Consider the following 57,671-nt stretch of genomic DNA (forward strand, 5'->3'; position numbering starts at 1 on the left):
GGTGTGTATAAATATTTAGTGAAAAAGAAAAGGGTTTCAAAGAAAAAATTCTCTGTTTAAAGAGAATTTTTTTCTTTTCATAGAGATAATATATTTTTTGATTTTGTTCTGTTCTATTCTTGTCCAATTCCACATATTTTGTACTAGTAGTTATAGGGGGGACCGGGATGAAGAGAACATTAATTGGACTGATAGCATTTCTAATTATAATGTTTCCAGTACGTATATATGCTGAAGAGTGGAGTGAACTAACTGGATTGCTAGATGACTCTTTGCAGTTAGTGAAGAAAAAAGAAGATGATAAGGCAATACAAGTACTGCACCATTTCTCAGAGCAGTTTCTATCAAAGGAAAATGAAAATAATTCAAAAGTAACTCCGGGACAAATTAGAGTCGTTTCTTTAGCATACGATAAGGCGAAACAATCTCTCGCGGAAGATTTAGATAGGCAAGTTAAAGTTGATAATATGTTAGCGTTACAACTTGCTGTTGATGCACAAGTATCTAAATATCAGCCACTTTGGATGGAAAGAGAAAGAAAGATAATGAATGCTTTTTCTCAAGTAGAAAAAGCGATGGAAAAAGACGATGATGGACAGTTCCAACAGACGCTAAATACACTTTTAAATGAATTTAATATTATTTATCCTAGTTTAATGATTGCCCTACCAGAAAACGAAGCACAGCGTGTAAATGCACATTTATCTTATTTGGATGAATTTCGTAACGTTATGTTAAAAACGAAAGGTGGACAAATGCAACTAGGGATTATTAAAGGTGATTTGCAAAAAATATTTCATACAGTAAAAAAAGATGAGATTGCTCCCTCTCTCATTTGGTTTATGACAATTACTGGAGGACTTATTTTGTTCACTTTAACGTATGTTGGATGGAGAAAGTATAAAGGGGAGAGAGAGAAGCGGAGAAGTAACTTGCATTCTAAAGATAGATAATGCGTATAAATAAAGATACGGATTGTAAGGTTTATTTATTGACAACGGTGGAAGAAAAAAATAGAATGAGAAGTACTATAATTAAAACTTCAATGGAGGTTTATGATGTTTTATTTAATTTACTTCGCGATCATTTTGATCATACCGTTGTATGCACAGTCCAAAGTACGTAGTGCCTATAGCAAGTATTCACAAGTTTATTCAACATCAGGTATGACAGGAGCGGAAGTGGCTCGGAAAATTTTAGATGAAAATGGATTGTACAATGTAGCTGTAGAAGAAACGCCAGGTCATTTGTCAGATCATTATGACCCGCGTGTAAAGACGGTTAGATTATCGACAGATAACTACTATGGTCATTCAGTTGCTGGTACAGCTGTAGCAGCACATGAAGTAGGACACGCAATTCAAGATGCGAAAGATTATAACTTCATGCGTGTACGCCATTCGTTAGTGCCAGTTGCTAATTTTGGTTCAAACATGTCATGGGTTTTTGTCCTAATTGGTGTATTTGCACAAATGTCTGGTTTGTTGTTACTAGGAATTATTTTAATGGCAGCAGGTGTTATTTTCCAACTTGTTACATTACCAGTTGAGTTTGATGCATCAAAACGTGCAATGCAACAAATTGAAGCACTTGGTATCGTATCGACAGATGAGTACGGTCAAGCTCGTAAAGTATTAAATGCGGCAGCATTAACATATGTAGCAGCAGCTGCTGTAGCAGTATTTGAATTATTACGTCTCGTATTAATTTATACTGGTATGCAGCGTAGCGACGATTAAAGACTATCAATTATGATAGTCTTTTTTTGTTTTGTGGATTGAATCTTATAATATGTTACAAATGGAAATAATAGAGAGAATATGGGGTATAGAACTAATTAAAATAAAGATAAGTATGGAATGATGAAAGAAGGTGACAGACATAGAATATCCAGATCATTTAGTTAAACAAGTGAGGGAGCGAAGTGCTACATACCAATTAGAAGGTTTTTTAAGTGGACAGGGCCCTAGAAATCCGAAATTAATGCTTGTTGGAGAAGCACCTGGTGAAACAGAAATTCATAATGGGATTCCGTTTAGCGGGAGAGCAGGAAAGCATTTAATGGAGTTTTTAGAACGTATTCACGTTACAAGGGAAGAAGTATATATTACGAGTGCGGTGCGGAGTAGACCTTATAAATGGAGAGAGAAAAGGGAACGAAATGGCGAAATAATACAGAAAAGGTATAATAGAACGCCAAATCAAGGAGAAATACTTGCCCATGCACCTTTGTTAGATTATGAGTTGGAACTTATACAGCCGCCTGTTATTGTTACACTTGGTAATATTGCATTACAGCGTTTAGTTGGTAAAAATAATAAAATTACGGATGTTCATGGCGAATTGTTAAAGCAACCTGTGCAACAATTGAAAGATAGTAGCGGTACAGAATTTATATGGACTGAAAAAGAATATAATATATTTCCTACTTTTCATCCAGCTTCAATTTTTTATAATCGTAGTTTATTGGAGCTCATTTATGAGGATTTGGAGAAACTGAAAAGATATGTAATAAAAAACTAGAAAAGCTAAAGAGCTTTTCTAGTTGAATTTAATTATGTAACGGATTTTTATTTTCATCTAATGTAAATCCTTCGCCAACAACATCGTGTACATCACTTACAGCGACAAAGGCGTGAGGGTCTACAGAAGTAATGATATTTTTTAATTTCACGATTTCGTTTTTTGCAACAACACAATATAGTACATTTCGTTCAACTTTTGTATAGGATCCAACTGCTTTTAAAAAGGTTGCTCCGCGCTCCATTTCTGATAAAATTTTTGAAGCAATTTCATCATTTTTATCAGAAATAATAGTTGCTCCTTTTGCTGAATAAGCTCCTTCTTGCATAAAATCAATAACCTTAGCCCCGATAAATACAGCAACTAACGTATACATGCCTTCACGATATGATAAATATGTAAGAATAGAGACAATGATAACGATGGCATCAAACATAAACATCGTTTTTCCCATACTCCAGCCAACATATTTGTGAGCTAGTCTTGCGATAATATCAACACCGCCAGTAGTCCCGCCGTATTTAAATATAATTCCAAGTCCTATACCGATAAATGCCCCAGCGAATAAAGCAGCCAGTGTCATATCATTTTGCAAGTTTAAATGTAAGTTGAGTACTTCGTAGCGTTGGAAAATCCATAGGAATAAAGAGACGCTAAATGTACCGATTAATGTATATAAAAATGTTGTTCGGCCGAGTAACTTCCAGCCAATAAAAAATATAGGGATATTTAAAATTAAGTTTGTATAGGAAGGGTCAAGCGAAAATAGAAAATATAATAATAGTGTAATACCGGTAAACCCACCCTCTGCAAGATGGTTTTCAATATTGATATTTACAATGCCGAAAGAAAAAATAGCGGAACCGATTAAAATGAAAATGATATTTCGAATCTTCAAGTTTGCTTTCATATAGAAATCCCCCTAGTTATGTAATGATTGGAATTGCTCCGCTTAAACGGTAAGACATAATAATAAGTTATTTCTAGTTGCTAGTAAAAATAGAGAATAGTATAAGGGCCTAATTAGTTCAGGCTGACCTTTTGCAAAAATCACGCAAAAGAAGTTTCACTTTACCCCGCTCAAACGGCTGGTAGGAGATAAAGCAGAGAAGACAGAGCAAACTAGCCGTAAGAGCCCGATTGGTTCAGGCTAATCTTTTGCAGAAAAACATTGCAAAAGAAGTTTCACTTTACCCCGTCCCAACGGCTGGTAGAGGGAAAAGCAAAGAAGAAAAGGGCGAACCAGCCGTAGGGACCCGATTGGTTCAACTAATCTTTTGCAGAAAAACATTGCAAAAGAAAGTTTCACTTTATTATAGTCTATCCAAAAAAGAGTCGTAAATAGGGATATGAGAGAATAATATTTGTCAAATCGCGATGAATTGGCTAACATGAAAGAGGAAGGAATAGAGGTGACTAGTATGGAAGCAAAAACGATGAAAGATATGCAGAAGGAAGTAGATGCATATATCGGTCAATTTAAAGAAGGTTATTTTAGTCCACTTGCAATGATGGCCCGTTTAACTGAAGAAATGGGAGAGCTTGCAAGAGAGGTTAACCATTACTATGGTGAGAAGCCGAAGAAAACGACTGAGATAGAACGAAGTATTGAGGAAGAGCTTGGAGATGTGTTATTTGTTATGATTTGTATGGCAAATAGTTTAAATATTGATTTAGAAACAGCGCATAACATTGTAATGAATAAATTTAATACACGTGATAAAGATCGCTGGACACGTATTGATGAGGGAGAGAAAGAAGCATGAAAGAAATTAAAGTAATCATCGCTGGACCAAGAGGACGTATGGGACAGGAAGCAGTCCTTTTAATGGAAAGAACAGAACATTTCAATTTAGTAGCAGCAATTGATTATAAGCATGGCGGAGAGAAAATCGCTGATTTACCTGGAATGCCAGCGCTAGATGCACCTATTTATGCGGATTTACATACTTGTTTAGATGAAGTAGAAGCAGATGTATTGTTAGATTTAACAACACCAGAAGTTGGAAAGAAACATGTGACACTTGCAGTTGAACGTGGACTTCGATCTGTTATTGGTACAACTGGATTTACTGAAGAAGAACTAAAGCAATTAACAGAAAATGCAAAAGAAAAAGAAGTAGGAACAATTATCGCTCCAAACTTTGCAATTGGTGCAGTTCTTATGATGAAATTTTCACAAATGGCAGCAAAGTACTTCCAAGATGTTGAAGTAATTGAATTACACCATGATCAAAAATTAGACGCACCATCTGGTACAGCTGTAAAAACAGTAGAATTAATCCGTCAAAATCGTGTACCAAAAGAGCAAGGACACCCTAATGAAACGGAACAATTAGAAGGAGCACGTGGTGCAAATGTGGATGGTATTCACATTCATAGCGTACGTCTACCAGGGCTTATTGCACACCAAGAAGTAATGTTCGGCGGAGATGGACAAATGTTAACAGTTCGTCATGATTCATTCAACCGTGCATCATTTATGTCAGGTGTAAAACTATCAATTGAAACAGTAATGAACCTTGATCATCTTGTGTATGGTTTAGAAAACATTATCGACTAAAGGGGAGACAACGGATGAAAATTGCCTTAATCGCACATGACAAAAAGAAAGATGATATGGTTTCGTTCGCGTACGCATATAAACCAATCTTTGAAAAACATGAACTTTTTGCAACAGGAACGACAGGACTTCGTATTATGGAGGCAACTGGTTTAGTTGTAACAAGATATCAATCTGGTCCTCTTGGTGGCGATCAAGAAATTGGTGCAATGATTGCAAAAAATGAGATGGATATGGTGATTTTTTTCCGGGACCCACTAACAGCGCAGCCGCATGAACCTGATGTCAATGCGTTACTTCGTTTATGTGATGTATACGCCATCCCACTAGCAACGAATATGGCAAGTGCTGAAATGCTAATGCATGCATTAGAGCGGGGAGATTTAGATTACCGAAAGTTAAGAAAATGAGGGGAACAATTATGAGTGGATTACATATATTAGCGTTTGGTGCTCATGCCGATGATGTGGAAATTGGCATGGCAGGTACCATTGCAAAGTATACGAAGCAAGGCTATGAAATAGGCATTTGCGATTTAACAGAAGCTGATCTTTCTTCAAATGGAACGGTAGAACTGAGAAAAGAAGAAGCAAAGGCTGCAGCTCGTATTATGGGAGTAAAAACGAGAATTAATTTAGCGATGCCAGACCGTGGTTTGTATATGAAAGAAGAGTATATACGTGAAATTGTAAAGATTATTCGTACATATAAACCAACACTAATTTTCGCACCATATTACGAAGATCGTCATCCAGACCATGCTAATTGCGCGAAACTTGTGGAAGAAGCTATCTTTTCAGCGGGAATTCGTAAATATATGCCTGAACTTCCGCCGCACCGTGTAGAGTCTTTTTATAATTATATAATTAATGGTTTTCATAAACCGAATTTTTGTATAGATATTAGTGAATACCTTTCTAAAAAGGTGGAAGCGTTAGAAGCGTATGAAAGTCAGTTTTCAACAGGGAGTGATGGTGTTAAGACGCCATTAACCGAAGGATACGTTGAAACTGTAATCGCTCGGGAGAAGATGTTTGGGAAAGAAGTTGGAGTGCTGTATGCCGAAGGATTTATGAGTAAGAAGCCGGTTTTATTACATGCTGATTTAATAGGGGGATGTAAATGAAATTGAAAATAGGTATTACATGTTATCCTTCTGTAGGTGGTTCTGGGGTTGTTGGGACAGAGTTAGGAAAGCAATTGGCGGAACGCGGACATGAAATTCATTTTATTACATCGGGTGTACCATTTCGGTTGAATAAAGTGTACCCGAACATTTATTTTCACGAAGTAACAGTAAATCAATATTCTGTTTTTCAATATCCACCTTACGATTTAGCATTAGCGAGTAAAATGGCAGAGGTTGCTCAAAGAGAAAACCTTGATATTTTACATGTGCATTATGCAATCCCTCATGCTATTTGTGCATATTTAGCAAAACAAATGATTGGGGAGCGTATTAAAATTGTTACAACCTTACATGGAACTGATATTACTGTGTTAGGTTCCGACCCTTCGTTAAATAATTTAATTCGCTTTGGTATTGAACAATCTGATGTTGTTACAGCTGTGTCACATTCGTTAATTGAAGAAACGAATGAACTTGTAAAACCAGATAAAGAAATTGAGACGGTATACAATTTTGTAGACGAACGTGTTTATTTCAAGCGTGATATGTCTCAATTAAAAAAAGAATATGGTATACGAGAAAATGAAAAAGTGTTGATCCATATTTCAAATTTCCGAAAGGTTAAGCGTGTACAAGATGTTGTGCAGTCATTTGCCAAAATTGTAAAGGAAGTAGATGCGAAATTGCTTCTTGTTGGTGATGGACCAGAGTTCTGTACTATTTTACAATTGGTGAAAAGTTTACATATTGAGGAACGTGTCTTATTCCTAGGAAAGCAAGATAATGTTGCAGAGCTTCTTGCGATGAGTGATTTAATGCTACTTTTATCAGAAAAGGAAAGTTTTGGTCTCGTTATATTAGAAGCGATGGCGTGTGGTGTGCCTAGTATCGGAACGAGGGTTGGGGGCATTCCAGAGGTCATTCAACATGGTGAGACAGGATATATATGTGAAGTTGGAGATACAGATGGAATAGCTAAGCAAGCAATTCAACTACTAGAAAATGAAGAACTTCACCGTAATATGGGAGAGCGAGCGATGAAATCTGTATATGAGCAGTTTCGTTCGGAAAAAATCGTTTCACAGTATGAGGCGATTTATTATGACATACTAAGGGATGACAAGAATGGAAAGATTTAAAAAAGCTAGTTCAATTATTGAGATATTAAAACAGCACGGACATGAGGCTTACTTCGTTGGTGGAAGTGTACGCGATCTTATTATCGATAGACCGATTGGAGATATCGATATCGCAACATCTGCTTTACCAGAAGAAGTAATGGCTATTTTCCCAAGACATGTTCCGGTTGGTCTTGAGCATGGAACTGTAATTGTTGTAGAAAATGGTGAACCGTATGAGGTAACTACTTTTCGAACAGAAAGCGAATATGAAGATTTTCGGAGACCTAGTAGTGTTCAATTTGTCCGTTCATTAGAAGAGGATTTAAAACGACGTGATTTCACGATGAATGCAATTGCAATGACAGAGGAAGGCGAAATGGTTGATTTATTTGCTGGGAAAGAAGCGATTCGTCTGAAGGAAATTACAACGGTTGGAGATGCTGCAGACCGTTTTCAAGAAGATGCACTGCGAATGATGCGTGGTATTCGGTTCGTAAGTACGTTAGGTTTCTCTTTGGAAATAAAGACGAAACAAGCAATTGAAACGTATGGGCATTTGCTCGAACATATAGCGATTGAAAGAATTACAGTTGAATTTGAAAAATTGTTGACCGGTACATATTGTGTGAATGGTCTTCAAGAGTTAGTAGAAACGAAGCTATTTTCTCATCTGCCATATTTGCAAATGTCAGAAGAAAGACTCTTGAAAGCTACGCAGTATAAATGGGATTCTTTCGAAACAGACGTTGAGGCGTGGGCATTTTTCTTATATTGTATCGGAGAAGAGCATCCATCTGTCTTTTTACGTCAATGGAAGTTCTCGAATAAAAAGATTAAAGATATCGTAGCGGTTTTATTAGCAATTCGTTCTAGAAAGGAGAAGGAGTGGGATACAATCCTTCTTTATAAAACTGGAATTCGCATCGCTGAGATGGCGGAAAGAGTATATGAAGCGATAATAGAAAGTTATAATAGTGCGTCTGTTAAGCAAGTACAATCATTATTTCATGCATTGCCGATAAAAAATCGTCAAGAAATGAATGTGACTGGTAATGATTTATTAAGCTGGGCAGATAAAAAGCCAGGTCCGTGGGTTGCCGAAATGCTTCAAAATATTGAAGAAGCAATCGTACAAGGAGATTTAGTTAATAAGAAAGAGAATATAAGGGAGTGGCTACAAAGATGCAATCTACTATAAGAAAGCAGTTATTACAAGTTTTTTCTGAAGCAGATGGTGCATTTGTATCTGGTCAAACACTTAGTGACAAACTTGGCTGTTCGAGAACCGCTGTATGGAAGCATATGGAGGACCTTCGTAATGAAGGGTATGAACTAGAAGCTGTACGCCGCTTAGGGTATCGAATTGCTAGTAAACCAGATAAAGTAACTGCTAATGAGATTCAATTAGGATTACAAACAGAGCGTATCGGTAGAACGGTTTATTTTGAAGAATCGGTTGAATCTACTCAGCATATTGCAGCGAGACTTGCTTATGAAGGCGCAGAAGAGGGAACAATTGTCGTTGCTGAAGAACAAACAGCAGGTAGAGGACGTTTAAGTAGAAAATGGTATTCTCCAAAAGGAACAGGAATTTGGATGAGTATTATTTTGCGTCCATCTATTCCAGTTCATCATGCACCACAGCTTACTTTATTAGCAGCTGTTAGCGTAGCGCAAGCAATTGAAAAATGTACCGGTGTAAACGTAGGGATTAAATGGCCAAATGATATTTTAATTCAAGGTAAAAAAGCTGTCGGTATATTAACAGAGATGCAAGCTGATCCAGATAAAATTAATGCTGTTATTATGGGGATTGGCATTAATGCAAATCAGAAACAAGAACATTTTGATGAGGAAATTCAGCAAATTGCAACTTCATTAGCAATTGAATCGGATAAGCCGATTGTTCGTGCGGAACTTATGCAACAAATTTTCTTGCAACTAGAGAAATTGTATGAAGAGTATTTAAAAAATGGCTTCTCTGTTATTAAAATTCTTTGGGAAAGTTACGCAGTAAGTATCGGAAAAGAAATTACAGCTCGAACGATGAAGGAAACTATTAATGGGCTAGCAAAAGGGATTACGGAGGATGGTGTATTGTTACTTGAGGATCATCAAGGACAAGTGCACCACATTCATTCTGCTGATATAGAAATTAAGTAAAAGAAGTTCCTATTTTGGAGCTTCTTTTTGTTATTTAGATACTAATAAATTTCACATACCGTAATAGGGATAGAAAATTATTTTTTCGAAAAAATGTAGCAATTCCTTTTCAGATTTTGCTATAATTAGTTCGAATATGGGCAGTATCAAAGCGAACTGCACCATTATTTCACGCAGTATGAAAAAATAATAATTTGGATTCTGCCTTGATCCAATAACGGACTGGGACAGAGGGATGAATAATGCCGACTAACACACAACCCTTCTGCCCTTTTATGGCCAGAGGGGTTTTTTATATGATTTCGGCCATCTCCTCTCTCCTGCATAAAGGAGGAGTAGTTTTTGAAAACAAAAACAGATTTTTTGAAAATGAAAGAGCAAGGTGAGCCGATTACAATGCTAACGGCGTATGATTATCCATCTGCTAAATTAGCAGAAGAAGCTAAAGTCGATATGATTTTAGTGGGTGATTCTCTAGGAATGGTTGTACTTGGGTATGATTCAACAGTTCCAGTAACTGTAGAGGATATGATTCATCATACGAAAGCTGTACGCCGCGGAGCGAAAGAGACGTTTATTGTAACTGATATGCCATTTATGTCTTATCATGTCTCATTGCAAGATACGATGGTTAATGCACGTCGCATTGTTCAAGAGAGCGGGGCACATGCATTAAAGGTAGAAGGTGCTGGAGAAGTTATATCAACTATTCACTACTTAACGAATGCGGGAATTCCCGTTGTGGCGCATTTAGGTTTAACTCCTCAATCTGTAGGAGTGTTAGGTGGGTATAAAGTACAAGGGAAAGATGCTGAAAGTGCAAAAAAATTAATAGAAGATGCAAAGAAATGTGAGGAAGCTGGTGCGATAGCACTTGTGTTAGAGTGTGTGCCAATGCAATTAGCAGAACTTATTTCAGAGCAGTTAACAATTCCTACAATCGGAATTGGAGCAGGACAAAAAGTAGATGGGCAAGTTCTTGTATATCATGATCTTATCTCGTACGGCGTAAATCGTGTTCCGAAATTTGTGAAGCAATATACGTCTGTTCAAGAGGAGATTGTGCGAGGGATTTCGCAATACGTTACTGAAGTAAAGACAGGGCAATTTCCTGAAGAAAAACATTCATTCACAATGAAAGAGGAAGAATGCTTAGCGTTATACGGAGGAAAACAATAATGAAAATCATAACTACAGTGCAAGAGATGCAGCAAATTACAAACGAACTTCGTACAAGTGGAAAAAGTATCGGTTTTGTTCCAACGATGGGGTATTTACACGAAGGGCATGCTACGTTACTACGTAAGGCAAGGGAAAAAAATGAAATTGTAGTGTTAAGTGTATTTGTAAATCCACTACAATTTGGACCAAATGAAGATTTAGATCGATACCCACGTGATATTGATAGAGATGAAAATGTAGCAAAAGAAAATGGTGTTGATTATTTATTTTATCCGAGTGTAGAAGAGATGTATCCAGCAGAACAAACGACAACAGTAGAAGTTGTGAAGCGTACCGACGTACTATGTGGTAAACAAAGACCTGGTCATTTCGCTGGTGTTGGGACTGTATTAATGAAACTATTTAATATTACATTGCCAACGCGTGCTTATTTCGGTATGAAAGATGCACAGCAAGTAGCTGTAATTGAAGGATTCGTAACTGATTTTAATATTCCCGTTACGATCGTACCAGTTGATATTGTAAGGGAAGAAGATGGATTAGCGAAAAGTTCTCGTAATGTGTATTTATCACTAGAAGAACGCGAAGAGGCTCCTCATTTATACCGCAGTCTATGTATAGCGAAAGAACGAATTGAGGCAGGCGAACGTAATCCAGAAATCATTATGAATCTTGTGAAAGAGCATATTGAGAAGTATACGAAAGGCACTGTAGATTATGCTGATTTATATGCATATCCTTCATTAAAAGCAATAGATAAAATTGAAGGAAGAATCATTTTAGCGATTGCAGTTAAGTTTGAACATGTACGATTAATTGACAATATAACATTAATGGGGAAATAAGGGGGAGCATCTATGTTTCGCACAATGATGAGAGCGAAGTTACATCGCGCAACTGTAACAGAAGCAAATTTAAATTATGTAGGTAGTATTACAATTGATGAAGATTTAATGGATGCGGTAAATATTGTAGAAAATGAAAAAGTACAAATTGTAAATAACAACAATGGAGCTCGCTTAGAGACATATGTTATTAAAGGAGAGCGCGGTAGCGGTGTTGTGTGTTTAAATGGTGCAGCTGCAAGACTTGTACAACCGGGTGATAAAATTATTATTATTTGCTATGGTTTAGTGGCAGAAGAAAATATTCATAAACAAGAGCCGAAAATTGCAGTATTAGACGATGATAATCAAATTATTGAAATGTTAGGTGCTGAAAAAGCTGGCACGATATTATAAGTAGGAAGGCTATCTCTAATTAAGGAGATAGCTTTTTTGTGCATCTTTTCATTAAGATGAGGTAAAACGTGGTATAGTAACATTATATAATTTTTGTGTTTGATAGGTAAGAAATTGAGGTGTTACATATATGAGTAAGCGTTATGTCGTTGTTGATTTAGAGACGACAGGGAACTCCTGGAAGGATGGGAAGGATAAAATCACCCAAATTGCAGCTGTTGTAGTGGAAGATGGAGAGATATTAGAGATTTTTTCATCTTTTATTAATCCGAAGAGAGAGATTCCCCTATTTATTACAGAATTAACTGGGATTGATGAAGATCTTGTAAAACAAGCCCCGTTATTTCGAGATGTAGCCCCGATGATTGTTGAGCTATTACAAGGTGCGGCGTTTGTTGCACATAACGTTCACTTTGATTGGAATTTTTTAAATGAAGAATTAAGGCAGGCTGGATATACAGAAGTACATTGTCCTAAAATTGATACAGTTGAATTGGCGCAAATTCTTTTGCCGACAGCTGATAGTTATAAATTACGTGATTTAGCTAAGCAGCATGAACTAGAGCACGATCAACCACATCGTGCGGATAGTGATGCTCTTGCAACAGCGGAGTTGTTTTTACAATTTTTAAGTGAAATTGAAAAGTTACCACTTGTCACATTACAATCGCTTTATGAATTAAGTGATGTTTTCCAAAGTGATATAGCTGATGTACTTTCTGAAAATATTTTAAAGAAAATGATGCATGGTAAAGAAAGGGCAGAGGAGTATGAAGTGTATCGAAATATTGCGATTCGAAAGCGGAATTATTCTTTAGGCCTCAGTGAAACATGCGCATCTAAATTTGATGCTTTCTTACATAAGGCAATGGATAAACTTGAATTGAATATGCCAAGGTTTGAAAAAAGAGAAAGCCAACAAATTATGATGAAGGAAATATATACAGCGCTAAGAGATTCTAGGTTTTCACTGATCGAAGCAGGAACAGGTACGGGGAAGACGCTTGCGTATTTACTTCCAAGTATTTATTTCGCAAAGAAAAAAGAAGAACCTGTCATTATAAGTACACAAACTGTACAATTGCAACAACAAATACTAGAAAAAGAAATTCCATTATTACAGAAAATAATGCCATTTTCATTTGAAGTGGCTCTTCTGAAAGGAAGAAAGCATTATCTTTGTCTACATAAATTTGAATATGCTTTGCAAGAAGAAGAGAAAAATTATGATATGGCGCTCACAAAGGCAAAAATTTTAGTATGGTTATTGCAAACGGAAACCGGCGATCGTGATGAATTAAATATTCCTGAGGGCGGAAAGTTACTTTGGAACCGTATTTGTAGTGATGCATATAGTCCAGGCGGGATGCAAAGTAACTGGTTTAGTCGTTGTTTTTATCAGCGAGCGAAGAATAAAGCATTGTTTGCAGATATTGTTATTACAAATCATGCGTTATTATTTCAAGATTTTTCAAGTGAAGAACCACTGTTTGCTTCATGTGAACATATTATTTTTGATGAAGCTCATCATATCGAGGAAGCGGCGAGTAGAACATTCGGTGAACAGTTCTCATGTATGTATTTTCAATTAGCTTTATCTCGTCTTGGTACGCTAGAAACAGATGATGTGCTTTCCAAAGTATATAAAATGATGAAAAAATCAGAGCAAGCTTCTCGTTCGACTTTCCGTATGGTGAGTCATAGTTTGAAGGAACTTAAATTTGATGCAGATGAACTATTCCAAATGTTACGTGCTTTCATATTTAAACAAACAAAGCAGGAACAAGGGATGAGCAATATGCCGCTCATTTATCGATATAACACGGAAGTAGAGACAGGTAAGTTATGGGATAGCATTACCGAGTTAACAAATCGTTTTGTATATGATGTAAGAAAATTAGTGACTACACTTGAGAAGCAAGTTGATATATTGCAAAGTAAATTAGAATGGGAGATGCATGTTGTTACAGGTGAATTTATGCACTTAATTGAGTTGTTGAGAAAGATGGTACAATCTTTACAATTACTCATTTTAGAAAAAAATTCATACGTGACATGGATGGAGACTGAAACGAAGGGAACGATTCATTCAACAGTTTTATATGCGCAGCCTGTTCATATTAGTGAAAGATTTGCTGATGAATTTTTAACAGAAAAAAAGAGTGTTATTTTCACATCAGCAACGTTAACAGTTAGTGATTCATTCGACTATATAAAAGAGGAGCTAGGTTTGCATGATTTTGCGCCCAATACATTAAAGGTTCCATCACCATTTCGTTTTGAAGAACAAATGAAATTAATGGTTTCAACTGATGTGCCTTTTATCAAGCAAGCAAGTAATGAGGAATATATTGAATCTGTATCGGCACATATTGCGAAAATAGCGAAAGCTACAAAAGGTAGAATGCTTGTTTTATTTACTTCGTATGAAATGTTGAAAGAAGCGTATACGAATTTGAAAAGTGATGATTCATTAGAAGGATATTTATTATTAACACAAAGTGTGAATAATAAGAGCCGAAGTCGCCTCATTCGTAAATTTCAAGAGTTCGACAAATCGATTTTGTTAGGAACAAGTAGTTTTTGGGAAGGGATAGATATACCTGGAGATGCTCTGAGTTGCCTTGTCATTGTCCGTCTGCCCTTTACGCCTCCTAATCAGCCGATGATGGAAGCAAAAGGAGAGTGGCTAAAAAATCAAGGAGAAGACGTATTCGCTAAGTTAGCGCTCCCGCAAGCGATATTACGTTTCAAACAAGGATTTGGTCGTCTTATTAGAACAAATACAGATACGGGAACGGTATTTGTACTAGATCGCCGTTTGACAAGTTCTTCCTATGGAAAACGTTTTTTACAATCAATCCCAACCGTCCCGCTCTATGAAGGACCTTTAGAAGAATTGTTAGAGCAATTAAAGGAACGACCAAATAAATAAAATTGGAAGAAAAATACGCCTGAAGTACACTTAAACTTCAGGCGTAAAAAATGTGGGTAGGAGGAATTTTATTTTTCTTACTTCTTGTATACAAAATATATTGCTTTTCGATTTGAAACCTTTTTTTGCTGTACATGTCCTGCTATAATAGATGGGTGATGAAGCAGGGGTTGTAAAGAATGTACTCTTATTGTAACCGCATTGCGTTCTTCTATAATTAGAAATTTTTGTGTAACGGAGGAGTTTTTTCATGGATAAGAAAATCGAAGTCCTATCAACGACGCGTATTAAATATTCGTCTGACTTGTATAAAATTGTTGATAGCTTGAATCGTACGTTAAAAGAGCAGGACCTCATGTTCGGATTAGCATTAGACGAAAAAGATAAAGAAATAGCTGTATTTACGATTTACAGAACGTAGTGATACAATGAAAAAGTGGATCTTTGCAATCATTATCGTTATCGTTGCTAGCGGAATATATGGGGCGTATGTTTATAATAAAGCGATGGAAAAGAAAATTCCAAAAGAGTCAAAGTCTGTAGAAATTGCGAAAGAAAAGGCAAAGCTTACAAAGGTAAATGCTGTTGATTATTATAACGGAAAATCTTCATATACAGTCGTGCAAGGTGCAGATGAAAAAGGAGAACAAATTATTGTTTGGGTGCCTGATAAAAAAGGAAATGTCCTTGTGAAGAAAAAGAGTGAAGGTATTTCTGAAAAAGAAGCTTTGCAAAAATTGGCTGAACAGGCGACTGGAGAAGGTGCTGAACCTAAGCCGAAGCCAAAACAAATTGTAAAAGTAAAATTAGGTGCTGAAAACGATATTCCGTTGTGGGAAATTACATATATTGATCAGGAAGATCGTTATACGTATTATTATCTAGAAGTTCAAAATGGTGCATATGCTGGACACTACAGCATTGAAAAATAGATGTAGGGGGAACTACAAATGAAATTAGCAAAGCGAGTAGCTGCTTTAACACCGTCTTCAACTTTAGAAATTACAGCAAAGGCACAAGCATTAAAAGCAGAAGGTCATGATGTAATCGCGTTAGGGGCAGGGGAACCTGACTTTAATACACCAGAACATATTATGGATGCCGCGCATAAAGCGATGTTAGAAGGACATACGAAGTATACACCAACAGGTGGATTACAAGCGTTAAAACAAGAAATTGTGAAGAAATTTACTCGCGATCAAGGAATTGCGTATGATCCATCTGAAATTATTGTATGTAATGGTGCCAAGCATGCATTATATACATTATTCCAAGTGTTACTTGATGAAGGAGATGAAGTTATCATCCCAACTCCTTACTGGGTAAGTTATCCTGAACAAGTAAAACTCGCTGGTGGTAACCCAGTTTATGTAGAAGGTCTAGAAGGTAATGAGTACAAAATTACAGCAAAGCAGCTGCGTGGGGCAATTACAGAGAAAACGAAAGCAGTTATTATTAATTCACCGAGCAATCCAACAGGAATGATTTACAGCAAAGAAGAATTACAACAGCTTGGAGAAGTGTGTTTAGAACATAATATCTTAATCGTTTCAGATGAAATTTATGAAAAATTAATTTATAGTGCTGCAGAATATACTTCAATTGCCCAGCTTTCTAATGCATTAAAAGAACAAACACTTATTATTAATGGTGTATCTAAATCACATTCTATGACAGGATGGCGCATTGGATATGCAGCAGGAAATAAGCAGCTTATTAAAGCGATGACGAACTTAGCGAGTCATAGTACGTCAAACCCTACTTCAATTGCTCAATACGGTGCAATTGCTGCGTATGCAGGCTCACAAGAACCTGTAGAAACAATGCGTCAAGCGTTTGAAGAAAGATTGAACATTATTTATGATAAATTAATTCAAATCCCTGGTTTCACTTGTATCAAACCACAAGGTGCTTTTTACTTATTCCCAAATGTAAAAGAAGCCGTAGCGTTAGCTGGGTATGATACAGTTGATGAGTGGGCAAAAGCATTATTAGAAGAGGAAAAAGTAGCTCTTGTTCCTGGTACAGGATTTGGTGCACCAAATAACGTTCGATTATCGTATGCGACATCTCTTGAACAAGTAGAGAAAGCATTAGAACGAATTCATACGTTCATGAAAAGCAAAGTACAGGCGTAATCTTCTGTCTTTTGTAGTAAATGGCAAGTAACCTCCCTATATATAGGGAGGTTTTTTTGACGAATTGTGGCAAAAAGAAATGGCTGAAGGTGTGTTATACTAGAGAACGAGGTGTTTGGTGATGAAAAAGAAAATGATGTTACAATGGTTTGAACAGGGAAGCATAGCAATTCCTAAATTGCTTATGATGCATTATAAAAAGCTAGGCTTAAATGAAACGGAATTTATGGTGGTACTTCATGTACACACATTTTTAGAATCAGGTAATTCGTTCCCGACTCCTTCAGAGATTTCAGAGCGGATGACGATAACAGAAATGAAATGTATGGAAGTGATTCAGACATTAATCCAAAAAGGTTTTTTAGCGCTAGAAGGTGGACAAAGATCTGAAGCGATGATGTGTGAAAGTTATTCTTTACAACCACTGTGGGAAAAAATATTGCACTTTTTAATGAATGAATCTATAGAGGAAGAGCAAAAAGAACAAAAACAAATTCAAGTAAATTTATATACAGTATTTGAAAAAGAATTCGGAAGACCACTTTCGCCATTTGAATGTGAAACATTAGGGATGTGGGAAGATCAAGATCAACACCATCCGAATTTAATTCAAGCGGCTCTTCGTGAAGCTGTTATGAGTGGTAAACTTAATTTCCGGTATATTGATCGTATTTTGTTTGAGTGGAAAAAGAACGGAATTAAAACGGTAGATCAAGCGCAAAATCAAGGCCAGAAATTTAGAGCGAATCAACAACGCACACAACAAACGACAAAACAAGAGACGAAATTTACTGGGAAAGTGCCTTTTTATAATTGGTTGGAGCAGTAGTGTAGGAGGAAAGATATGTTGAACAAAACGCAAATTCGTTATTGTCTAGATACAATGGCGGATATGTATCCAGAAGCGCATTGTGAATTAATTCATGATAATCCATTTGAACTGGTAATCGCAGTGGCATTATCTGCACAATGCACAGATGTGCTTGTGAATAAAGTGACGAAAAACTTATTTCAAAAATATAAAACACCAGAAGATTATTTAAGTGTGTCTTTAGAAGAATTACAACAAGATATACGTTCCATTGGATTGTTTAGAAATAAGGCGAAAAATATTCAAAAATTGTGCCAGATGTTGCTAGATGATTACAACGGGAAAGTTCCAGAAGACCGTGACGAGTTAACGAAATTACCAGGAGTAGGGAGAAAGACAGCGAATGTAGTTGTTTCGGTAGCATTTGGAATTCCAGCGATTGCTGTTGATACGCATGTAGAGAGAGTAAGTAAACGCTTAGCAATTTGTAGATGGAAAGATTCTGTGTTAGAAGTGGAAAAGACATTGATGAAGAAAATTCCAATGGATGAGTGGGGAGTTACACACCACCGTATGATTTTCTTTGGACGTTATTACTGTAAGGCGCAGCGACCACAATGTGAAGAGTGCCGATTACTAGAAATATGTCGCGAAGGAAAGAAACGAATGAAGGGGAAATAAAGGGTGGAGCGAGTTATAGAAATACCGAAAGAGTTTCGGTGCGTACCATTTTTTAAAGAGAGTGCAAATTCGATTACGTATCGCACAGACCAATCTTTTGAAGAAATAATACAAAATACTTACTTTATATTTGATATTGAAAGACAATATGAGCCATGGAATGAAATTGAAACAAGTATTCCAGCGGTGTTAAATATATGGAAAAGCAAGCATGAAGAGATTGCTACACTATTTCGGAACAGAAAAAAACAAGAAGCTGAGGGTCCGATGATTCTTTTTGCAGCTCACGTTCTATCGGTTATATATTGGTTAAATGAGCAGCCTGTTTATAGTTTGAATGAGATGCAAGTAAATACAAATAAATTGGAAGTACAACCTGTTAATTTTATGGAGCGATATTCATTTATTATAAAGAAACCGAGTAATTACCATTCATATATTCAATTAGCGCAGTTGTATATCGAAATAGAAAAGCTATATGCGAAGAAAATCATAACAAAAAAGAAGTCCATTTCTCATTAGGAGAAATGGACTTCTTTTTATTATGATTCTGTTGTAACAACATTTCCATCTGCGTGCGGAGTAGTATCTCCGCCGTGATTCTGTTGTTCTTGTTGGTGATTCTGTTGTTCCTGTTGTTTACGCTCTTCTTCAGCTTTCTTTTTAGCTTCGTCTTCAGCTTTCTTTTTAGCTTCGTCTTCAGCTTTTTTTCTAGCCTCTTCTTCAGTTTTTTTCTGAGCCTCTTCTTGCTGCTTACGCTGTTCTTCTGCAGCTTTCTTTTGAGCTTCGTCTTGTTTTAATTTATCTTCTGCAGCCTTTTTCTGAGCTTCGTCTTGTTTTAATTTATCTTCTGCAGCTTTTTTCTGAGCTTCGTCTTGTTTTAATTTATCTTCTGCAGCCTTTTTCTGAGCTTCGTCTTCAGCTTTCTTCTTAGCCTCTTCCTCAGCTTTTTTCGCGTCTGGAGTTCCTCCAGGAGCGGTAAAGGATGCACCGACTGCTGGACTTGTTCCAGTACCTTTTTTCGCTACTACAGAGAAGCTGTAAGTAACACCTGGTTTAATACCACCAAGAGTAGCTGTCGTACCGCTTACTGATAAGCTACCACTACTACCGTCAGTAGCTTTATAGCTTGCAGCATACGCATCAACCTCTGATGGTCCAGACCAATTTAGTGTAACTGTGCTAGCGCCATCGAAAGCGACATTAAGGCCGCTTGGCGAATCTACTTTAATTTCTTTAACTGCATCTTTTTTCGCGCCTTTAATGTACAGTTCTCCATTTAATTCTTGTACAGAAGAAGGGCGCTCGAAACGAGATTTATCCGTAGCAAATTTGCTCATCATTGTTTGGAACATTTGCTGAGCAATTCTAGTAGAACGATCTCCAATGTAATTTTCTGGGCTATCTTTTTCATAACCGGTCCATACAGCCATTGTATATTGTGGTGTATATCCTGCGAACCAACTATCTCTGTTGGCATCTGCTGGAATACCGTATTTTTTAATAACAGACTCATCAAAGTTTTGTGTTCCTGTTTTACCTGCTACGTCTACTCCTGGAACATACGCTGTCGGACCTGTACCGCCAGAGCCAGGTTTTACTACGTCGCGAAGAACATCAGTAATCATGTAGGCCGTATGGTCATGCATCGCACGTTGTTCTTTCGGCTTAAAGTTTTTCTTTTTCCCATCCGGGAAGATAACTTCTTTTACGAAGTGAGGTTTATTATAAACACCGTCATTTCCGAATGCTGCATATGCACCAGCTACTTCTAATGGAGAGCTGTCATTACTACCAATTGCAGTAGATTCATATACCTTGCCCTCTTTAAATGTCATTCCTAAGCCTTGAGCAAATTCTTGTGACTTATTGAGGCCAACTGCTTGAGCTGTCTTTAAAGCAGGAATATTTAATGATTTTTTCAATGCTTCACGAAGTGAAACGTCACCTTTATAACTATTTGTTGCATTTCGTATTTTTTTACCGTTGGAATACGTATACTCTGAGTCGTTTAATTGATGATACGTAGACCATTGTAGGTTTTCTATTGCTGGACCATAGTCGAAAATTGGCTTCATTGTTGAACCTACTTGGCGTTTTAAATCGATTGCCATATTATGACCTTTGAAAGTAGATTTACTTTCTTTACGACCAGCGCCGATTGCTCGAACTTCTCCAGACTGAGTATCCATAAATACGAATGATCCTTGGAATTGATCGTTTGGATACTTGATGAGATTCCCATCCATTATTTTATCAGCATAGTCTTGAGCATCAAGATCAAGAGTCGTTTGGATCGTTAAACCGTCCGAACCGATATTTATATCAGGAATTTCTTTTTCAACTTCTTTTACAACTGCATCTAAAAATGCTTGGTATTTCATTTCAGTTACTTCTGAAGATGGAAGAAGTCCTTGTGTTACAGGGATTTGCATTGCATCATTCATTTCTTGTTTCGTTATATACCCGTGTCGGTTCATTAATGTTAATACGATATTACGACGTTTCGTTGCTCTATCAACGTTATCTGGTTTTGTTGGATCATAAATATTAGGACCTTGGGGTAAACCAGCGAGCATTGCAGCTTCGTGTAGTTGTATGTCTTTTAAATCTTTGCCGTAATATTTTTTGGCAGCTGTTGAAATACCATAAGAGCGATTACCTAAGTTAATCTTATTTAAGTACATTTCTAAAATTTCATGTTTTGAGTACTGTTGCTCTAACTTATAAGATAAGTACCATTCCTGCACTTTTCTCTTTGCAGTTTTGTCCATCGTTAGAAAATAGTTTTTAACTACTTGCTGTGTAATCGTACTACCACCTTGTGAGCCAAAGCCACCAGTGACATTTTCCATAATTGCCATTCCAGTACGTCTAAAATCAATTCCATCATGCTCATAGAAGCGAGCATCCTCAGTCGCAAGGAATGCACTTTCAATTACTTTGGGAATTTGATCGTAAGTAACGTGGGTTCGTTTTTCAGCACCGTATTCATAGAAGAAATTCCCGTTTTTATCAAGGAATTTTGTTGATAAAGGATTGACAAGTTTTGATTTGTCTAATTTCGGAGCGTCCTTTACCATAACAAAGAAAGCCGAAACGCCAGCTACGAGGCCGACGATACCAAGAAGTAGACAACCTATAAGGAATTTCTTGAAAAAGGAACCTTTTTTCTTTGGCTTTTCTTCTTTATGAGTTTCTTTCGTTTGATTTTTTACATGATTTCGTTCTGTACGAGAACGATAATTATCTGACATTATACTTTCTCCTACCTTTCATTCTCTCCCCCAAAAGTCGAAAAAAGAGCCTTAGTGATGACTCTATCACGAAAAATAAACCGTGTCTAGTACGCGGATATAATCAATTCGAGGGTGATAACCGCATGATAATAAAGACCCATGCTCTTCTATTTCTTGTTTTGTAATCGATTTACGTCCACCAGTATTTTGACGATCCCAAAATGCAATAATATGTTTTGCATCTAATAAATAAAATTCATCAAAAAGTGTAAATTTAATAATAACAAATGCAATTCCATTATGAGCGACTACTTGCTTCATATGTTCAATTTGATGAAGGTGGAAGTTTTGAAGTGGAAAACTGGTTTTATTTTTAGTTTCTTTCGCTTCAAAATCGATATATTTCCCTTTGTATACACCGTTGTAATCTGTTGTAGAAGGTTGTTTGAAATACGCTTCTTTTACCACTGCAGCACTTCGAGCGGGGTAATCTACTTTTACAATTTGAAGAGGTGTAGGTTTTTTATGTACGCATGCAATATTATGGGTTAAGTAATATTGATTGGTTTCATTCAATTCCTCTTCAAGGGACATACCTCTATTACTGTAAGTATGTTTTTTTATTGGTGTTTTATGAGGTTGTGAAGCTTGATCGTACCTTTTTCCATTTGGGTAACGAATGGTCATATTTTGTCCACTCCCAACTTGATAAGATTTACTTACAAAGGTGATTATATCAAAAAATGAAAAAAGATGTGACCTTTTTCAAGAAAGGTATGGTGACTTACTCATGTTTCGATGGAATGATTACGAAAAAATTAAACAGAGCCGTAATGATATTTTTTGTACAGAAGAGGAAAAAGCTATAGTTCTTAATATTAAGGAGAGAACGGATGTAGCTAACGTAGATAATATTTCACGTACACAATCTTACCAAGAATATTATTTGAGAAATAGAGAAATTAGATGGTCTTTTTTAGCAAGCATGGTTTCAAGGAATGGGGGATGGAACATGACAGACTTAGAAGGAGAATATTATTCTAATCTTTTATCTCAAACAGTTAAGAGACGATTATTTCATTTGTATGAGAAAGCCAATTGGCTCATTTTCTTGGATGCATTTCCTCAACTATTACTGTATGAGGAAAGTAAAAAGAGATGTGCGCCGCTCTTTCATTTGTTACAATTTTTCAACATATCAATTTTTATGGAAAAAGAATGGATCGCGTTTTGGGGGAAAAAAGATATAAATAGGCTTATGACGGCACTTATTATTAATGAACAAAATAAAATTCAAAAACCAGTAATTGAGAATGCATATTTTCAAAAACATGTATTTGATACTGCACTATTCAAATTTCAAGAAATATTTCACGTTAGTGCAGTTATTTTTCCAATGGTGGAAGGGGGAATGTATGGATTTTCAGTTTATCAATTTGAAACGTTGCAAAAACGTATAGAACTGGGGAAGCAATTAGCTTGGTTATTATTTCATTCAAAGTATAAGGCTTCTTTTTATAAATTTGCAGTGCAAACTAGGCATACAGGATCAAGGATGGATTATGAATGTAATATAAAGGGGATTAGAAAATCAGGTACGCCCGCTCTTAGGGATGTGTATTCTATTGTCATTCATGAAAAATTAATAGAAAAAGATTGGTTTAGTGAAGGATTGGAAATAGATTCTTTATTTTTACTTGAAAAACCTAAGGGGGAAATTAATATAACAGAATGGTATAGAAAGAAGAGGGAGCAAATACATACTCTTTCTATATTAAGTAGTTTTGTTAAAAGAATAGATGAGTTCATGATATAATAAAGAAGTCCCGCCTTCCTAAATGAAGGCGGGGCTTCTTTATTAAAAGTAATATGCTCTACAACAAATTACTTTCTAATCCGCTATTTGCTTGCAGTACGACTTTAGCTTCAACACTTATCGAAAGCGAAGAGGTAAAGTTAGACTAGAAAATAGCGGGCAGTAAAACTCCCACCTCAAANNNNTTAGGTGGGAGTCGGGCTGATTAAAGTTTCACTTTATGTAGCGGGGAAATTTGGACCATCAAGCTTTGGATTACCAGTCTCAGGTTTGTTTTGTTGTTTGTTTTGCTTTTTCTTTTTTTCGTTTTTATTTTTTGCCATCGTAATACACCTCCTTTTTGTATTGTTACCATTTCTAAAAATGGCATACTAAATGATTTCTTTGACGAATATCAACTAGTTTTGTCATGTGAGAAGGAGTAATCAATCAATCGGCGAAATTACATGACAAAGGAAAGGCAAAGAAGGGGGCGTTTTAAATATGGCGATGGTTCAGAAGGAAGATGTTATGAAAAAAATGGATCAAATGTTAAGTTCTCTCGATTTGCTGGAAATGAATATTGGGATTAGAATGAATCATGCATTAAAGGGTAAAGGTGAAAAAATATGCAATAAGATAGAAATAACAGAAATGCATATAGAACATATGGAAAATAAATTAGTGCATCACGAAGAAAAAGGGAGCTGGGTAAAGACATTTCAAAACGTCGTAGTGAGTGCATAATAAGGTGGGAATAAAATGGGATATGAAGCATTAATCCAGTCCTCGGAGAAGTTAATGCAGTATAATGATGAAGCGAATGTGAAAAAAAGAGAAATGGCTGAATATGATTTTTATAAGGATATGAAGCCATTTGTTGATATTGTAGATGCGGAGTTAGAGATGTGGAAAGAATTAGCTTATAGGTGGATAAAGGAAGAACGACCTAAGTATATACATGTACAACAAATTGATCAAGTGTATGATAATTTACAAACTAATGTGCTACAATGTTTTGTTAATAAGGGAAAAGGTAAACGTTTCTTTGAAACTCATCAAGCTATTTCGTATACTTTGCAAAATATCGTAGATCAATGTAAGTAACAAGAGGGAAAACCCTCTTGTTTTTTTATGCCTCTGTCACTGTTGTAGGTTTTGTTGCACCGTTTATTTCTAATTCTCGTATTAATGTTCGGTAATCTGATATGCATACTTTTCCTTCAAGATAACAATGTCTCGCAAAGTCTAACAGTTCATTCGAATTTTCTGTGTAATACCCCTTTTTTTGAGAAAACGCTTGTTTTAAATCCCCTAATACCATGTTGATTCCTCCCCAATGAGAATCTTCTTCCTTATTATCATAGCATGGAAGGGTTTACTTTCTAATTTTTTTAAAAATTTAAACTTCCGACAAAAACAGACAGATACTCCGTCACACATTTTATTTTATAGGTACATATTCTATATGTAGAAACTTATGCGAAGGAGGAGAGAATGCATGTTTCAACAACCTAATGTATATCAGCAAACAAATCCATATGCACAGCAAAATATGTACCAATATAATGAGGATACATATTTACGATATAATATGTATCCTTTCGAGCCTCATTATGGAAACCAAAATTATTATCAACCATTTGAAGTGTCGTTTGGGAATCAGCAGCAAGCGCATATGAATCAACCACAGCAAGCGCATATGAATCAATCGCAGCAAGCATATATGAATCAACCACAACAAGCGCATATGAGTCAGCCACAGCAAATGTATACGAATCAACCACAGGAAGCGTATATGAATTCACAAAACTACATGTCACCAGCTCAATATGTAAATCAACAAGCTATGTTTTATCCACCAAAACAACCATATCCAACGATGAATAAACAAAAGCAACAGCAACAGCAACCAAGTCAGTTTTCTAGTTTTGTTTCACAATTTAAATCATCAGATGGTAACTACGATGTAAATAAAATGATGAACACAGCTGGACAAATGATGAACGCGATGAATCAAGTAACAGGGATTGTTAAGCAAGTCGGGGGCTTTTTTGGTAAATAATAGTAGGGGGTTGTCTATAATAGGTATTACGTATGAAATTGGATACTAGACAAATTTCCATGAAATAAATGGGTATATATAACAAGCGGCTTTACCCCCTCGCTCATATTGTAAAGTGTAGTCAGATTTTTTTAATGAGAGAGGAGAGAAAAAACTATGCATCATTGTCATCCTTGCTTTGGAGGGCATAAGCCTGTAGGACCTATTTGTACAACTGCTCCTGTCATTCATCCGGCAAAACAGTGCGTAACACATTCTTTTTCAACAACGGTGGTGCCACACATTTTCCCAACGCATACAACACACGTACATCATCAACAAATTAAAAATCAAAACTTCTTCCCACAAACAAACTCGAACGTAAACGTTGTAGATCCTGGTGATCCAGGATTTGTTGGTGGATTTGGCGGCGGATCTGTTGGTGGATTTGGCGGTGGATGTGGACCATGTGGTCATGGTCATCACCACGGTCATCACCACGGTCATCAAATATCACCATTTGGTCCAGGACCGAACGTATCACCATTTGGACCAGGACCGAATGTATCACCATTTGGACCAAATATCGGACCAAACGTTGGTGGAATGTTTAAAAAGTAAATGATATGTTAGAACTAGCGAAATGCTAGTTCTTTTTTTGTAATTGGAGTGTTTATATGAAAGTCGTTGCTGTAACAGGATATAAGCCGTTTGAGCTTGGAATATTTAAAAATGATCATCCAGGAGTAGAATGTATAAAAAAGGCGCTGCGTCGTAAATTAACTGCTTTTGTAGAAGATGGTTTGGAATGGGTTATTATAAGCGGTCAGTTAGGAGTAGAGCTATGGGCCGCTGAAGTTGTTTTTGAAATTCAAGTAGAATATCCAGATTTAAAATTAGCGGTATTTACTCCTTTTTTAGAACAAGAAGAAAATTGGAAGGAAGATAACCGTGAATATTACGAATTTATTCTTTCGCAAGCAGATCACATTGATAGTATTACGAAACGGAAGTACGAAAGCCCAGAGCAATTTAAATTAAAGAATCAATTTTTTATTGAAAAAAGCGATGCACTTTTAGCTGTATATGATGAAGAAAAGTCTGGGAGCCCTAAATATATTGTAGAAGCAGCTAAGAAAAAAGGAGAAATAGAAAATTATCACAGTTATTTCATTCTTTTTTCTGATTTACAAGATATAATGGAAGAGGAACAGTGGAATAATGCAGAGTAATATGTAATATAGTACTCGTATATTTGATTGACAAAAGGCATTGTTTCTGAAAAAATTTAGTTAATGAAAGCTTTGGCAAAAATTTGAGGTGAAGAAAATGATTTCGGATAAAATTAAATTAACAGCGAAAGATATTTTAGAAAAAGAGTTTAAAACAGGTATGAGAGGTTATCAACAAGAAGAAGTAGACAAGTTTCTTGATACGATTATTAAAGATTATGAAGCGTTTCATAAGGAATTTGATCAATTAAAACAACAAAATGCTCGTTTGAAACGTGAATTAGAAGAGCAGAAAGTAGCGGCAACACAAGTTCCGCAACAACCGTTACAAACACCAGTTGCACAACCAGTATATAACAATACGAATACGGATATTTTAAAACGTCTATCTAATTTAGAAAAAGCTGTATTTGGAAGTAAGTTATACGAATAAATTAAGGTAACAAAAAGGTTAAAGTATTGTACATAGAAAAAAACATTGCAAAATCTTTTTGTTTCCACTATACTAATGTTTGTCATAACGTTTGGGTAATCGCTGCAACGCCAACGTTGTAGAGGAAAGTCCATGCTCGCACAGCCTGAGATGGTTGTAGTGTTCGTGCCTAGCCAAGTCATAAGCTAGGGTATTCTGGCTGTGAGGCTGGTTTAACGGCAGGGAAAAAACCTAAGTCCTTTCGGATATGGTTTGACTACCTTTAAAGTGCCACAGTGACGAAGTCCTTGAAGAAATGATAGGAGTGGAACGAGGTAAACCCCACGAGCGAGAAACCCAAATAATGGTAGGGGAATCTTTTCCAAGGAAATGAACGACGGAAAAGGACAGGTTTTCGTAACCTGTAGATAGATGATTACCACCGGAGTACGAGGCGTGGGCCGTTTGCAGTACAAAGGAACAGAACATGGCTTACAGAACGTTATGAACCAACTATGAAATAACTCAGCTCTCCTTTGTTAGAGGAGGGCTTTTTATTTGTATGAAGTTATAAGTTGTGAGTTAAAATGGTAAGTGAGAATATTCTTCGTAATATGTGATAATTAATAGGACAACATGTTATTAATTATTGTTTGATTATACATAAGAGGTGAATGAAAATGGGAAAAGTTACTTTAATTGCAACAGCGGCAATGGGTATTGAAGCGTTAGTTGCCCGAGAAGTTCGCGATCTTGGTTATGAATGTGAAGTGGAAAACGGAAAGGTAACGTTTGAAGCGGATGAAAAAGCGATTTGTCGTACGAATTTATGGTTACGTACTGCAGACCGTGTGAAAATTAAAGTCGGCGAATTTAAAGCAACAACATTCGATGAGTTATTTGAAAAAACAAAAGCGTTAAACTGGGGAGATTATATTCCAGAGAACGGTGAATTCCCTGTTATTGGGAAATCTTTGAAATCAACATTATTTAGCGTTTCAGACTGCCAACGTATTGTTAAAAAGGCTGTTGTTGAGAAATTAAAAACAACGTACAGACGCACAACTTGGTTTGAAGAAGATGGTCCGTTATTCCGTATTGAAATTGCAATGTTGAAAGATATTGCAACGTTAACAATCGATGCGAGTGGTGTAGGTCTTCATAAACGTGGATACCGTCTTGAGCAAGGTGAAGCGCCTTTAAAAGAAACATTAGCTGCGTCTTTAATTAAGTTAACAAACTGGAAGCCGGATCGTCCTTTCGTTGATCCTTTCTGTGGATCTGGTACAATTCCAATTGAAGCTGCATTAATTGGACAAAATATCGCACCAGGATTTAACCGAGGCTTTGCATCGGATGAATGGGGCTGGGTTGGTAAACAAAATTGGCGTGAAGCTCGTCAAGAAGCTGAAGATTTAGCAAATTATAATCAACCATTGCAAATCATTGGATCAGATATCGATCACCGTATGATAAGAGTTGCCCAAGATAACGCAGATGAAGTTGGATTAGGGGATCTTATATCATTTAAACAAATGCAAGTAAAAGATTTCACGACAAAAGAGGAATATGGCTATGTTGTAACGAATCCTCCATACGGAGAACGTTTAAGTGAAAGAGCGCTTGTTGAAAAATTATATAAAGAAACGGGAGAGGTATTCCGCCCATTAGATACGTGGTCAATGTATTTATTAACAAGTTATGAAGCATTTGAGAAGTGTTACGGAAAAGATGCATCGAAAAAGCGTAAACTGTTTAACGGATTTATCCGTACAGATTACTATCAATACTTCGGAAAACGTCCACCGCGTAATTCATAGTATAAAACTCCTCCAGCGCGCATATACTGGCTATTATGTAATGCGTAAAGGAGGAAGTGATATGGATAGTTTCCAATTATCAATGATTCAAAAAGCTATTCACCGTACGTATGATGAGCTCGGAAAAGAAGTGGATAGTCAAGGTGCGATTGTAGATGAAATACAAAAAGCGCAGGAAGAATATTTGTCAGCTCTTTCACATGAAACAGCGATTGATAAACGGTATTTAAAGTCATTAATATAGAAAAAAATTTTCCTTTTTCGAAAGGGAAATTTTTTTTCGTGTATTTCTATGTATTGCAACAGGGGAAAGTGGCTGCACACATGTGAGTAGCAGTTGCTATATCTTTTTATAGAAAAACTGTTTGGTTGGAGGCTAAGGATGTTTACTGAGAATAGGTTACCATTTGAAGTAGGAAAACAAGATAATTTTTATGATAAGTTGAATGAGTGGATTGGAGATGTGTTTTACGACATTCTTCCGGAAAAAGGCTTTGAAGAGCGTGATGAACAGATTTTTATGGCGTTTCAGTTAGAGCGCGCTTTCCAAGAGAAGAAAGTTATGTTTGCAGAAGCAGGTGTAGGAACAGGGAAAACAATTGTATATCTTCTATATGCAATTTGTTATGCACGTTATACAGGGAAGCCAGCTATTATCGCTTGTGCAGATGAAACGTTAATTGAGCAGCTTGTGAAAGAAGAAGGAGACATTGCTAAGTTATCTGAAGCATTAGGGCTATCTGTTGATGTTAGACTTGCGAAATCAATGGATAATTATTTATGTTTGCGTAAACTTGAAGATGTTATGAGTGGACGAGCTCCAGAAGTAATTGAAGATGTATATTACGAATTACCTCAGTTCGTATTCGATCATGGTACGATGCAGAACTTTACTCACTATGGTGATCGAAAAGAATTTCCACTGTTAAATGACGAGGAATGGTCAAAGGTAAACTGGGATTACTTCCAAGATTGCTTCACTTGTGATTCTCGTCATCGTTGTGGTCAAACACTTTCTCGTGAACATTATCGTAAAGCTGCAGATTTAATTATTTGTTCTCAAGACTTCTATATGGATCATATTTGGACATATGATGCACGTAAACGTGAAGGGCAAATTCCGTTATTACCAGAAAGTAGCTGCGTTGTATTCGATGAAGGACATCTTGTAGAGTATGCAGCTCAAAAAGCTTTAACGTACCGTTTAAAACAAACGATGATGGAGCAACTTTTAACGAGATTATTACAAAACGATATTCGTGAAGAGTTCGCACATTTAGTAGAAGAAACAATTTGGCAAACTGAACAATTCTTTGGGGTACTACAAGAGAATAAAAAGGAAATTGAAGGTTCTGATCGTTTAGAAATTACTGTGACAGAAAAGGTAACTGCAGAAGCGAAAAGACTTTACGCAAAAATCGGTGAAGTTGGTGACGCATTAGTATTTGAAAGTGAAATGCATACAGTAAACACATACGATTTAAATATTGTTGATGAGCATTTAGATGTGTTAGAGCATTCACTTCGTCTTTTCATGCACGAGAAAAATGTAATTACGTGGGGTGAAGAAAGTGATGGTGCTTTCACGTTAGTTATTATGCCACGTGCAGTTGAAGAAGTGTTACAAGAAAAAGTATTCTCGAAGAAAATTCCGTACATTTTCTCATCTGCAACATTATCGGATAACGATTCGTTCGCATTTACAGCAAATAGTCTAGGGGTAAAAGATTATTTATCATTCTCAGTTGCCTCACCGTTTGATTATGAAGAGCAAATGGCAGTAAACTTACTATCGCATACGAAAGAAAATGAATGGGAAAGAAAGTGTCAATATACACTTGAAAATATCCAGAAAACAAATGGACGTACGCTTGTATTATTCCGTACAATGCAAGAACTTGCAGCGTTCAAAGAGTATGTAAGTAAAGAGCAAATGTCGGTTCCGTTCTTATATGAAGGGGATCAGGAAATTAGTCAGCTCGTTTCTCGTTTCCAAAATGAAGAAGAGACTGTACTTTGTGCTGTGCATTTATGGGAAGGTTTAGACATTCCAGGTTCATCATTATCACACGTTATTATTTGGTCATTACCATTCCCTCCAAACGATCCTGTGTTTGAAGCGAAACGTAAACATGTAAATGATCCGTTCTGGGATGTAGATGTGCCTTATATGATTTTACGTCTTCGTCAAGGAATTGGACGTTTAATTCGTACAAGTGAAGATAAAGGTGCTATATCATTATTTTTATCAGATAATGAAGATGAAAAAGTGATAGAAGCAGTGAAGAAAGTGCTTCCGGTAGAAGGAAAAGTACTTTAAGCGAAAAAATGTTGTAGGGAAAAGTTTGGCACTTGCCAAGCTTTTTTTCTATTAGAAAAGGAATTTATGTTTTAATGTCGAAATAAGGTTGAGGTAGAAAAAGGAGGTTTTTTATACTATGACAGTTGCTACATATGAAGTAGAAAAACAATTTTTAACATATGTGAAGAAGATAGAGAATTACGGAGAAGCATTAAGCTTAATGTTTTGGGATTTAAGAACAGGTGCACCAAAGCAAGGAGTAGACCAGCGTTCAGAAGTAATTGGAATGCTTTCATCCGAAGTGTTTGCGATGTCGACTTCAGATGAGATGGGGAACTATTTAACTGAACTAGAATCTTTAATTGTTGAAAATAAACTTTCTGAAACGACAAAGAAAATGGTTGAAGAGTGTCGGAAAGAATATGATAGAAATAAGAAAATTCCACAAGCGGAATATGAAGCGTATGTGAAATTAGAAGCGAAAGCGGAAAGTGTATGGGAAGAAGCTCGCGAAAAATCTGACTTCGAAATGTTCCGTCCGTATTTAGAAAAAATTGTTGAATTCAAAAAGAAGTTTATTACATATTGGGGTTACGAAACGTACAAATATAACACGCTATTAGACATGTATGAGCCGGGAATCACAGTAGAAGTGTTAGATCATGTATTTGGTCAACTGCGTGAACGTATCGTTCCGCTTGTGAAAGAAATTTCTGAGTCTAAAAAAGAATTAAAAACAAATGCTTTAGCTGAACATTTTTCAAAAGAAAAACAAAAGAATTTTACTTTAGAGTTATTAAAACAATTGAACTATAACTTTGAAGCGGGTCGTCTTGATGAAACGGTACATCCTTTTGAAATTACATTAAATAGAGGGGATGTTCGTATTACGACTCGTTACGATGAGAAAGACTTCCGTATGGCTGTTTTCGGCACGATTCATGAATGTGGTCATGCTGTATATGAGCAAAATGTTGCAGAGGAACTAGAAGGAACACCGCTTTGCAGTGGAACATCAATGGGAATTCACGAGTCACAATCGTTATTCTTTGAAAACTTCATTGGCCGTAATAAGTCGTTCTGGAAGAAAAACTATGATTTGTTAAAGCGATATAGTGACGGTCAATTTGACGGCGTATCAGTAGACGAGTTTTATGATGCGATTAATGAGTCAAAACCATCCTTTATCCGTATAGAAGCAGATGAACTTACATATCCGCTTCATGTTATGGTTCGCTATGAGCTGGAGAAAGAATTATTTGATGGCACACTGCAAGTAAAAGACTTGCCAGCGGCATGGAATGATAAGATGGAAACTTATTTAGGTATTCGTCCAGAGAATGACGCACAAGGTGTATTACAAGACGTTCACTGGGCTGGCGGTTCGTTTGGATATTTCCCATCTTATGCGCTTGGTTATATGTATGCAGCGCAATTTAAACAAAGGATGCTAAAGGATATTCCAAACTTTGATGCATTATTAGAAGAAGGAAACGTGACGCCAATTCGTGAATGGTTAACAGAGAATATTCACCAATACGGCAAAACGAAAAAACCACTTGAAATTTTAAAAGATGTGACAGGTGAAGGTTTAAATGCAAACTACTTAGCTGATTATTTAGAAGCTAAATATAAAGAGATTTATGAGTTATAAAACAGGAGCTGCTTAATTGCAGCTCTTTTTTATGAGGGAGTGAGAGAAATGGGCTATATGTTTACAGTAATGTCGCAAACGGAAGCGGAAGAAATTGCATATAACTGGCATTATGAAGGGGAGTATTCTTTTTATGATATAGAGGCAGATCAAGAAGATTTAGTGGAGTTTTTAAATGCTCATATGAGAGGAAATACTACATTTGTCGTGAAAGAAAACGATAGTATAATTGGCTTCTTTAGTTTTGGTAAAATAAATAATCAAACGATTGATATAGGACTTGGAATGAGACCTGATATAACAGGAAATGGATTAGGTTTACAGTTCGTAAAAGCTGGATTAGATTTTAGTAAAGAAAAATATAAATGTGACTATATAACATTATCAGTAGCGGCATTTAATGAAAGGGCAATCAAAGTATATAAAAAAGCAGGGTTCGAAGCAGTTGGGACGTTTATTCAAAAAACGAATGGCAGTTGTTTTGAGTTTTTGAAAATGAACTATATATGTAAAAATGATTAAGAAACAGAAGGGGGCTTCTGTTTTTTTATTTTGATGCAGAAATAAATGATGTTTGTTTTTGTACTTGTTGTAATTAGAAGTTTTGAAATTTTGGAAGAGGATGTGTATGATTGAAGTTTAGTAGCAAATAGCAAGTTTAGTAAGGAGAGGTAGAGGTAGTATGATTACAATTAAAACAAAAAATGAAATAGATTTGATGCATGAATCGGGGAAGTTACTAGCTTCTTGTCATAGAGAAATTGCAAAAATGATGAAACCAGGTATCACTACACAAGAAATTGATACGTTTGTTGAAGCATATTTAGAAGAGCATGGTGCCAGGTCCGAACAGAAAGGGTATAACGATTATCCATACGCAATATGTGCATCTGTGAATAATGAAATGTGTCATGGGTTTCCAACAGATGTTCCTTTAAGTGAAGGAGATATTGTGACAATTGACATGGTAGTAAACTTAAATGGTGCGCTCTCGGATTCTGCATGGACGTATATAGTTGGAGATATTTCTGATGAAGCAAAAAGGTTATTGTTAGTAGCAGAGAGTGCTTTATATAAAGGGATTGAGCAAGCGATAAGTGGTAACCATGTTGGAGATATTGGATACGCAATTGAAAGTTATGTAGCTTCTGAAGGGTTTTCTGTTGCAAGAGATTTTACGGGACACGGAATTGGCAAAGAAATTCATGAGGAACCAGCAATTTTTCATTTTGGTAAGTCAGGACAAGGACCAGAATTACAAGAAGGAATGGTAATTACAATTGAACCTATTGTAAATGCCGGTATGCGATATTCTAAAGTAGATTTAAACGGATGGACTGCACGGACGATGGATGGGAAATTATCTGCACAATATGAGCATACAATTGCGATTACGAAGGATGGTCCTATCATATTAACAACGTTGTAATATGAAATGTAAGAGTTTGAAAAACTCGAACGAAAATAGTGTTTTTCATAAAATTTGTACGTGTTTTTGCGATAAATGCTTTTCAAAGTGAAAAAAGTGCGTTATAATCCTTCTATAAATAAATAAGTTAGCTACACTCATATAATCGCGGGGATATGGCCTGCAAGTTTCTACCGAAGTACCGTAAATACTTTGACTATGAGTGAGGACGAATATATTTGCTTGTTTAGCATTCTTTTTTGCGAAACTCCAAAAGCACGTCTCTCACTTGTAACGAGTGGTGGCGGCTTTTGGAGTTTTTTATTTGCATAAGAGGAGGAACTAACATGAAAGTATTACACGAAAAGATTTTGAACGAAGGAAAGGTTTTATCTGGTGATGTATTAAAGGTAGATGCATTTTTAAATCATCAAATTGATCCAGTACTTATGCAAGAAATCGGAAAAGAATTTGCTAAGCGTTTTAAAGAAGAGAACATTACAAAAATCGTGACGATTGAATCTTCAGGCATTGCACCAGCGGTTATGGCTGCTTTAGAGCTTGGTGTAAAAGTAGTTTTTGCAAGAAAGCGTAAATCGTTAACGTTACAAGATAATATGTATGTTGCGGAAGTATACTCATTTACAAAACAAGAAACGAACGAGATTTCATTATCTCGAAATCATATTGATGAAAATGATCATGTACTAATTATTGATGACTTCTTAGCAAATGGTCAGGCTGCTTTAGGTTTAATGAATTTAGTAGAGCAAGCCGGGGCAAGTATTGCGGGAATTGGCATTGTTATTGAAAAAGCATTTCAAGATGGAGGAAAGAAGCTGCGTGAACAGGGTGTTCGTGTTGAATCACTAGCAGAAATTGCATCACTTGATAACGGCACAGTTACATTTGTACAGCAAGAAACTGCGGAGGTGAACTAACGATGAAGCAGCACCCATTTAAAATTGCATCGCTTGGCATTCAGCACATGCTTGCCATGTACGCTGGCGCAATTATTGTTCCGCTTATTGTTGGCGGGGGACTTGGTTTAAATCAACAAGAATTAACGTATTTAGTATCGATCGACTTATTGATGTGCGGCGTAGCAACGATTTTACAAGCATTATCAAATCGCTTTTTCGGTATTGGGCTTCCGGTTGTACTTGGTTGTACATTCACAGCGGTTGGACCGATGATTGCAATTGGTAAACAATACGGCGTGTCCTCTATATATGGAGCAATTATTGCTGCGGGATTATTTGTTGTTATTTTCGCGAAATTATTTGGAAAACTTGTAAAACTGTTTCCTCCTGTTGTAACAGGATCTGTCGTTACAGTCATTGGGGTTACACTTGTTCCAGCAGCTATTAATGATATGGCTGGAGGAGTTGGAAGCAAAGATTTCGGAAGTCTAGAAAATTTAGCTTTAGCATTTGGTGTTCTATTATTTATCATTATTATGTATCGTTTTTTTGACGGATTTATCCGTTCAATCTCTATATTACTTGGTCTTTTGTTCGGTACAATCGTTGCAGCATTTATGGGGAAAGTAAGCTTGCAAGCGGTTGGAGAGGCAGATTGGTTCCACGGTATTCAGCCGTTTTACTTCGGTACACCAACATTTGAATTAACGCCAATTATTACGATGATTCTCGTTGCTTGCGTAGGGATTGTGGAAGCAACAGGTGTATATTTTGCATTATCTGATATTTGTAATAAAAAGATTGGTGAAAAAGAATTAACAAAAGGTTATCGCGCAGAAGGATTAGCAATGGTTCTAGGTGGTATTTTTAACGCATTTCCATACACAACATATTCTCAAAACGTAGGCCTTGTTCAATTAACTGGAGTAAGAAATCGCGTTATTATCTATACTTGTGGTGGCATGTTAATTGCTCTTGGGTTTATTCCTAAAATCGCAGCCATTACAACAATTATTCCGAAATCAGTACTTGGCGGTGCGATGTTAGCAATGTTCGGCATGGTAATGGCGTATGGTATTAAAATGTTAAGCAGTGTTGATTTTGGAAAACAAGAGAATTTATTAATCGTTGCATGTTCTGTCGGAATCGGACTTGGTGTTACAGTCGTTCCAACGTTATTCTCACAGCTTCCAGAAAATATTCGTATTTTAACTGATAACGGAATTGTACTTGGAAGTGCATCAGCAGTACTTTTAAATATTGTATTTAATATGGTGCCGCAGCGTAAAGTGAAAGTAAAAGAAGAGCCAGTTTCGATGCAAAGTGCAGTAAGAGAAGCATAGAAAAGCAAGGTCTCATTAGGAGACCTTGCTTTTCTTTTTAAGTGGCATCATCTTACCGTACGTACCAAGGCGCCATATATATTCAAGTGGTCCGTATTGATAACGAGAAAGCCACCAGCGGCTAATGAAAATTTGTAACGTGTAGAAACCGATGCAAAATAGTGGTCCGACCCATAATGGAGCGGGATAATAATTTTTGAAAAATAGACCGAATACAAGTAACGTAACAATTGTATGCGTGATGTAATTTGTTAACGCCATTCGTCCGACATATTGGAATGGTCGTAATAATTTTTGCCATCTTTCTTTTTGTAATAAGCGCATGAGTGTAAAAATGTAGAAGATGAATAATGTTTTTCCGCTTATCATCGTAATGCCCATAAGGGTAAATGGTGTATAAGGTTGGTTGTTAATAAAGAAGTGAATCATAATAAACCACATCGGCAATGTTAAAATGAACATAATAATTTGCCATTTTTTTAGTTTTGGATCTAATTCTTTTGCACGACGGAAAATATCTTTTTTACCGGCGTATAATCCGAGTAAAAACAACCCTAGTGTTTCAGGAAGCATAATGAAACTGTTTCCTATTGCTTCCGAATAGAATGAATGGAATCTGCCTTCGATTTGTAAGCCCCAGTTTTTTAACGGTATAATTGCTGAGGAAAGGTCTAATTCATTTAACGGCACTAGTGCCATTAGAAGAGAACCTAATAATGTGAACAATTGCATGAAACTTAATAGTACAATTGACCATATTAAAATAGTACGGGGCTCTCTCTTGTAAAATAGAAATAAGAAAAACCCAGTGATTGCATAAGTATGTAAGATGTCTCCATCCCATAAAAGAACGTAATGCAAGAAACCAAACAATAATAAAATGAGAAGACGGCGAACAAACAAAGTTTTTGGACGATCTGTTTTCGCCTCAGCACGATTCATAAAGATATAAAAACCTAATCCGAATAAAAACGAAAAAATAGTATAAAATTTCGTTTGAATAAACATATCGTAAAATAGGCGGATGTAGCTGTCTACTCCTTCGTAAATTCCTGAAATTTCACTTGAGTCAACTCCGGCAATAACTGGCCAGTTAACAAGAAAAATACCGAGTACAGCTATTCCTCTAATAATATCAATTGAGTGTATCCTCTCGCCTTGGGAAAGATTTTGTGTCATTATTTTCCTCCTTGATAAGTAATTCCCTTTTATTATACAAAATGTAAGAGGAAGGTGATAGGGGAGATTTCCAATTTTTAAAACTGTTAAGATGTGCATTATGAGATATAATAAGAGTGCACAGCAAGTTTTAAACTTCTTTAAAACAGGCAGTAAAGCTCCTTTTCCCGAAGGAGCTTTCTTTTTTTAGAAAATTATTGATAATGATTCTCTTTAATGATAAAATGTATTCAAAAGTGATAATCATTATCAAAAAAGGTTGGTGTGTTAATATGGTGTATGCACTTGTTGCAGGAACGATTGCTATATATGTTGGTGTTACAAAGTATGTATTAAATGGAGTAGGAACAACAAAATGAATAATATTACATAAAATCCCTTTCATTTGTAAAAAGAATGAAAGGGATTTTTTATTTTTGATGTGAATATGCTGAAAATTTAGTATGATAATAAAGTGAAACTTTAATCAGCGGGGAGGTCTATCCCTTACTGATTATTATCCCGCACGAAACGGGCTTTTACTGCCCACAAATAGCGGGATAAAGTATATACATCTTGGATAAAGGGGAACAAGGGGATGACAAACATAGTACAGACAAACGGTATGAAAAAACTTGTTTGTTTTTATGAAGAGTGGCAAAAAAACGGTGATGCAGAGAATAGTTTGAAGTTGTTTGAAGTGATTCAAAAATATAAACAAGAGCAGCTTATGCTAGCTTTTTGTGGTCATTTTTCTGCGGGGAAATCGACAATGATGAATCACCTATATAAAGCACAATTATTACCGACAAGTCCGATTCCAACGAGTGCTAACGTTGTTAAAATTGAAAGAGGATCTAATCGCGTTGTTGTAACGATTAAGTCTGGAGAACAGTATGAATATGACGGCGCATATTCAGCAGAAGAGTTAAAACAAATATGTAAAGACGGTGATGAAGTAATTGGTGTTCATATTTATCGAAATGATGCGCCAATTCCTGAAGGGGTTATGTTAGTTGATACGCCCGGAATTGATTCTACGGATGATGCCCACCAATTAGCGACAGAATCAACGCTGCATCTAGCAGATGTTATTTTCTATATGATGGATTATAACCATGTTCAATCAGAGGTTAACTTACAATTTGTTAAAGAATTGAAACAACGTAATAAAACGATTTATCTCGTTGTAAACCAAATAGATAAACATAAAGCAAATGAGTTATCGTTTGAAGAGTATAGAGATAGTGTAAAACAGTCTTTTTCTAACTGGGATATTGAAGTAGATGGTATTTTTTATACATCATTGCGAATGATGAATCATCCATACAATGAAATTCAAAGTTTAGAAGCATTAATTTTTTCTATCATGAAAGAAAAAGAGCAGTATGTAAGAAAGGGAATGGAGCGAGAAACAGAATATTTACTGCAAGAACATTGTTCGTTTATTCTTTCTGAAAATGAAAAACATCTCATGAAATATGAAGAAGAATTAGCATCACCACTGTCACTTTCAGAGATAGTTGAAAAAAAGGAAGAGTTAACTGAAAATAAAAATCGCGCGGCTAGTAAAGAATCTGATGTGAGAAATGAATTTATAAAAGGTTTACAAGCCATATTAGATAACGCGTATTTAATGCCATTTGAAATGAGAGAATTGGCAAATGAATATTTAGAAACGAAATTAACGAAGTTTAAAGTTGGTTTGTTATTTGCGAAAGGAAAGACGGAGCAAGAAAAACAGAGACGTGTAGATGCTTTTTATTCTGCTCTTCAAAAGACTGTTGAAACGCAACTTGATTTTCATGTGAAAGAATTTATTGTAGCCTTCTTAAAAGAAGAAGGGTTATTTACAGAAGAAATAGGGAAAGACATATATGCGTTAGAGATTGCTTTCGGACCGGAAGTGTTGGCTGAAACAATTAAACAAGGGGCTGGATTTACCGGTGATTACTTACTTCTTTATACTGCTGACGTTGCAAATGAGTTAAAGAAAAGATACTTTATGAAATCTCAGCAAATTTTCGGGAAAAGTACGGGTATATTGCAGAAGAAAGTGAAGATAGAGATTGCTCGTATTGAAGAAGAAATTGAAAAACACACGATGTTACAAACAGCAAAAGAAACGAAATTACAATACATTAAGAAGTATGAGGAATATGAGATCTATTTAGGAGATATTTGGAATGAACATGTTTCTATACCAGATGGATTGCAAATAGACGAAATATTACAAAGTAAAAAACAAGTTGTTAGTGAGAAGTTTACACTACAAGAGCAAGACATTGTAAATGACAACGTAGCGGCTAGTGAAGAAGAGATTAAAGGAACGAAAGCTTTAAATATTCAGCGTATATTAGAAAAAGTGAAGAAAGCTGAAACGATATTAGATCCATTGCCTACACTGAAACATTTACAGCAAGAAGTAGTTGGAAAAAGACAGCGTGTAGAAACGAAGCAATTTACAGTAGCATTATTTGGAGCTTTTAGTGCTGGGAAATCATCATTTGCTAACGCATTGCTCGGTGAAAAGGTACTTCCTGTATCGCCAAACCCAACGACAGCAACAATAAATCAAATTTTGCCAGTTACAGAAGAGAAACCACATGGAACGGTAATTGTTCAGTTTAAGTCAGAGCAAGCGCTGTTAGAAGATATGAAAGCTGTTTATAAAATGTTTCACTATGAAATTGCTACATTGGAAGAAGCGTTAATGCAAATTGATAAAATTATGAAATATCCTTCACCGAGCGGGAAGCAAAAAACAACATTTAGCTTTTTACGAGCAGTACAAAAAGGATATGAGGCAGTTGCTAATCACTTTGGGGAACAAGTACAAGTTACGTTAGAGGAGTTCTCTGATTATGTAGCTAATGAAGAAAAATCATGCTTTGTTGAGCATATGGAGCTTTATTATGATTGTGCTTTAACAAGGCAAGGAGTAGCTCTTGTAGATACACCAGGGGCGGATTCTATTAACGCTCGCCATACGGATGTTGCATTCCAGTATATTAAAAACGCAGATGCTATTTTATTCGTAACATACTATAATCATGTTTTCTCTCGCGCAGATCGTGAGTTTTTAATTCAGCTCGGTCGTGTAAAGGATACATTTGCACTTGATAAAATGTTCTTCTTAATAAATGCTGCCGATTTAGCACAATCCGAAGAAGAACTTGAAATGGTAAAAGGTTATATTGCGGATCAGCTCTTACAATACGGTATTAGAAATCCACGTTTATTTGCAATTTCAAGTTTATGTGCACTTGAAGAAAAGCAAGGGAAAAGTATTGATAAAGAAAAGTATGGTATTTTACAAAACTCTGGGATTGCTAAGTTTGAAGAATCATTTACGTCCTTTATGATGAGGGATTTAATGCTTGTATCTGTGCACGCTTTATATAGTGCATTGCAAGGAGCGAATCAGCTTCTTGTAAATATGATAAATGGCGCGAAGCAGGGAAATGATGAGAAAGAGAAGCAAACAAAAAAATATGAAGCAGAGCGTGATCAGCTACTTCATATTATTTCATCATATAGTGTACTTGCTGAAGAGCAAGCAATGCAAAATGAAGTGAAAGAATTGCTTTATTATGTACACCAACGTCTATTTTTACGCTATAACGATGTGTTTACTGAATTTATTAATCCGGCGTCGTTACGAACAGACGGGAATGTGAAAATGCAGTTGCAACAATGTGTAATGGAATTAGTTTCATTTATTCAACATGATTTATTACAAGAAATGCGTGCGACATCATTACGTCTTGAAAAATGGATAGATGAAGCGATGAAGCGTGCAAAGGATGAAATTGTTGTGAATTGCAAAGTGGAAAATGAATCGATTTCTATGGGTGGAACAGTGGATTATGAATATAAAGTTATTACACATAAAGAGCCGTTTCCTTCAATAGAAATAAAAGATTTTAAAAAGGCACTGGCACATTTTAAAAATGAGAAAAGCTTTTTTGAAAAAAATGATAAAGCTTTTATGCAAGAAGACGCTAAAGGAGTGTTAGAACCTTTCGTATCAAACTATGTAGCTGATGAAGAAGATTTATTCGTTCATCATTATAAGCAAGAGTGGGATGCAAAATGGAACCTATTCCAAAAAGTGATGCAGCAAGATGTTGAGAATTATTATGAAAGTATATTATTCGCTTTAGCTGAAACAATTGATGTATCACTATATGAACAAAGTAAAGAAGAGCTACAAAAGCAGTTAGTAGAAATTGAAAAAGAAATTTATATTAAATAGCCGTTATGAAAAAAAGATTCGTTCAATTTTCTTTTGCAGTACAGTATCTAAAGATTTTACAAACCCTGCAAACTCATCAGTAGAAATCATATGGGTAAGAACTAAGCGTCTGCCGTCTGGTGTTTCACCGCATAAGACGAATGAAGAAAACTCATACGTTTTGTTTTCTACTACTAATTTTGGATAGGAATATGTGTCGCTCTTCTTTTTCTTTCCATCAATAGAGATGACGTTGCATTTTTTCTCATTGTTGTCCATGGTGAATCCCTCCTTTCTATTATCTATGGTAGACAAGGGGGGTTTAGAACAATAGGGAAGGGGGAATTTTTATGTCTGTTGTAATAGAGCGTATTTCGAAAGAAGCTATACCGAAATCTTTATTGCTCCTTGCTGATCCAAGTGAACGCCAAATTGATGCATATGTACAGAGAGGGTTTACGTATATAGCTAAACAAGAAGAAAGCATTATCGGTGTATATGTGCTTTTGGAAACAAGACCAAAGACAATGGAAATTATGAATATTGCGGTTGTAGAACATATGCAAGGAAAAGGTATTGGTAAGGGGTTATTGTTGCATGCAATAGAAAAAGCTAAAGAATATAATATGTACAAACTTGAAGTTGGTACAGGTAATTCTAGCATTTCACAACTTGCGTTATATCAAAAATGTGGATTTCGTATTTTTTCTATTGATTTTGATTACTTTTCAAAGCATTATGAAGAAGAGATTATTGAAAATGGAATTGTATGTCGTGATATGATTCGGCTTGCAATGAAATTAAACAAATAAGTATAAATTATTAGGGGGAAGAGAAGATGGAAGTACATAAAGCAATTACAGCACATTCTCGTAAACAAAATGAGATTGTAAAAATATTTTTACAATTAGATGCGCAACGCGAAGCAGCGATTGAGGCTGCGATCGCACTTGCATCAAATGGAAAACATTTCTCAGTTGATGCAATTAATATGGTAACAAAGCAAATTAATGACCTTGCAAAACGCGGCGTTGCGCCGCAGCGTAAACTTGTTACAACAGATATGGTTATGGAGTATGTAGGTCGCGTGAACGAGAAAGAAGGGTGTTAAGGATGATTGTTACAGTCGAGTGGTTGCGTGAGCATTTAGAAGATGAACATGTCCGTATAGTCGATTGTCGTTTTGATTTAGCGAATCCAAATTGGGGTAAAGAGAAGTATGAGGAAGAACATATTCCCCATGCGTTATATTTTGATTTAAATTTAGATTTATCAAGTTCTGTAATAGAGCATGGTGGTCGCCATCCATTACCAAATATAGAGCAGTTTGCAGACAAGCTTTCACAGGCTGGGATTGATGAACATACGACAGTAATTGCGTATGATAGTCAAGCTGGTGCAATGGCTTCTCGTTTATGGTGGTTATTAAACTATGTAGGACATGAGAAAGTGTATATATTAGACGGTGGATTTCCAGCTTGGAAAGAGAATGGATTACACACAACGCCGAATATCCCAGTTATTGCACGAAAACCTTTTATACCGGAAATACAAGAAAATATGCTTGTAACGATGGAGACGGTCAGAGAGAATATTCATGCAGGTATAGATATTACGTTAATTGATTCTAGAGAGCCGAAACGTTATGCAGGTGCGGAAGAGCTCGTTGATCCGAAGGCAGGGCATATTCCGACGGCAGTAAACTATTTTTGGAAAGATGGAATTTTAGAATCGGGACACTTTAAAAACGAAGAGGAACAGCAAGGGCGTTTCCAAAATCTTGATAAAGAGAAGGAAACAATCGTATATTGTGGTTCTGGTGTTACAGCGTGTCCGAACATAGTTGCATTAAAGTTAGCTGGTTTTCAAAATGTTAAATTGTATACAGGTAGCTGGAGTGATTGGATTTCTTATCCAGAAAATCAAATTGCAAAAGAAGAAGATTAATCACTTGCATGCAAAAATAATTTGTATTAAAATAAGGTCACAAGCAAGAGATTGCTTCAAAAATATTATATTTTACACATTGGAAACAATGTGATAATATAACGACAAGTAAATAATACATCCTGCGGTGTGCGTAACTTATTTATGTCTAAAACCGATGTTAGTTTTACGGAAGCTCAATATTTAGTGACCATCATCAAGCCTTCCTTGTGGAGGAAGATGTACGGTAACTGTGAGGGCATCCACCTGCGAGTAGCGGGTTTTTGGACATTTACGAGGAACGGCACTTGCGGGGGTCTTATTTCAACTAACATTATATAAAATTCCTACGGTGTACGTAGCTTGTGTATGTCTTAAACCAATAAGTATAATATGGAAGTTCAATATTTAAATGTAGATAGCAGGCCATCTTTTTAAGAAGGAAGTTACAAACATTTGTGAGAACATCCACCTGTGAGAGCAGGTTTATGGACATCTATAGATAACGGCATATGTGGGACTATATAAAAAACCTTACGTTTTATACGTAAGGTTTTTTTGTTGAATAAATATGCTCATGTTATCTCGATTTACCTGTAAAGTTTCCATAATAAATATAGCACTTGCGGTCTTCATCAATTTCTCTTGAATCTAGGGTGAATTCCAAATGTATTCCATCCCGTTGAATATATATAATATCTGAATGGAGAGAGGGTAAGATATCCTCGTAATTCCACACATCTTTACTTTCTATCATAATTGAGCTTGCTTCCTTTAGTTCTCGAATTTCAAAACCTATGTGCGAGTATGTAGGATCTGAAGGGTCGTTGAAAAAAACTTCTTTTTGTATATATAACACTGCTGTCCCGTCTGGATCTACTGAAGTTGCAGTAACGACATATGTATTTCCATCTTTTATAAAATATTCACAAGTCATGCGCGCGACAATTTCAGAATTAGAAATATTTGCGTAGTTCCATAAAGCCGGATACCCGTTAGTTTCATCATTGAGCCGATATTCCAATCGCATTTTATCCCTCTTCTTCCTTTTTCTTCTACTTTATCATGACATCTTATATAATAGAAATATAATTTAAAAAGGGGAGTGCAAAGGTGACAAAAACGAAATGGCTAGTAGGTGGTGTTCTGACATCTTTAATGACGGGCACTTTATTTGGCTGTGCGCAAGATATTCCCCCCGAACCGAATGATAATAGTTGTTCTGATTGGGATTGGGATGATGAGCTTGGTGTTTGGCAGTGTGATGATAGTAGTTCAGGTTATCGTGGACATTACTTTTATGGTGGTAAATACTATCAAAATAAATCCACTTTCAAAAATTCATCAGCGTTTAAAACTTATCAATCTTCGGCCGAATTTAAAGGTGGAATTGGAAGCGGTTCAAAAGGTGGATTTGGAGGTTAAAATATGTCGCAATACATAAAGAAACGAAAAGGATTTTATTCGAATTATCCGCATTTCTGGTCGGATTTATATGAATGTGAGTATAGTTTGTTTCATGTTTTTCCAATAACAGAGCAAACGATGAAACAATTACAATTAGCAACTGAACGAATGGGGAAAATATTTTTTAAGACTGCTAGACTTCTTCGGGATTTATCTAATGAACAGCTTCTTGAACTTGGTTTTCCAGATGCAAGCTTGCCTTTTATTAGACTGAAAGGAATGTATCCTGAATCTGTTATTTCACGATTTGATTTTGCTTTAACAGATGATAATCGTATTAAAATGCTTGAGTTTAATAGTGACACTCCAACTTTTATTGTGGAATGCTTTCAAATGAATGGAAAAGTTTGTGAAAAATTAGGCTATGATGATCCAAATGCAAATCAAGAGCGCTTACTTTCTTCGGGTATTACAAAAGCCGTAATGGAGTTTACAAAAGGAATGGAAGATCCAAATGTTGTTTTCACAGCTCATCATGAACATATAGAAGATTGGAATACGACTATGTATTTGAGTGGGCTATGTCATGTTGAAAATAAAGTGATGCCAATGACAGAACTTAGAATTACAGATGATGCTTTAGTAGATAGAGATGGTGTACCAATTGATGTTTTGTATCGCCAAACATATCCAATTGAAGACTTAATTGAAGATCAAGATCCCGAAACGGGGGATTTGGTGGGAGTAGAACTTTTGCAACTTGTAAAAGAAGGAAAGCTTTTTATTATAAATCCTTTGTCGGCCTTTTTAATTCAGCCGAAATCAATTCAATGTCTTATTTGGGGATTAGCAGAAGAAGGTGCTTTTTACACAAGTGAGGAACAAAGGTGGATTAAAGAATATATGATTCCTACATATTTTGAGCCAGATTTATTTTTGGGGAAAAGTCCTTTCGTTCAAAAACCTTCGTTCGGTAGGGAAGGTGACACGATTACGATTCGTGATAAGGATACAAATATTATGATTCGAAATGCACATGAAACGTATAAATCGTCACTTCCTATATTTCAGAAATATACAGAGCTTCCAGTTGTATTTTTGGAAACTGAAAAAGGAATTGAGAAGCTGTCGTACGTGTTTGGGGCTTTTTTAATTGCTGGAAAAGCGAGCAGCATCGGTATACGTGCCGGAGAAAAAATTACGGGAAATGAATCGTATTATTTACCGGTAGGTATTAAGAAGGAGGAAAATAAATGATTAATTTTTTACTATATTTAGCGGTATCACTTGCACTTTTATGTATCGGTCTTTTTCTTATGGAAGTGACAACGAAAGTTAAGGAATTTAAGTTAATGGCTCAAGGGAATAAAGCGGTAAGCTATGTACTTGGAGGAAGATTACTTGGTCTTGCTATCGTTTTATATTCAACGGCTGCTAATTCTATTTCAATTCTTGATATGGTTTCATGGGGAGCTGTTGGGATATTAGCTCAAATTATTGTCTTTTATTTAGCAGAATGGCTTACACCACGTTTTAATATTAATAAAAGCCTTGAAGAAGATAATCAAGCAGTTGGTCTTTTCCTTATGTTTTTATCACTTTCCATCGGAATTGTAATTGCTGGTTGTGTAACATATTAAAACCCTTACATTTTAACGTAAGGGTTTTATTTTTCATGTGCTAATTTTTTGCAATATGTGCTTAATTAATTTATCTCGCTATTTGAGGGCAGTAAAACTTCCACCTCAAAATTCAGCTGGAGCAAAGAAGTTAGTTGGGAGATTAACTGCCCGTAAAAGCCCGATTGGTGAAGGCTAATAATCAGTGGGGGATGAACAAAACCCCCACTGATTAAAGTTTCACTTTATGTAGCCGAACGCTGAGAAGGATGCGTATTAGTGTACTGAACTCGAGATAGTTGTTGTAATAAGGAAAAGTTTCCATACAAAGTGTTGACATCTATTTTAAATAGGAGTAACATTTTCTATGTAATTAAAATAAGTCTCTGTTAGGTGAGGCTCCTGTATAGAGAAATGCTACTGCCCAAAAATGTCGAGAGACGCCAATGGGTCAACAGGAATGATCGAATTAAGGTTTTTCTTAACGTAGCTGGTAATGAACCTATGCTATACAGTGCTAAAACTCGGTGAGGGAGAGGTCCGTAGATTTCTAATTATATTATATTGGGAATCGCTTATTTGTGTATGCAATGACCTTTGCTCTCTTATGAGTAAGGGTCTTTTTTGTTACCAAGCTATGAGTAATTTCATAGTATAGATTATAACTAAAAAATTAAAGAGGAGGTGAGGAGCATGTCAAATTCTGACTCGGTTCCGTTACCCATATACTTCAAATCAAAAATATATGATGTAGGCAGGAAACGACTTGTTCCTCCCTTTATATTTATCATAATGTAGCGTTTATTCGAGTATTTAAGCGCTAGACACTTTCACGGTGAAGTGGATAAATTGAGAAACAAAGCGTTTCTTCCTATGTTGTAAAGGAGGAGACGATAATATGTTATATGTAAATAAAAGTGTGGGTAACACTCCGTATAAATTAAGTAAAAAAGCAATGAAAGAACAAACAATGCTTCAAAAAAATAAAGATTTATTAATTGAAATCGCAACAAGAGATGTAAAATCTGTATTTGCGTATTTTAAAACAACAAGAGACGGACTATCTATGAAAGAGGCACAAAAGCGTATTCAAGTATACGGCCGAAATGAATTAACTTCAAAAAGAGCGCGTATTGCAGAAGTAATGATGAAGCTAAGTGGAATGATCCCGGGTCTTTCAAAACAAAATATGCGTGATGAATTACAATGTGAAACAGTTACTGTTTCTAGAGTAGCTGGCTGTAGCGTAACAGGACTAAACAGTGAACTAAAAATGATGAAATTACCAGTACAAGAGCTTGTACCTGGAGATATGATTTTTCTTGCAGAGGGCGATACAGTGCCAGCAGATGTACGTATTATTTATGCAAATGATTTATTAGTAAATGAATCTATGCTGACAGGAAACGATGCTAGTATTGAGAAATTTGAAAGTTGCTATCATCTTGAACGTAAACGATTTATTCCATTAAAACGGATGAAAGACTATAATCCACTTGAACTTGAAAATGTATGTTTCAAAGGTACGTATATTGTTGACGGAAATGCAAAGGCTGTAGTTGTTTCGACAGGTAAAAATACGTATTCAGGAATACTTCATACTTGTTGCGGTAGAATGTCTTAATGTGTTAATGATGCTAAATATACAAAAACAATGTATAATAGACAAAGTTGAACAAAAACGTAGAATGGTAATCTATATATAACCTTACGTGATAACGTGAGGTTATTATTTTTTGTTAGTAGGAGAGGAATTATGAAAAAAGTATTATTAGTTGATGGTATGGCACTATTATTTCGTGCTTTTTACGCAACAAGTGTATATGGACAATTTATGAAACGACAAGATGGTACCCCGACGAATGGGATTCATGGTTATATGAAGCATTTATTAACAGCAACACAAGCAATCGAACCAACGCACATTGTAACGTGCTGGGATATGGGAAGTACGACATTTAGAACGGAATCTTTCTCGAATTATAAAGCAAATCGTGCAGCACCGCCGGAAGAATTAATTCCGCAATTTGATTTAGTGCAAGAAATGACTGCGAAATTATCTATGCCTGTAATCGGTATGAAAGGTTATGAAGCGGATGATTGCATCGGTACGCTTGCAAAACAATATTGCAATGAAGCGGAAGTTTATATTTTGACAGGTGATACAGATTTACTTCAACTTGTTGATACGAATGTTACAGTTATGCTTCTTCGTAAAGGAATTGGAAATTACGAGTATTACACACCGGAAAAAATCATGGAAGAGAAAGGTGTAGAACCTTGGCAAATCGTGCATGCGAAAGCTTTCATGGGAGATACAAGTGATAATTATCCAGGTGTAAAAGGTATTGGTGAAAAAACAGCGTATAAGCTTATTCAAGAATACGGCACAGTATCGGCAGTACTAGAAAATATAGCATCATTAACGAAAGCGCAGCGCACAAAAATTGAAAGTGATTTAGAGAATTTAAATATCTCTTTACAATTAGCGCAAATTCATTGTGAAGTTCCAATTTCATGTTCGTTAGAAGAAGGGTTACACACAATGAACGAAGAAAAACTACGATTCGTTTGCGGCGAAATGAATTGGGGAAGACCTGAAATATTGATTAATATGCTTTAAAGGGTATGGAAAGATAGATCAAATATATTTTTGATCTATCTTTCTTTTTTTGTTCACAAAGTTGTCAGAATATAAACTCAGTTTTCATATGAAGTTCAAATGGATTTCACAACAATCAATTATTATAAGTCTACACAGATAATAACTTATCTTTTAAATAAACCATCCTTTGATAAGTTATTTGTAATCGTTAAGGAGGAAACTGACAATGCGAAAAAAAGTGAGAAAATCTTTGAAACAATTATTAATAGAAAATAAACAATCACTATTAAGTAATAAAGAAAATATGAAAGAAATTGAAGAACGGATTGAGAAACGGCATGTGTCGTATAGTGGTGCTAATAATNNAAATTTTCAAATCGCAATATATTTGAAAACAGAATGTGTAGATGATATTAATACACCTTGTTGGATTGGTGCAAATGTATTTCAATCTATGTTTATTGATGGTTGCTAGTATGGAATAGAAATCGATGGAAATAGCGATTTACCAAATGAAAGTTCAGGAAATACATTACATGATATTCAAGTGCAATGTAGACAACAAACGAAAAAAGCGTAGCCTATGGCATGAAAAAGAGATTGTAGTTTGGTTTAAATCAAACTACAATCTCTTTTATTTGAATTAATTCCACCAAATCCAAGGCCCGAAATATTTTCGTATGTTCCGAGGAGTAATTCGTATAAAGCGTTCACCGTCAAAGAAGCAACTTAAGTTTGGTAAAACACGCTCTATATTTGGTGGGAGGAAAGAGACGATGTTTTCGTTACTTACAATTGTTATTGTTATAGGTGGTTCGGCAGGAGATGTTTGAAGTTGTAAGGAAATATTAGCGGTGTTTATAAATTTATTGTTTACCGGCTGATCCATTACTTGTACTGTGAATGACACAATAATTACTTCATTTGGTTCAAAGTTAGTTGCAACTAGGAATCCGGAATTTGGATCAGCTAAAGGAAGTGATATGCCGTCAACTATAACGGATCTGCCAATAAATCGTAAACCTGCAGGAATGGTGTCTTGTAAAGAAATGTTTGTAATTGAAAATTCCGAGGTATTCGTAATATGCACCGTATAATCAAAATATTGGTTTAAATAAGCTGAGCTAACGGAAGCGTTTTTAAGCACAGTTGCAGTTATAAATTGAACTGGTATGCGAACAATGTTCGAATTAACGATGAAAGTAATAATCGGATCCTGTGGCGTCAGTTGGAAAGCAGCTGTAACTGTTGCAGAATTGATAATTGTACTGTTTGAAGGGATAGAAGTTACGAGAACTTTAAATGTTATAGTTGCTACTCCATCTGCAGGTAAAGCTCCGATATTAATACCAGTGTCTGGACGGATATTTGGGATTTGGGTACCGTTAATGGTTACGCTATTTTCTATAAATGTTGTACCAGCTGGAATCATATCCAAAACGGAAGTATTTACTGTAGGAATTGGGGAATGATTAAATACGTCTAGTGTGAATGTAATGATATCTCCTGTAATAGTAATAGATTTGTTAGCGATTTTTGCAATACCAACCATTGGATCCACTATTGTTGTTGTGACGACATTTGTTTGTTTGGTCATTGTAATAGGTGGTTCATTCGGATCAATGGTAACAGTATAGGAAACAGAAGCATCGTTATTGATTGCAGATTGAAGAGTCGAAGAAGATATTGTTATTTGGAATGTAATGATAACAGATTCATTAGGAGCAAGATTTCCTAATGTAATACCATTTTCGGGATTTGCATTAGGCTGATTGATTCCGTTAATTGTAACACTGTTAGTAACGAAGGTTGTATCTACTGGTACGGTGTCTATGGCAAGAAGATCTTCAATCGTCACATTACCGCTATTAGAAATTGTAATTGTATACGTTAAAGTTTGACTAGGTAATGCATTCGTGGCATTAACAGATTTTATGGCAACAACATTATCATTTTGGACAGTTGTTGTGACAGTATTTGTTGTAGTCGTATTTGTAACAGGTAAGTTATTTGGGTTGACTATATATTTAAAAGTAGTAATTGCTTGGTTGTTGAGTTCATTTGGTGTTGGAATAGAAGTCACAGTTACTTGGAATGAAGCGATAGCACTTTCGCCTACAATTATAGTACCAATTGGTATGCCGCTTATTGGATTAACTCCCGGAAGAGTTTCTCCGTTTACAATGACGCTATTTTCTATAAACGTCGTACCTTGAGGAATAATATCTTGAATGATTACATCATTTGCTGAAACATTACCAGTTTGATTTAGTGTAATCGTATACGTTAACGTATCACCGACCGTTGCAAATGCAAGGTCAACAGCTTTGTTACTAGTCAAATTTGCGTGATTAATTTCTGTTACGGCAGCTGCTGAAATAATAGTTTCGGTAATAGGCGGTCGATTCGGTAACGTGTATTCATATTCAATTGTACTCGTGTTAGAGATTGGATTTATTTGCGGAATCGAAGTAACCCGTACTTGGAATAGAATAGTTGCTGTCGTATTAGGCGGAATGTTATCAATTTGTATACCGCTAAGTGGGTTGTCATTTGGACGAGCGTTGCCATTCACAATAACACTATTCTCTATAAAGCTCGTATTTGCTGGAATGATATCTGTAACAATAATGTTTGCCACTTGTATATTTCCGTTATTTATGATGGAAATTGTATAAGGGATGATAGTTTGTAGGTCAGCGTATTGGATTGGCGTTGTTTTTGTCGCAATTACATTAGCAGAAATAACTTCAGTGAAGGTAATATTACTAGTCGATATTTTTTCTTCACCATTTATTGTATAACGAGAAGTTGATTGATTTTGAATGTGACCGCTAGCTGGAAGAGCTACCACGGTAACAGAAAATGTGACTGGGATAGAAATGTCAGGAGCAATCGTTCCTACAAGTATACCGGCACTTGGATTGGCGTTAAGCTGAGGAATATTATTTACTAAAACGCTACCGTCTATAAAGGTTGTTCCATCAGGAATATTGTCTGTAAATACAACAGCAGTAGCATCCGTATTCCCTGTATTTGTTAAAGTTGTTGTATAAGTTAAAATGTCACCAATTGTTACAGAAGTCAAATCAACAGTTTTAAGTGAAACGATATCAGCATCATTAATTTGAACGAAAGTAGTATTGGAAGTAGTAGATTTTTGAATTGGTGCAAAGTCAGGGTTGAAAATAAAGTCGTAGACGATGTTTGCAGTATTAGGTGTTGGATTTACAGCTGGCAAATTCGTAACGGAAACTTGGAATGTTATTGTAGTCGATTGCCCTGACGCAATGTTAGGAATGGAAAATCCGATATTTGGATCTGCTGCAGGAAGTACCGTATTGTTAACTATTACACTTCCTGGAATAAATATTGTTCCATCCTCTATAGTATCTGTAAAAAAGATGGAGTTAGTTGTAGTAGATCCGTTATTTTGAATTAATACTGTATATTCAATAGTTTCATCAATATTAGCTAATACTTTATTAGCGGATTTTGTAGCGATAAGAATAGCATCAATAAATTGTATATTTGTACTATTGGAAGAAATCGTTTCTGAAATTGGTGGTGCGCTTGGTTCCGGTTGATATTCATAGTGAATGACAGCGATATTATTAATATTATTTTGTGAAGGTATAGAGACTACATTTACTTGGAACGTAACAATAATCGTATTATTTGGAAGAATTATATCAAGGGCGATTCCGGTAATTGGATTTTCGTCAGGTCTTGGTATGCCATCCACAAGGATGCTATTTGGAACGAATGTGGTCCCAGCTGCAATTGCGTCAATTAGGAGAGTATTTGTAATAGGTACTGTACCAGAGTTTGTAACTGCGACTGTATATGTGATGATTTGACCGATGCGTGTAATGGATCTATTGGCGGATTTAATTGCACTAACATTTGCCGTCCGCACTTCAGTGTTTACTGCATTTGATAACGATCTACGCTGAATAATTGGAGAACTAGGGTCAATTTGGTATTCATACGAAGTGTCTGAAATATTAATGACGGTATTGCCGGACGGTATACTTGTAAGTTGTACTTGGAATGAAATAGTGACTGTTTCATTTGGTTGTATCGTGCCGAGAGTTACTCCGTTTTCAGGATTCGCGCCAGGCTGAATCACATTATTTATTGATAAGCTATCTTCAATGAATATAGTACCTTCTGGAATGTTATCAATGAACACAGTATTGTTAGCTGGAACGGTTCCTATATTTTGTAGTGTATTTGTATAGGTAATATTTTGCCCGATTGATATGAAAGTTACATCAGCACTTTTAACAGAAATAATATTTGCGTTTTGAAGCGATGTTGTAACAACGTTAGAATTTGCAGAGCGATTCACTGGTAGGGCTGTAGGGATACTTACATATTGGTAATTTGCAGATGATTGATTTACAATTTCGGTTTCAGTAGGTGGATTATTTGTTTGCACTTGAAATAGTATCGTTTTGGAACTGTTTGATGGAATCGTTTCAATCGGTATTCCGTTTTCTGGATTTACATCCGGCTGAAGGACACCGTTAATTGTGACACTATCGGGAACGAATGTAGTCCCAGCTGGAATAGAATCTGTGAAAATAATATTTATTGCGTCAACATTGCCGATATTTTTCACTTCAGAAATATAAAGTATAGTTCCACCAATATCTACAGTTATTGGATTGGATGTTTTTGTAATTGTCAATTGTGCTTGCACGAAATTTGTAATGACGATATTACTTGTAGATGTTTCAGTAATAGGCGGTTGCCCTGGGTCTGGTTGAATTGTATATGTTGTATTGGATTGATTTGTAATCGATTCTTGCGAGAATGGATCGTTAATAAGAATTTGGAACGAAATAAGGTGAGTAGCGTTTGCTGCTAGGTTAGGCAAAGTAACACCTACATTTGGATTGGCACCAGGTATAGCGGTTCCGTTAAGTGTAAAACTATTTTCTACGAATGTAGTACCATCTGGAGTAGAATCTAAAAATGAGAGATTAGTTGCTGAGATATTTCCGTTATTTTCTAATGTGATCGTGTAGGTCAAAATATCGCCCGTTGTTGCTTGTTGTACATTGACTGCTTTTAAAGAAAGGATAGTCGCATCTGAAATTTGTGTGAAAGCTGGATTAGACATAATTGTTCGAGAGATAATTGGAGTAGTTGGATCGGCGATAAAAGTATAGTCAATACGGGCTGTATTAGAAATTGGATTCACACTTGGAATGAATTGAACGATAACTTGGAATGTGACGGTGACGATTTCTGATGGCGCAATGGCGTTTAATGGTATTCCTACGTTTGGATCGGCGCCTGGAACGGAAACGGTATTAATGGTCACGCTATTAGGAATAAATGCAGTTCCTTCTGGGACCAAATCTGTTAAAATAACTGTATTTGTAGTTGTATTTCCGTTATTTCGAACGACTACTGTGTAAGTGATTGTACCGTTTGTAGATTGTACGAGAGAATCTGTATTTTTAGTTGCGGATAACGATGCATCAACGACAGCTGTATTCACCGTATTAGATGAGGATGTTGCTGTAACTGGAGGTTGACTCGGATCGACAATATACGTGTAACTTGTAATGGCTTGATTTATAATCGCCCCTTGCGGTGGAATAGAACTAGCAAGAAATTGGAACGTAATAGTAGCAGAATCACCTGGTGCGATAATACCAACTGGAATACCGAGAGTTGGACTTGCATCTGGAAGCGGAATTCCATTTAACGTAACACTATTTGGAACGAATACTGCACCTACAGGAACTCCGTTAATGAGTAATACAGAATTTGCAGGGAAGTTTCCGGTATTCGTTAATGTTGCTGTATACGTAATTACATCTCCGATAGATACAATTGTTCGATTTGCTTCTAAAACAGTTGTAACAGTAGCGTTATTAATTTGTGTTGAAGCGCTATTAGAACTTATTGTGCCTGTAATAGGAGGGGCAGTCGGATCAACAATGAATGCGTATTGAATAGATGCAACGTTTGTAATTGGGTTTGAAGGTGGAGTAGATGTAACTATGACTTGGAAAGTAACAGTTAATGAACTGTCTGCGTTAACGGTTCCAATATTAACTCCGTTATTTGGATTTGCCCCTGGAATGGTACTTCCATTTACAGAAAAACTATTTTCAACAAAAGTCGTTCCAGCTGGAATAATGTCTGAGAAATTTAAATTCGTAGCGTTTGTATTTCCGTTATTTTGAATAAGCACAGTATAAGTGATTGTATCTCCGATGTTTGCAAAGGCTGTATTAGCAGTTTTTACGGCCGAAAGTATTGCTGAATTAATAGAAGTAACGAACACATTTGTTTCCACATTACCAGGTTGAGCCTGTAATGAATTGCCTACGTTATATTGGAAGTTAACAAATCCTAAGTTTTGGAGTTCAGGTGTGAAAGTTGTTGGATTGCTTACAATTTGAACTTGGAATACGATTGTTACGATTTGATTTGGAGTTATTGTATTTATGCCAACACCGTCAATAATAGAAGCGGATGGTAATGGAGTACCATCAACAATAACTGATCCTGCAACAAATTGTGTCCATGTCGGTAAAGGGTCTGAGAAAATAACGTTGTTAGCAGGAATATTTCCTGTATTCGTAATAGTCGTTGTATACGTAATTGTATCACCAATAGTTGCAAATGCTTTATCTCCTATTTTAATAGTGTTTAAAATAGCACTTTCAATTTGTGTTGAAACGCTATTAGAAGTAATGTTTTTTGAAACTGGAGGATTAGCTGGATTAACGATATGTTGAAAACTAACGCTAGCTTGATTGGTAATTGGATTTATAGGCGGAATTCCATTTGCATTAATATGAAATGCTACGATGACAGATTGGTTTGGCGCGATATCACCAATTGGAACACCTGTAATTATGTTTGCATTTGGGATGCTAGTTCCGTTAAGTGTAAAACTATTCGGTTCAAAGGAAGTTCCGTCTGGAATAAGGTCGGTAAAAATAACGTTAGTTGCACTAACATTTCCGCTATTTGTAATTGTAACGGTGTAGACAATATCCTGCCCGATATCTACCGTTGACACATTTGAATTTTTTTGTGCAGTAAGGATGGCGCTATTAATTTGTGTTGTCGTTGTATTAGATTGATTGGAAGTTGTAATAGGTGGTTGGATAGGATCAACGACATAATGATATGTGGTAGAAGCGGAATTAGAAATTGGATTAAGTGTTGGAAGTGTAGTAACAGTTGCTTGGAATGTAACGATTGCCGCATTACCACCACTAATTGAACCAATATTTACACCAGTAGATAAATTAGTGTTTGGAATGGTTTGCCCATTAACTGTGAAACTATTCGGAACGAAAGTTAAATTGCTATCAAGAATATCAATAATGGTTACATCAGTTGCAGCCACATTCCCTGTATTAGGAAGGTTAAGTGTAAATGTTATTGTATCACCAACATCCGCAAAAGTAAGATTTGCTGTTTTTGTGCTAATAATATTTGCGTTGTTTATTTGAAGAAGTGTAGTGTTGGAGCTAGCTGTATTCGATACCGGCGGGTTACCTGGATCAACGGTAAACTCATACGCCGTTGATGCTGTATTCGATGCTGGATTTATAGGTGAAATACTGTTAACTATAACTTGAAAGACGATACTATATATTTCAGTTGGTGGAAGTGTTGCAAGTACTACCCCTGTATTTGGATTCGCATCAGGTTGTAAAATGCCATCGACAGTTAATGTGCTCGGGATAAATGTAAGCCCAGATGGTAATACATCTGTGAATACAATGTTAGTAGCATCGGTATTACCCAAATTCGCAATAGAAGTAGTGTAAAAAGCAATTTGCCCGATATCTGCATAGGATACACTTTCATTTTTCGTCATAGATAATATTGCTTCTTTAATTTGAGTCGAAACAGGATTACTAATTGAAGTTTCCACATCAGGTGGTGAGACTAATTGGTACGATGTCGATGAGAAGTTTACAATTGGGTTTTCAGTTGGTAATGAGGTTATGGTCACTTGAAATGAAACAGTTACTGTAGTCCCAGCTGTTATAAGTCCGATATCTACACCATTC

General features: G+C 36.0%; 54 protein-coding genes, 3 other RNA genes, 2 pseudogenes and 2 riboswitches (1 of these 61 running past the window's edge). Of the genes and pseudogenes, 50 read left to right on the forward strand and 9 right to left on the reverse strand.

What is annotated here, in order from left to right; genetic code table 11:
- Positions 1 to 167 precede the first annotated feature (167 nt).
- The 3 genes from ypjB to V7038_RS09195 all read left to right on the forward strand — a co-directional run bounded on the left by ypjB (position 168) and on the right by V7038_RS09195 (position 2,523).
- On the forward strand, positions 168 to 953 hold the full coding sequence (ypjB, locus tag V7038_RS09185; protein WP_002158579.1) for a sporulation protein YpjB: 786 nt from the start codon (positions 168 to 170) through the stop codon (positions 951 to 953).
- Between the two features lie 105 nt (positions 954 to 1,058).
- Positions 1,059 to 1,739 (forward strand): zinc metallopeptidase, encoded by a 681-nt coding sequence (locus V7038_RS09190; RefSeq protein ID WP_002086606.1) that lies wholly within the window; start codon positions 1,059 to 1,061, stop codon positions 1,737 to 1,739.
- Between the two features lie 133 nt (positions 1,740 to 1,872).
- Entirely contained in the window at positions 1,873 to 2,523 is a 651-nt protein-coding gene (locus tag V7038_RS09195) for a uracil-DNA glycosylase (RefSeq protein WP_002201128.1), read from the forward strand.
- Between the two features lie 28 nt (positions 2,524 to 2,551).
- Here V7038_RS09195 and V7038_RS09200 read toward each other — a convergent pair whose 3' ends face one another.
- Complete coding sequence (locus V7038_RS09200; RefSeq protein WP_199660018.1) at positions 2,552 to 3,433, reverse strand: YitT family protein; 882 nt, start codon at positions 3,431 to 3,433, stop codon at positions 2,552 to 2,554.
- Between the two features lie 511 nt (positions 3,434 to 3,944).
- Here V7038_RS09200 and V7038_RS09205 point away from each other — a divergent pair.
- From V7038_RS09205 to V7038_RS09285, 17 genes are all read left to right on the forward strand, one after another.
- Entirely contained in the window at positions 3,945 to 4,289 is a 345-nt protein-coding gene (locus V7038_RS09205; RefSeq protein ID WP_002158575.1) for a nucleotide pyrophosphohydrolase, read from the forward strand.
- A complete protein-coding gene (gene dapB / locus V7038_RS09210) occupies positions 4,286 to 5,086 on the forward strand; it encodes a dihydrodipicolinate reductase (protein ID WP_002158574.1) in 801 nt (266 codons plus the stop codon). Before V7038_RS09205 ends, dapB begins: the two co-directional genes overlap by 4 nt.
- Positions 5,087 to 5,100: 14 nt before the next feature.
- A complete protein-coding gene (gene mgsA, locus V7038_RS09215) occupies positions 5,101 to 5,496 on the forward strand; it encodes a methylglyoxal synthase (protein ID WP_000684753.1) in 396 nt (131 codons plus the stop codon).
- An 11-nt stretch (positions 5,497 to 5,507) separates the two neighbouring features.
- Positions 5,508 to 6,212 carry a bacillithiol biosynthesis deacetylase BshB1 gene (gene bshB1 / locus V7038_RS09220; protein WP_199660020.1) on the forward strand — a complete coding sequence of 235 codons (705 nt, stop codon included), beginning with the start codon at positions 5,508 to 5,510 and terminating at the stop codon, positions 6,210 to 6,212.
- Positions 6,209 to 7,354, forward strand: a complete 1,146-nt coding sequence (gene bshA, locus V7038_RS09225; protein ID WP_002086596.1) for an N-acetyl-alpha-D-glucosaminyl L-malate synthase BshA — start codon at positions 6,209 to 6,211, stop codon at positions 7,352 to 7,354. Before bshB1 ends, bshA begins: the two co-directional genes overlap by 4 nt.
- The gene (locus tag V7038_RS09230) at positions 7,341 to 8,534 is read left to right on the forward strand and encodes a CCA tRNA nucleotidyltransferase (RefSeq protein ID WP_002202602.1); all 1,194 of its coding nucleotides are present in this window, start codon (positions 7,341 to 7,343) and stop codon (positions 8,532 to 8,534) included. Before bshA ends, V7038_RS09230 begins: the two co-directional genes overlap by 14 nt.
- Positions 8,519 to 9,499 carry a biotin--[acetyl-CoA-carboxylase] ligase gene (locus tag V7038_RS09235; RefSeq protein WP_002201125.1) on the forward strand — a complete coding sequence of 327 codons (981 nt, stop codon included), beginning with the start codon at positions 8,519 to 8,521 and terminating at the stop codon, positions 9,497 to 9,499. Before V7038_RS09230 ends, V7038_RS09235 begins: the two co-directional genes overlap by 16 nt.
- 342 nt (positions 9,500 to 9,841) lie before the next feature.
- Entirely contained in the window at positions 9,842 to 10,678 is an 837-nt protein-coding gene (panB, locus tag V7038_RS09240; protein ID WP_002064539.1) for a 3-methyl-2-oxobutanoate hydroxymethyltransferase, read from the forward strand.
- Entirely contained in the window at positions 10,678 to 11,526 is an 849-nt protein-coding gene (gene panC / locus V7038_RS09245; protein ID WP_335469932.1) for a pantoate--beta-alanine ligase, read from the forward strand. Before panB ends, panC begins: the two co-directional genes overlap by 1 nt.
- A gap of 12 nt (positions 11,527 to 11,538) precedes the next feature.
- Positions 11,539 to 11,922: an aspartate 1-decarboxylase gene (panD, locus tag V7038_RS09250; protein ID WP_002201122.1), complete on the forward strand. Its 384-nt coding sequence runs from the start codon at positions 11,539 to 11,541 to the stop codon at positions 11,920 to 11,922.
- A gap of 130 nt (positions 11,923 to 12,052) precedes the next feature.
- Positions 12,053 to 14,857, forward strand: coding sequence for an ATP-dependent DNA helicase DinG (gene dinG / locus V7038_RS09255; RefSeq protein WP_199660024.1), 2,805 nt, complete (start codon positions 12,053 to 12,055; stop codon positions 14,855 to 14,857).
- A gap of 250 nt (positions 14,858 to 15,107) precedes the next feature.
- Complete coding sequence (locus V7038_RS09260; RefSeq protein WP_000358351.1) at positions 15,108 to 15,278, forward strand: YpmA family protein; 171 nt, start codon at positions 15,108 to 15,110, stop codon at positions 15,276 to 15,278.
- Between the two features lie 7 nt (positions 15,279 to 15,285).
- Positions 15,286 to 15,789, forward strand: coding sequence for a cell wall elongation regulator TseB-like domain-containing protein (locus V7038_RS09265; RefSeq protein ID WP_002158566.1), 504 nt, complete (start codon positions 15,286 to 15,288; stop codon positions 15,787 to 15,789).
- A gap of 18 nt (positions 15,790 to 15,807) precedes the next feature.
- On the forward strand, positions 15,808 to 16,995 hold the full coding sequence (gene aspB / locus V7038_RS09270) for an aspartate transaminase AspB (RefSeq protein WP_199660026.1): 1,188 nt from the start codon (positions 15,808 to 15,810) through the stop codon (positions 16,993 to 16,995).
- A 121-nt stretch (positions 16,996 to 17,116) separates the two neighbouring features.
- Positions 17,117 to 17,824 carry a DNA replication protein DnaD gene (dnaD, locus tag V7038_RS09275; RefSeq protein ID WP_000728545.1) on the forward strand — a complete coding sequence of 236 codons (708 nt, stop codon included), beginning with the start codon at positions 17,117 to 17,119 and terminating at the stop codon, positions 17,822 to 17,824.
- A gap of 15 nt (positions 17,825 to 17,839) precedes the next feature.
- Complete coding sequence (gene nth / locus V7038_RS09280; RefSeq protein WP_002201120.1) at positions 17,840 to 18,487, forward strand: endonuclease III; 648 nt, start codon at positions 17,840 to 17,842, stop codon at positions 18,485 to 18,487.
- Between the two features lie 3 nt (positions 18,488 to 18,490).
- Positions 18,491 to 19,009 (forward strand): YpoC family protein, encoded by a 519-nt coding sequence (locus V7038_RS09285; RefSeq protein ID WP_199660028.1) that lies wholly within the window; start codon positions 18,491 to 18,493, stop codon positions 19,007 to 19,009.
- Between the two features lie 20 nt (positions 19,010 to 19,029).
- Here V7038_RS09285 and V7038_RS09290 read toward each other — a convergent pair whose 3' ends face one another.
- Together V7038_RS09290 and recU are read right to left on the reverse strand one after the other, a co-directional pair.
- Positions 19,030 to 21,744 carry a PBP1A family penicillin-binding protein gene (locus tag V7038_RS09290; RefSeq protein ID WP_199660030.1) on the reverse strand — a complete coding sequence of 905 codons (2,715 nt, stop codon included), beginning with the start codon at positions 21,742 to 21,744 and terminating at the stop codon, positions 19,030 to 19,032.
- 66 nt (positions 21,745 to 21,810) lie between these two features.
- A complete protein-coding gene (gene recU / locus V7038_RS09295; RefSeq protein WP_199660032.1) occupies positions 21,811 to 22,413 on the reverse strand; it encodes a Holliday junction resolvase RecU in 603 nt (200 codons plus the stop codon).
- A 103-nt stretch (positions 22,414 to 22,516) separates the two neighbouring features.
- Here recU and V7038_RS09300 point away from each other — a divergent pair, with 103 nt between their 5' ends.
- Positions 22,517 to 23,542, forward strand: a complete 1,026-nt coding sequence (locus tag V7038_RS09300; protein WP_199660034.1) for a DUF2515 domain-containing protein — start codon at positions 22,517 to 22,519, stop codon at positions 23,540 to 23,542.
- 218 nt (positions 23,543 to 23,760) lie between these two features.
- Here the strand turns inward: V7038_RS09300 and V7038_RS09305 are convergent, their stop codons facing one another.
- The gene (locus V7038_RS09305; protein ID WP_306475192.1) at positions 23,761 to 23,907 is read right to left on the reverse strand and encodes a phage portal protein; all 147 of its coding nucleotides are present in this window, start codon (positions 23,905 to 23,907) and stop codon (positions 23,761 to 23,763) included.
- Positions 23,908 to 24,025: 118 nt separating this feature from the next.
- Between V7038_RS09305 and V7038_RS09310 the strand changes: the two genes are divergently transcribed.
- Together V7038_RS09310 and V7038_RS09315 are read left to right on the forward strand one after the other, a co-directional pair.
- Positions 24,026 to 24,268, forward strand: a complete 243-nt coding sequence (locus V7038_RS09310) for a hypothetical protein (RefSeq protein ID WP_002158558.1) — start codon at positions 24,026 to 24,028, stop codon at positions 24,266 to 24,268.
- A gap of 15 nt (positions 24,269 to 24,283) precedes the next feature.
- Positions 24,284 to 24,628: a YppE family protein gene (locus tag V7038_RS09315; protein ID WP_002158556.1), complete on the forward strand. Its 345-nt coding sequence runs from the start codon at positions 24,284 to 24,286 to the stop codon at positions 24,626 to 24,628.
- Positions 24,629 to 24,653: 25 nt separating this feature from the next.
- Here V7038_RS09315 and V7038_RS09320 read toward each other — a convergent pair whose 3' ends face one another.
- Complete coding sequence (locus V7038_RS09320; RefSeq protein WP_002030817.1) at positions 24,654 to 24,845, reverse strand: YppF family protein; 192 nt, start codon at positions 24,843 to 24,845, stop codon at positions 24,654 to 24,656.
- A 177-nt stretch (positions 24,846 to 25,022) separates the two neighbouring features.
- On the opposite strand from V7038_RS09320, the gene V7038_RS09325 reads away from it, so the two are divergent.
- The 13 genes from V7038_RS09325 to pbuX all read left to right on the forward strand — a co-directional run bounded on the left by V7038_RS09325 (position 25,023) and on the right by pbuX (position 36,659).
- Positions 25,023 to 25,586, forward strand: coding sequence for a YppG family protein (locus V7038_RS09325; RefSeq protein WP_335469936.1), 564 nt, complete (start codon positions 25,023 to 25,025; stop codon positions 25,584 to 25,586).
- A gap of 156 nt (positions 25,587 to 25,742) precedes the next feature.
- Positions 25,743 to 26,186 (forward strand): CotD family spore coat protein, encoded by a 444-nt coding sequence (locus V7038_RS09330; RefSeq protein ID WP_335469938.1) that lies wholly within the window; start codon positions 25,743 to 25,745, stop codon positions 26,184 to 26,186.
- Between the two features lie 56 nt (positions 26,187 to 26,242).
- Entirely contained in the window at positions 26,243 to 26,797 is a 555-nt protein-coding gene (locus V7038_RS09335; protein WP_002158553.1) for a DUF1273 domain-containing protein, read from the forward strand.
- A gap of 97 nt (positions 26,798 to 26,894) precedes the next feature.
- The gene (gene gpsB, locus V7038_RS09340; RefSeq protein ID WP_002201113.1) at positions 26,895 to 27,230 is read left to right on the forward strand and encodes a cell division regulator GpsB; all 336 of its coding nucleotides are present in this window, start codon (positions 26,895 to 26,897) and stop codon (positions 27,228 to 27,230) included.
- Positions 27,231 to 27,317: 87 nt separating this feature from the next.
- Positions 27,318 to 27,709: RNase P RNA component class B (rnpB, locus tag V7038_RS09345), an RNA gene on the forward strand.
- A 180-nt stretch (positions 27,710 to 27,889) separates the two neighbouring features.
- Entirely contained in the window at positions 27,890 to 29,029 is a 1,140-nt protein-coding gene (locus tag V7038_RS09350; RefSeq protein WP_002149278.1) for a THUMP domain-containing class I SAM-dependent RNA methyltransferase, read from the forward strand.
- A 61-nt stretch (positions 29,030 to 29,090) separates the two neighbouring features.
- Positions 29,091 to 29,273: a DUF3921 domain-containing protein gene (locus V7038_RS09355; protein ID WP_000376895.1), complete on the forward strand. Its 183-nt coding sequence runs from the start codon at positions 29,091 to 29,093 to the stop codon at positions 29,271 to 29,273.
- 138 nt (positions 29,274 to 29,411) lie between these two features.
- Positions 29,412 to 31,349, forward strand: a complete 1,938-nt coding sequence (locus tag V7038_RS09360; protein ID WP_002158552.1) for an ATP-dependent DNA helicase — start codon at positions 29,412 to 29,414, stop codon at positions 31,347 to 31,349.
- Positions 31,350 to 31,467: 118 nt separating this feature from the next.
- Positions 31,468 to 32,985, forward strand: a complete 1,518-nt coding sequence (ypwA, locus tag V7038_RS09365) for a carboxypeptidase (protein ID WP_002202592.1) — start codon at positions 31,468 to 31,470, stop codon at positions 32,983 to 32,985.
- A gap of 48 nt (positions 32,986 to 33,033) precedes the next feature.
- Positions 33,034 to 33,507, forward strand: coding sequence for a GNAT family N-acetyltransferase (locus tag V7038_RS09370; RefSeq protein ID WP_002201111.1), 474 nt, complete (start codon positions 33,034 to 33,036; stop codon positions 33,505 to 33,507).
- A 160-nt stretch (positions 33,508 to 33,667) separates the two neighbouring features.
- Positions 33,668 to 34,414: a type I methionyl aminopeptidase gene (locus V7038_RS09375; RefSeq protein WP_002201110.1), complete on the forward strand. Its 747-nt coding sequence runs from the start codon at positions 33,668 to 33,670 to the stop codon at positions 34,412 to 34,414.
- 117 nt (positions 34,415 to 34,531) lie between these two features.
- Positions 34,532 to 34,633: riboswitch (purine riboswitch) on the forward strand.
- Between the two features lie 107 nt (positions 34,634 to 34,740).
- The gene (locus V7038_RS09380; RefSeq protein ID WP_002158546.1) at positions 34,741 to 35,334 is read left to right on the forward strand and encodes a xanthine phosphoribosyltransferase; all 594 of its coding nucleotides are present in this window, start codon (positions 34,741 to 34,743) and stop codon (positions 35,332 to 35,334) included.
- Positions 35,335 to 35,336: 2 nt separating this feature from the next.
- Positions 35,337 to 36,659 carry a xanthine permease PbuX gene (gene pbuX, locus V7038_RS09385; protein ID WP_002158545.1) on the forward strand — a complete coding sequence of 441 codons (1,323 nt, stop codon included), beginning with the start codon at positions 35,337 to 35,339 and terminating at the stop codon, positions 36,657 to 36,659.
- A gap of 15 nt (positions 36,660 to 36,674) precedes the next feature.
- Here the strand turns inward: pbuX and V7038_RS09390 are convergent, their stop codons facing one another.
- The gene (locus V7038_RS09390; RefSeq protein ID WP_199660049.1) at positions 36,675 to 37,838 is read right to left on the reverse strand and encodes a DUF418 domain-containing protein; all 1,164 of its coding nucleotides are present in this window, start codon (positions 37,836 to 37,838) and stop codon (positions 36,675 to 36,677) included.
- Positions 37,839 to 38,041: 203 nt separating this feature from the next.
- Here V7038_RS09390 and V7038_RS09395 point away from each other — a divergent pair, with 203 nt between their 5' ends.
- Complete coding sequence (locus V7038_RS09395; protein WP_002011935.1) at positions 38,042 to 38,197, forward strand: hypothetical protein; 156 nt, start codon at positions 38,042 to 38,044, stop codon at positions 38,195 to 38,197.
- Between the two features lie 218 nt (positions 38,198 to 38,415).
- A complete protein-coding gene (locus V7038_RS09400) occupies positions 38,416 to 42,075 on the forward strand; it encodes a dynamin family protein (protein WP_335469942.1) in 3,660 nt (1,219 codons plus the stop codon).
- Between the two features lie 3 nt (positions 42,076 to 42,078).
- On the opposite strand, the gene V7038_RS09405 is transcribed toward V7038_RS09400, so the two are convergent.
- The gene (locus V7038_RS09405; RefSeq protein ID WP_000369740.1) at positions 42,079 to 42,333 is read right to left on the reverse strand and encodes a DUF3931 domain-containing protein; all 255 of its coding nucleotides are present in this window, start codon (positions 42,331 to 42,333) and stop codon (positions 42,079 to 42,081) included.
- A gap of 71 nt (positions 42,334 to 42,404) precedes the next feature.
- On the opposite strand from V7038_RS09405, the gene V7038_RS09410 reads away from it, so the two are divergent.
- From V7038_RS09410 to ssrS (V7038_RS09430), 5 genes are all read left to right on the forward strand, one after another.
- A complete protein-coding gene (locus tag V7038_RS09410; protein ID WP_002158541.1) occupies positions 42,405 to 42,866 on the forward strand; it encodes a GNAT family N-acetyltransferase in 462 nt (153 codons plus the stop codon).
- A gap of 26 nt (positions 42,867 to 42,892) precedes the next feature.
- Entirely contained in the window at positions 42,893 to 43,165 is a 273-nt protein-coding gene (locus V7038_RS09415) for a DUF2533 family protein (RefSeq protein ID WP_335469944.1), read from the forward strand.
- 2 nt (positions 43,166 to 43,167) lie between these two features.
- Positions 43,168 to 44,001, forward strand: coding sequence for a sulfurtransferase (locus V7038_RS09420; RefSeq protein ID WP_002201106.1), 834 nt, complete (start codon positions 43,168 to 43,170; stop codon positions 43,999 to 44,001).
- Positions 44,002 to 44,117: 116 nt separating this feature from the next.
- Positions 44,118 to 44,300, forward strand: a non-coding RNA gene (gene ssrS, locus V7038_RS09425) — 6S RNA.
- A gap of 21 nt (positions 44,301 to 44,321) precedes the next feature.
- Positions 44,322 to 44,505: non-coding RNA, 6S RNA (gene ssrS, locus V7038_RS09430), on the forward strand.
- A gap of 55 nt (positions 44,506 to 44,560) precedes the next feature.
- Here ssrS (V7038_RS09430) and V7038_RS09435 read toward each other — a convergent pair.
- On the reverse strand, positions 44,561 to 45,010 hold the full coding sequence (locus V7038_RS09435; protein ID WP_002158539.1) for a hypothetical protein: 450 nt from the start codon (positions 45,008 to 45,010) through the stop codon (positions 44,561 to 44,563).
- 83 nt (positions 45,011 to 45,093) lie between these two features.
- Here V7038_RS09435 and V7038_RS09440 point away from each other — a divergent pair, with 83 nt between their 5' ends.
- The 7 genes and pseudogenes from V7038_RS09440 to V7038_RS09470 form a co-directional block, all read left to right on the forward strand.
- Positions 45,094 to 45,405 (forward strand): hypothetical protein, encoded by a 312-nt coding sequence (locus V7038_RS09440; RefSeq protein WP_002158538.1) that lies wholly within the window; start codon positions 45,094 to 45,096, stop codon positions 45,403 to 45,405.
- Between the two features lie 3 nt (positions 45,406 to 45,408).
- Positions 45,409 to 46,644, forward strand: a complete 1,236-nt coding sequence (locus tag V7038_RS09445; RefSeq protein WP_070139029.1) for a glutathionylspermidine synthase family protein — start codon at positions 45,409 to 45,411, stop codon at positions 46,642 to 46,644.
- Positions 46,641 to 47,027: a DUF350 domain-containing protein gene (locus V7038_RS09450; RefSeq protein WP_002117799.1), complete on the forward strand. Its 387-nt coding sequence runs from the start codon at positions 46,641 to 46,643 to the stop codon at positions 47,025 to 47,027. The genes V7038_RS09445 and V7038_RS09450 overlap by 4 nt, the downstream gene beginning before the upstream one ends.
- Positions 47,028 to 47,384: 357 nt before the next feature.
- A riboswitch (M-box (ykoK) riboswitch) is annotated at positions 47,385 to 47,550 on the forward strand.
- Positions 47,551 to 47,904: 354 nt separating this feature from the next.
- Entirely contained in the window at positions 47,905 to 48,630 is a 726-nt protein-coding gene (locus tag V7038_RS09455) for a cation-transporting P-type ATPase (RefSeq protein WP_070139030.1), read from the forward strand.
- Between the two features lie 132 nt (positions 48,631 to 48,762).
- Complete coding sequence (locus V7038_RS09460) at positions 48,763 to 49,629, forward strand: 5'-3' exonuclease (protein ID WP_002201102.1); 867 nt, start codon at positions 48,763 to 48,765, stop codon at positions 49,627 to 49,629.
- A 208-nt stretch (positions 49,630 to 49,837) separates the two neighbouring features.
- Positions 49,838 to 49,975: pseudogene (locus V7038_RS09465) on the forward strand (FbpB family small basic protein); the annotation flags it as partial.
- A 3-nt stretch (positions 49,976 to 49,978) separates the two neighbouring features.
- A pseudogene (locus V7038_RS09470) lies at positions 49,979 to 50,188 on the forward strand (hypothetical protein); the annotation flags it as partial.
- Positions 50,189 to 50,254: 66 nt separating this feature from the next.
- Here V7038_RS09470 and V7038_RS09475 read toward each other — a convergent pair.
- A protein-coding gene (locus tag V7038_RS09475) for a DUF7507 domain-containing protein (protein ID WP_335469948.1) crosses the window boundary here: on the reverse strand, positions 50,255 to 57,671 show its end. 7,616 nt of this gene lie beyond the right edge of the window; 7,417 of the gene's 15,033 nt are visible here — the last part of the coding sequence; its start codon lies off the right edge, out of view — the gene reads right to left on this strand; its stop codon occupies positions 50,255 to 50,257.

It is taken from the genome of Bacillus sp. JJ783 (assembly GCF_036963225.1).
GTDB lineage: Bacteria > Bacillota > Bacilli > Bacillales > Bacillaceae_G > Bacillus_A > Bacillus_A cereus_U.

What these genes read in the sequence shown, in the direction of transcription:
- V7038_RS09320 (WP_002030817.1), bottom strand. Translation starts at nt 24,845, where the DNA reads ATGGTATTAGGGGATTTAAAACAAGCGTTTTCTCAAAAAAAGGGGTAT.
- V7038_RS09330 (WP_335469938.1), top strand. Translation starts at nt 25,743, where the DNA reads ATGCATCATTGTCATCCTTGCTTTGGAGGGCATAAGCCTGTAGGACCT.
- panC (WP_335469932.1), top strand. Translation starts at nt 10,678, where the DNA reads ATGAAAATCATAACTACAGTGCAAGAGATGCAGCAAATTACAAACGAA.
- V7038_RS09360 (WP_002158552.1), top strand. Translation starts at nt 29,412, where the DNA reads ATGTTTACTGAGAATAGGTTACCATTTGAAGTAGGAAAACAAGATAAT.
- ypwA (WP_002202592.1), top strand. Translation starts at nt 31,468, where the DNA reads ATGACAGTTGCTACATATGAAGTAGAAAAACAATTTTTAACATATGTG.
- V7038_RS09315 (WP_002158556.1), top strand. Translation starts at nt 24,284, where the DNA reads ATGGGATATGAAGCATTAATCCAGTCCTCGGAGAAGTTAATGCAGTAT.
- V7038_RS09310 (WP_002158558.1), top strand. Translation starts at nt 24,026, where the DNA reads ATGGCGATGGTTCAGAAGGAAGATGTTATGAAAAAAATGGATCAAATG.
- V7038_RS09290 (WP_199660030.1), bottom strand. Translation starts at nt 21,744, where the DNA reads ATGTCAGATAATTATCGTTCTCGTACAGAACGAAATCATGTAAAAAAT.
- ypjB (WP_002158579.1), top strand. Translation starts at nt 168, where the DNA reads ATGAAGAGAACATTAATTGGACTGATAGCATTTCTAATTATAATGTTT.
- V7038_RS09410 (WP_002158541.1), top strand. Translation starts at nt 42,405, where the DNA reads ATGTCTGTTGTAATAGAGCGTATTTCGAAAGAAGCTATACCGAAATCT.
- V7038_RS09205 (WP_002158575.1), top strand. Translation starts at nt 3,945, where the DNA reads ATGGAAGCAAAAACGATGAAAGATATGCAGAAGGAAGTAGATGCATAT.
- V7038_RS09235 (WP_002201125.1), top strand. Translation starts at nt 8,519, where the DNA reads ATGCAATCTACTATAAGAAAGCAGTTATTACAAGTTTTTTCTGAAGCA.
- aspB (WP_199660026.1), top strand. Translation starts at nt 15,808, where the DNA reads ATGAAATTAGCAAAGCGAGTAGCTGCTTTAACACCGTCTTCAACTTTA.
- V7038_RS09375 (WP_002201110.1), top strand. Translation starts at nt 33,668, where the DNA reads ATGATTACAATTAAAACAAAAAATGAAATAGATTTGATGCATGAATCG.
- V7038_RS09325 (WP_335469936.1), top strand. Translation starts at nt 25,023, where the DNA reads ATGTTTCAACAACCTAATGTATATCAGCAAACAAATCCATATGCACAG.
- V7038_RS09355 (WP_000376895.1), top strand. Translation starts at nt 29,091, where the DNA reads ATGGATAGTTTCCAATTATCAATGATTCAAAAAGCTATTCACCGTACG.
- dapB (WP_002158574.1), top strand. Translation starts at nt 4,286, where the DNA reads ATGAAAGAAATTAAAGTAATCATCGCTGGACCAAGAGGACGTATGGGA.
- pbuX (WP_002158545.1), top strand. Translation starts at nt 35,337, where the DNA reads ATGAAGCAGCACCCATTTAAAATTGCATCGCTTGGCATTCAGCACATG.
- V7038_RS09400 (WP_335469942.1), top strand. Translation starts at nt 38,416, where the DNA reads ATGACAAACATAGTACAGACAAACGGTATGAAAAAACTTGTTTGTTTT.
- V7038_RS09350 (WP_002149278.1), top strand. Translation starts at nt 27,890, where the DNA reads ATGGGAAAAGTTACTTTAATTGCAACAGCGGCAATGGGTATTGAAGCG.
- V7038_RS09260 (WP_000358351.1), top strand. Translation starts at nt 15,108, where the DNA reads ATGGATAAGAAAATCGAAGTCCTATCAACGACGCGTATTAAATATTCG.
- mgsA (WP_000684753.1), top strand. Translation starts at nt 5,101, where the DNA reads ATGAAAATTGCCTTAATCGCACATGACAAAAAGAAAGATGATATGGTT.
- V7038_RS09300 (WP_199660034.1), top strand. Translation starts at nt 22,517, where the DNA reads ATGTTTCGATGGAATGATTACGAAAAAATTAAACAGAGCCGTAATGAT.
- V7038_RS09230 (WP_002202602.1), top strand. Translation starts at nt 7,341, where the DNA reads ATGGAAAGATTTAAAAAAGCTAGTTCAATTATTGAGATATTAAAACAG.
- V7038_RS09190 (WP_002086606.1), top strand. Translation starts at nt 1,059, where the DNA reads ATGTTTTATTTAATTTACTTCGCGATCATTTTGATCATACCGTTGTAT.
- V7038_RS09420 (WP_002201106.1), top strand. Translation starts at nt 43,168, where the DNA reads ATGATTGTTACAGTCGAGTGGTTGCGTGAGCATTTAGAAGATGAACAT.
- V7038_RS09460 (WP_002201102.1), top strand. Translation starts at nt 48,763, where the DNA reads ATGAAAAAAGTATTATTAGTTGATGGTATGGCACTATTATTTCGTGCT.
- dnaD (WP_000728545.1), top strand. Translation starts at nt 17,117, where the DNA reads ATGAAAAAGAAAATGATGTTACAATGGTTTGAACAGGGAAGCATAGCA.
- panD (WP_002201122.1), top strand. Translation starts at nt 11,539, where the DNA reads ATGTTTCGCACAATGATGAGAGCGAAGTTACATCGCGCAACTGTAACA.
- bshB1 (WP_199660020.1), top strand. Translation starts at nt 5,508, where the DNA reads ATGAGTGGATTACATATATTAGCGTTTGGTGCTCATGCCGATGATGTG.
- V7038_RS09455 (WP_070139030.1), top strand. Translation starts at nt 47,905, where the DNA reads ATGTTATATGTAAATAAAAGTGTGGGTAACACTCCGTATAAATTAAGT.
- V7038_RS09415 (WP_335469944.1), top strand. Translation starts at nt 42,893, where the DNA reads ATGGAAGTACATAAAGCAATTACAGCACATTCTCGTAAACAAAATGAG.
- recU (WP_199660032.1), bottom strand. Translation starts at nt 22,413, where the DNA reads ATGACCATTCGTTACCCAAATGGAAAAAGGTACGATCAAGCTTCACAA.
- V7038_RS09370 (WP_002201111.1), top strand. Translation starts at nt 33,034, where the DNA reads ATGGGCTATATGTTTACAGTAATGTCGCAAACGGAAGCGGAAGAAATT.
- dinG (WP_199660024.1), top strand. Translation starts at nt 12,053, where the DNA reads ATGAGTAAGCGTTATGTCGTTGTTGATTTAGAGACGACAGGGAACTCC.
- gpsB (WP_002201113.1), top strand. Translation starts at nt 26,895, where the DNA reads ATGATTTCGGATAAAATTAAATTAACAGCGAAAGATATTTTAGAAAAA.
- V7038_RS09405 (WP_000369740.1), bottom strand. Translation starts at nt 42,333, where the DNA reads ATGGACAACAATGAGAAAAAATGCAACGTCATCTCTATTGATGGAAAG.
- V7038_RS09395 (WP_002011935.1), top strand. Translation starts at nt 38,042, where the DNA reads ATGATTCTCTTTAATGATAAAATGTATTCAAAAGTGATAATCATTATC.
- V7038_RS09435 (WP_002158539.1), bottom strand. Translation starts at nt 45,010, where the DNA reads ATGCGATTGGAATATCGGCTCAATGATGAAACTAACGGGTATCCGGCT.
- V7038_RS09390 (WP_199660049.1), bottom strand. Translation starts at nt 37,838, where the DNA reads ATGACACAAAATCTTTCCCAAGGCGAGAGGATACACTCAATTGATATT.
- V7038_RS09200 (WP_199660018.1), bottom strand. Translation starts at nt 3,433, where the DNA reads ATGAAAGCAAACTTGAAGATTCGAAATATCATTTTCATTTTAATCGGT.
- V7038_RS09380 (WP_002158546.1), top strand. Translation starts at nt 34,741, where the DNA reads ATGAAAGTATTACACGAAAAGATTTTGAACGAAGGAAAGGTTTTATCT.
- V7038_RS09265 (WP_002158566.1), top strand. Translation starts at nt 15,286, where the DNA reads ATGAAAAAGTGGATCTTTGCAATCATTATCGTTATCGTTGCTAGCGGA.
- V7038_RS09450 (WP_002117799.1), top strand. Translation starts at nt 46,641, where the DNA reads ATGATTAATTTTTTACTATATTTAGCGGTATCACTTGCACTTTTATGT.
- nth (WP_002201120.1), top strand. Translation starts at nt 17,840, where the DNA reads ATGTTGAACAAAACGCAAATTCGTTATTGTCTAGATACAATGGCGGAT.
- bshA (WP_002086596.1), top strand. Translation starts at nt 6,209, where the DNA reads ATGAAATTGAAAATAGGTATTACATGTTATCCTTCTGTAGGTGGTTCT.
- V7038_RS09445 (WP_070139029.1), top strand. Translation starts at nt 45,409, where the DNA reads ATGTCGCAATACATAAAGAAACGAAAAGGATTTTATTCGAATTATCCG.
- V7038_RS09335 (WP_002158553.1), top strand. Translation starts at nt 26,243, where the DNA reads ATGAAAGTCGTTGCTGTAACAGGATATAAGCCGTTTGAGCTTGGAATA.